Raw genomic sequence first — 56,705 nt, forward strand, 5'->3', positions numbered from 1 at the left:
CCCCCTTTTCGGGCCCCCGCCGCATGTTGGTGGGCCCGCACGATCGTCGAGTCGACGCAGACGATCGACCAGTCGACCTCACCGATCGCATCCGAGTGCTGCTGGACGTGGGCCAGGAGCCGGTCCCAGGTTCCGTCCGCCGACCAGCGGCGGAACCGTTCATAGACGGTCTTCCACGGCCCGTAGCGTTCGGGCAGGTCCCGCCAGGCAGCCCCCGTGGACAGCTTCCACAGGATCCCGTTGAGGACCTGCCGCCGGTCCCGCACGGGCCGCCCCATCCGGGGCGGAGCCAGCAACGGCCCGATCACATCCCAGGCCTGATCAGTCACCTCATGACGTCGCACCACGAACGGAGCAACGACCGACCTACATTGCGGACACGCCCTAGTCCCGCCGGGGACACGCCCCGACGGAACCCCGGCCCCAGCGGCTCCGCGGCACCGCAGCACCACGGCACCGCAGCACCGCAGCTCCACGGCACCGCAGCTCCGCCGAGGACTACATCTCCTTGAAGAAGGCCTCCGCCGTGTGCAGGAAGAGGTCGTTCGCCTCGGTCTCACCGATCGTGACCCGCAGGCCCTCGCCCGCGAAGGGCCGGACCACCACACCGGCCTTCTCGCAGGCCGCCGCGAACTCGGCGGTCCGCTCCCCCAGCCGCATCCACACGAAGTTCGCCTGGGTGTCCGGGACCACCGTCCAGCCCTGCGCCAGCAGCGTGCCGTGGACCCGCGCGCGCTCGCCGACCAGCGCCCCGACCCGGCCCATCAGCTCGTCCTCCGCCCGCAGCGAGGCCACGGCGGCGTCCTGCGCGAGCTGGCTCACACCGAAGGGCACCGCCGTCTTGCGCAGCGCCGCGGCCACCGGCTCGTGCGCCACCGCGAAGCCGACCCGCAGGCCGGCGAGGCCGTACGCCTTGGAGAACGTACGCAGCACGGCCACGTTGGGGCGGCTGCGGTAGAGCTCGATGCCGTCCGGCACCTCGATGTCCCGCACGAACTCGCGGTAGGCCTCGTCCAGCACCACCAGGACGTCCGAGGGGACCCGGTCCAGGAACCGCTCCAGCTCGGCGCGGCGCACCGCGGTGCCGGTGGGGTTGTTCGGGTTGCAGACGAAGATCAGGCGCGTCCGGTCGGTGATCGCGGCGGCCATGGCGTCGAGGTCGTGCACGTCCCCGTCGGTCAGCGGGACCTCAACGGACGTCGCACCCGAGATCTGCGTGATGATCGGGTAGGCCTCGAAGGACCGCCAGGCGTAGATGACCTCGTCGCCCGGGCCCGCCGTCGACTGGATCAGCGACTGGGCCACGCCCACCGAGCCGGTGCCGGTCGCGATGTGCTCGACCGGCACCCCGAAACGATCCGCCAGCTCGTTCACCAGGCCGGTGCACGCCATGTCGGGGTAGCGGTTGAACCGGCCCGCGGCCGCGACCGCGCTCTCCAGGACGCCCGGCAGCGGGGGGTACGGGTTCTCGTTCGAGGACAGCTTGAACGCCACGGCCCCGCCCCCGGCCGCGGGCTTGCCGGGCTTGTAGGTGGGAATGCCGTCCAGCTCGGCGCGCAGCTTCGGGCTCTTCTCGCTCACCGCAGGTCCTCCTCGACCGTCCCGTCGACGTCTCCGTCGACTCAATACTGCTCACCATATGAGGATTCCGCCGATCCGAGAATGGTGGGCGCCCGGAACATGGGGGGAGCGCGCGCATATATGCGCGCGCCACTGGCCTGCGCCGTGGCGCGCATCCCTCGTACAGGTGAGTTGCGGCCGGTCCGGGGCGGCTCGGTTTTGGCATGCTCGTACCCGCCGACAAGCACCACTCCGGCTCGGAGCCCCAAAATGCCTACTTTTCCAAGGTCATTGGGGGTGGCGAACCATGCAGAATCGTGCCTGTCAACGCGTGCATATGCACCCGGACCACCCACCCCTCCGAGCCCTACTATCGGCTCGCCATGACAGCAGCAGGGAAGCATCAGGTGAGCCGGACCGAGACCACCCGGCGAGCCGGCGGGCGACAGGGCCGCGCCGGCATCAGAGACGTGGCCGCCGCGGCGGGCGTCTCGATCACGACCGTCTCCGACGCGCTCAATGGCAAGGGGCGGCTGCCGGACGCCACCCGCCGCCACGTCCGCGAAGTGGCCGACCGGCTGGGCTACCGCCCCTCCGCCGCCGCCCGGACCCTCCGTACCGGCAAGTCCGGCCTCATCGGCCTGACCGTGACCACGTACGGGGATGAACCTTTCACCTTCACCGAATTCGCCTACTTCGCCGAGATGGCACGGGCCGCCACCTCCGCCGCGCTCGCCCGCGGCTACGCCCTGGTCATCCTCCCCGCCACCTCGCGACACGACGTCTGGTCCAACGTGGCCCTGGACGGCACCGTCGTCATCGACCCCTCCGACCACGATCCCGTCGTCAGCGAACTGGTCCGCCAGGGCCTGCCCGTGGTCTCCGACGGCCGTCCGGCCGGCACCCTCCCCGTCACCGCCTGGGTCGACAACGACCACGAAGCCGCCGTCCTGGGCCTGCTCGACCACCTCGCCGCCGCCGGAGCCCGCCGCATCGGGCTGCTGACCGGCACCACCACCGACACCTACACCCGGCTCTCCACGACCGCGTACCTCAGCTGGTGCGAGCGCGTCGGACAAGACCCCGTCTACGAGTCCTACCCCGCCCACGACCCGTGCGCCGGGGCGGTCGCGGCCGACCGGCTCCTCGCCCGGCCCGACCGGCCGGACGCCGTGTACGGCCTGTTCGACCCGAACGGCACCGACCTGCTCGCCGCCGCCCGGCGCTACGGCCTGCGCGTGCCCGAGGACCTGCTCCTCGTGTGCTGCAGCGAATCGACCGTCTACGCGAACACCGAGCCGCCCATCACCACCCTCTCCCTGAAACCGCGCCGCATCGGCACCGCCGTCGTGCAGCTGCTGATCGACGCGATCGAGGGGGTCGACACCGGACGGCCCGTCGAACAGGTCGTCCCGACCGAGCTGATCATCCGTACCTCCTCGCAGCGCAGGACACCCCGCACCACCGTCAGCCCACCCCGCTCACCGGCCCAGGACTGACCGCCACACGGCCGCAACGGCGGGACCGACGACCCCGCCGAGCATTTCGACAACACCCATATCGGGAGAAAACGTCAGGAAGGACCGGCTCCGGCCAGGATTCACCACCCCTGGTGCGTCACAGAGCGCGAGCCGCATTCCTATGATGGGCGCACGACATCACGGACCCTCCGCCCAGGAGGTCAGGAGGGTCCGCAGGTGTACGGCAGCGCGACGGTGGTGGAGGGGTCGATGACTCAGGGGGCCGGTCAGGGACCCGCGATGCGGACGGACACGCTGCGGGACTTCCGGGTGCCGGTCAGCGAACCCGCCCCGTACCCCGTGTCCACCGGGATGCCCGGCGAGGGCCCGGTGTACGGCGAGTACCCCGCCTACTACGCGGAGGGCGCGCCCGCCGCCGACCAGCAGCCCGGGTACGCGCCGGAGCCCGGGTACGCGCCGGAGCCCGGCGGCCACCCGGAGCCCGCGCCCGTCGCCCGCTCCGGTACGGAAACCGTCCCGCACCAGCGTCCCGCCGCTCAGGCGGAGTTCCCCGAGTCGGACGCCGAGGACGACGGTTACACGCCGACCCAGCGCGACCTGCCCGTCATCGGCCGCGGCGCGGCACCGGGCGGCCCCGGCGACACCGTCCAGGTCCAGTACGTGCCCCAGGAGGCTCCGGCGGCCGCCGGTCCGGGCCCCCTCTACGTCGTCGGGGACGTCCACGGCTACCTCGACGAGCTCATCACCGAACTCCAGGCCCAGGGCCTGATCGACGGCGACTGCCACTGGTCCGCCGGAAACGCCCGGCTCTGGTTCCTCGGCGACTTCACCGACCGCGGGCCCGACGGCATCGGGGTCATCGACCTCGTCATGCGGCTGTCCGCCGAGGCCGCCGCCGCCGGCGGCTACTGCAAGGCCCTGATGGGCAATCACGAGCTGCTCCTCATCGGCGCGAAGCGGTTCGGCGACACGCCCGTGCAGTCCGGCGCCGGAACCGCCACCTTCCAGGCGGCCTGGCTGCTCAACGGCGGGCAGCGCTCCGACATGGACCGGCTGGAGGACGTCCACCTCCAGTGGATGTCCCGGCTGGACGCGGCCACCCTCGCGGACGGGCACCTGCTCCTGCACTCCGACACCACCGCCTACCTCGACTACGGCAGCTCCATCGAGGACGTCAACGACACCATCCACGAGCTGCTCAACCGCCACGACGCCGACATCACGTGGGACCTGTTCCGGAAGTTCACCAAGCGGTTCGCCTTCCGCGACGAGGAAACCGGACCCGACGCCGTGCGCGAGCTCATCGGCACCTACGGCGGCGGCCGCGTCGTCCACGGACACAGCCCGATCCCGTACCTGCTCGGCGAAGTGGGCACCGAGGACGGCGACGAGTCGCGCGGCCCGGAGGCCGTCGACGGACCCCACGTGTACGCGGACGGACTGGCCATCGCCATGGACGGCGGCGTCACCATGGCGGGCAAGCTCCTCGTCGTTCAACTACCTCTGAGCGACTGAGCGTTCTCGGAGCGGGGTATTTCAGCAAAGCCCCTGTCACCGTGTGGCAGGGGCGCTCTACCATCGCTCTATCCGTAGCAGGCTCTCCTCCGTTTGTGCCGGCGCCCGGGTCTACGCGGGCATACCGGCTTCTACGGAGCATCGGGGGATGCACATGACCAGCGCTCCGCACCTGCTGACCGAAGACCGGCCCGAATTCCACCGGCTCCTCGACGAGGCGCTGCGCACCGCGGACGAGCGGCCCGAACTCGCCCCTCTGGGCGAACGGCTGAACGCCGAACAACTGCGCACGATGGCCCTCGGCGCCACCGCACTGCTCACCGCGGCGGCCGCCGCCGAGTACGCCCACTACGTCAAGCTCCGCGAGGAACTGCGCGACGGGATCCTGACGGCTCCGGGAAGCGCCCGTGAGGACGGCACCGACGACCAGGGCGACGGCGGCGGCGCCGGTGTGAGCGCCGTGGTCGGGGTCCTCGCGCCCGTCCTCGCGGGCACCGCCATGCTGATCTTCCTGCTGGTGGGCTACAGCCTGAAGGTGGTCGAGCCCTCACCGGCGTTCGCCGACACGATGCTGACGGCGGGCTGGCTGTTCGGCGCGCTGACCGTAGCCGCCCTGCTGTTCGCGGTGATCGGGCTGCTGGTGACCGCGATACGCAACAGTTCCACGGAAGTCGCCGCCGAGGAGACCGTGTCCGTACCCGACGAACTCGCGCGGGCCCGCGAGGCCTGGCGCCACGCCCTGCTGGAACGGGGCATCGTGCCGTTCCTGCGGGACGCACTGGCCGATCCGAGTGCCGGGCCGGGCTATCCCGTACCCCGCACCCCGGAAGCCGGGCGCATCCCCAACCTGGGTTACTCGCGGCCCGACTTCAGCAGTCCGGGGTCCCGCTCAGAGGGACCCCGGCCCGGCTACACGCCGCCGGACTTCACCAGCCCGGACTTCGGCGGCCCGGAGCACGAGCCGGAGTAACCACGGACCGGCTCCGGGCTCCCCGTACGGTCGGCGGGTGTTTCACGTGAAACTCGGCGGGTGTTTCACGTGAAACATCGCAAGGAACGCCCCTCCCGAACCCCCGCCGCTAGCCCGCGGCCCGCCGGCCCAGGGGCCGCCGCCGCAGTCCGGCGTCCGTCAGCGCCGGCGGACGCCACACCCCGTCCGGGTGGTAGATGTTCACGCCCGGCGGCACGATCGCGTCGATCCGGTCCAGCGCGTCGTCGTCGAGCACCAGACCGGCGCCCTTCACCAGCGACTCCATCTGCTCCATCGTCCTAGGCCCGATGATCACCGAGGTGACCGCGGGGTGCGCCACGGGGAAGGCGACCGCCAGCTCCGGGAGCGTGCAGCCGATCTCCTCGGCCAGCTCGACGAGCCGCTCCACGACCTCCAGCTTGGCGACGTTGCCCGGGATCGCCGGGTCGAAGCGCGCCGGGTTCAGCGCCGCCCGCCCGGACGTCAGGTCCACGGGCCGGCCGAGGCGCTGCTTGCCGCTCAGGAAGCCGGACGCGAGCGGGCTCCAGGTCAGCACGCCCATCCCGTAGCGCTGGGCGACGGGCAGGACGTCCGCCTCGATCCCCCGCGCGAGGATCGAGTACGGCGGCTGTTCGGTCCGGAAGCGGGGCAGGCCCCGCCGCTCGGCGGTGTGATGGGCCTCGACCAGCTCCTCCGCCGGGAAGGTCGAGCACCCGAAGGACCGGATCTTCCCGGCCCTGACCAGGTCGCCGAGGACGGCCAGCGTCTCCTCGACATCGGTCGTGTGATCCGGCCGGTGCACTTGGTAGAGGTCGATCCAGTCGGTGTCGAGCCTGCGCAGGCTGTCTTCCACCGCCCGTACGATCCACCGCCGGGAGTTCCCGCTGCGGTTGCGGCCCTCTCCCATCTGGAAGTGGACCTTCGTGGCCAGCACGACATCGTCGCGCCGCCCCTTGAGCGCCTTGCCGACGATCACTTCCGACTCACCGGACGAGTACATGTCCGCGGTGTCCACGAAGTTGATGCCCCGGTCGAGCGCGGCGTGGATGATCCGGGCGCACTCCTCGTGGTCCGGATTCCCCACCGCCCCGAACATCATCGTGCCGAGGCAGTGCGCACTCACCTCGATGCCGGTCCCGCCAAGATTTCGGTATCGCATGGTCATGCGGCCGCACTCTAGGAGCTGGAGCGCACTCCAGGGCAAGAGCGTCCCGTCGGCCAGGCAGCTCCCGGAACTCCCGCAACTCCCTTGTTCCGGACACGTGCTGCTCCCGGACGGCGGCGGTCCGCCGGCCGGGAGCAGCACTCCCCCCGGTGTGTCCGGTCAGTCCGCCAGCGGCAGGTACACCCTGTTCCCGGCGGCGGCGAACTCGGCGGACTTCTCCGCCATGCCCGCCTGGATCTCGTCGGCCTTCAGGTCACCGCCGTGCTCACGGCGGATGTCCTGGGAGATCTTCATCGAGCAGAACTTCGGACCGCACATGGAGCAGAAGTGCGCGGTCTTCGCGGGCTCGGCCGGCAGGGTCTCGTCGTGGAACTCCCGGGCCGTGACCGGGTCGAGCGCCAGGTTGAACTGGTCCTCCCAGCGGAACTCGAACCGCGCGTCCGAGAGGGCGTCGTCCCATTCCTGGGCGCCGGGGTGGCCCTTGGCCAGGTCGGCGGCGTGGGCGGCGATCTTGTAGGTGATCACGCCCGTCTTGACGTCGTCCCGGTTCGGCAGGCCCAGGTGCTCCTTGGGCGTGACGTAGCAGAGCATCGCGGTGCCCCACCAGGCGATCATCGCGGCGCCGATGCCGGAGGTGATGTGGTCGTACGCGGGCGCGACGTCCGTGGTCAGCGGGCCGAGCGTGTAGAACGGCGCCTCTTCGCAGATCTCCTGCTGGAGGTCGATGTTCTCCTTGATCTTGTGCATCGGGACGTGGCCCGGGCCCTCGATCATCGTCTGCACGTTGTGGCGCTTGGCGATCGTGTTCAGCTCGCCCAGCGTCTTCAGCTCCGCGAACTGCGCGGCGTCGTTGGCGTCCGCGATGGAGCCGGGGCGCAGGCCGTCACCGAGCGAGTACGTGACGTCGTAGGTCGCGAGGATGTCGCAGAGTTCCTCGAAGTTCGTGTAGAGGAAGTTCTCCTTGTGGTGCGCCAGGCACCACGCGGCCATGATCGAGCCGCCGCGCGAGACGATGCCCGTCTTGCGGCGGGCGGTGAGCGGCACGTAGGGCAGCAGCACTCCGGCGTGGACCGTCATGTAGTCGACGCCCTGCTCGGCCTGCTCGATGACCGTGTCCTTGTAGATCTCCCAGGTCAGCTCCTCGGCCCGGCCGTCGACCTTCTCCAGCGCCTGGTACAGCGGCACGGTGCCGATCGGAACGGGGGAGTTGCGCAGCACCCACTCGCGGGTGGTGTGGATGTTGCGGCCGGTCGAGAGGTCCATGACCGTGTCGGCGCCCCACTTGGTGGCCCAGGTCATCTTGTCGACCTCCTCCTCGATGGAGGAGGTGACCGCGGAGTTACCGATGTTGGCGTTGACCTTCACCAGGAACCGCTTGCCGATGATCATCGGCTCGATCTCCGGGTGGTTCACGTTCGCGGGAAGGACGGCGCGACCTGCGGCGATCTCTTCGCGGACGACCTCGGGGGAGACGTTCTCGCGGATCGCGACGTACTCCATCTCCGGGGTGATCTCGCCCCGGCGGGCGTACGCGAGCTGGGTGACGGCGGCGCCGCCGCGGCCACGGCGGGGCAGCCGGGGACGGCCCGGGAAGACCGCGTCGAGGTTCTTGAGGCCGCCGCGGGGCGAGGTGTGCTTGATGCCGTCGTCCTCGGGGCGTGCGGGACGGCCCGCGTACTCCTCGGTGTCACCGCGGCCGATGATCCAGTTCTCGCGCAGGGGCGCCAGGCCCCGGCGGACGTCGGTGTCGATCTGCGGGTCGGTGTACGGACCGGACGTGTCGTAGAGCGTGACGTCCTTGCCGTTGGTGAGGTGGACCTGGCGGACCGGCACCCGGATGTCCGGGCGGGAGCCCGCCAGGTATCCCTTGTGCCAGCCGGGCTGGCGCTCGGTCTGGCCGTCGGCGTCCTGGCTGACGGCAGGCGTGCGTGCGTCCTGAATGGTCATGAGACCTGATCTCCCTACGCCGGCATTACCCGGTAACAGGTTCGGCGGTCGACGCAGCCTCTTCCCGTACGCATTCTCATGCGCGTACGGTGATCAGCGCCCTCTCAGCCCGGTGCTCCGAGCTCCCGCGTTGTGCAAAGGTGCCCCCACGCTAGCGTCATCTGTGGCGTGCTGAATAGTGGGCCCCCTCATCTCTTGCGATGATCTGCCAGTGACGTCCTCGACGAAGCCCCCCACCGAGCCCACGGATCACCAGGGCCACACCGGTCACGACCACGCGCCTCATGGACCCGCGGCCGGTGCCTCCCATGGTCATGCGCACGGCCACAGCCACGGCCACGGGCCGGCGGCTCCGGTCTCCAAGCACCTGCGCAAGGTCATCGCCGCCGTGCTGATCCCCTTCGCCGCCGCCGTCTTCATCGGCATGGCGGTGCTCTGGCCGGGCGGCGCCCCGGCCCACGAGCGGACCGGGGTGGGCTTCGACCGCCAGACCCAGCAGGGCACGGTCGTCGCCTTGGCGAAGGTCGACTGCAAATCGGTGAACGCCTCCCAAGTGCCGCCCACCGGCGACACCTCCACTCCCGAGGGACGCGAGGCGCAGGCCGCGCAGACCGGCGAGTGCAAGAAGGCGACCGTCGAGGTCGGCAGCGGACCGGAGAAGGGCCGGGCCTTCTTCGAGATCATCCAGCCGGGCGCGCCGCGGCAGTTGGAGAAGGGCCAGGAGGTGGTGGTCGCGTACGCGCCGGACGCGCCGCGTGACCTCCAGTACTCCGTGATCGACGTGAACCGCAAGCTCCCGATGGCGCTGCTGGCCGCGATCTTCGCGGTCGCGGTCGTCGTGGTCGGGCGGATGCGCGGTCTCTTCGCGCTCATCGCCCTGGTGGTCAGCTTCGGGATCCTGACGCTGTTCATCCTCCCGGCCATCCTCCAGGGCTCGAACCCGCTGCTCGTCGCCGTCATCGGAGCGAGCGCGATCATGCTGATCGCCCTCTACATGTGCCACGGGCTGACGGCGAGGACCTCGGTCGCCGTCCTCGGCACCCTCGCCTCCCTGCTGCTGATCGGGCTGTTGGGCTCGCTGTTCATCGACTGGGCGTTCCTGAGCGGCAACACGGACGACAACACCGGGCTGATCCACGGCCTCTACCCGTCCATCGACATGAGCGGTCTGCTGCTCGCCGGTGTGATCATTGGTTCCCTCGGCGTCCTCGACGACGTGACGGTGACGCAGACCTCGGCCGTCTGGGAACTCCACCAGGCCGACCCGAAGATGGGCCCTCGGGCCCTGTACCGGGCGGCCATCCGGATCGGCCGCGACCACATCGCGTCGGTGGTGAACACCCTGGTGCTCGCGTACGCGGGTGCCGCGCTGCCCCTGCTGCTGCTGTTCTCCATCGCGAACAGCAGTATGGGTTCGGTGGCCAACAGCGAGCTCGTCGCGGAGGAGATCGTACGGACCCTCGTGGGGTCGATCGGGCTCGTGGCCTCGGTCCCCGTGACGACGGCGCTCGCGGCGCTGGTGGTCTCCGCCGACCGGCCGGGGCCCGAGGCCTCCGACGGGCCCGCGAAGACGGGCCGCGGTGGCCGGGGCCGCAGGCGCAAGCGCTGACGGACCGCCGACGGCCGCCCCTCAGCCCTCAGCCGGCGTTCTGCTCGTTCTGCCGCGCGTCGTCGAGGATCTTGCCGAGCGCCTCGTCGAGGTTCTCTTCGAAGTCGCCGAGGCTGCGCTCCTGACCGAGCGGCACCAGTCGGTCGGTGCGGTCCAGGAACGCGACGAGCGGCGCCGCGCTCGCGCGGAACAGGGCCCGGTCACCGGCGACCTGGAGCCGGATGTGGACGTCGGACAGCCCCTCCGGGTGGGTGGGGGCGATGTGCACGTCTCCGTCACCGCACGGCTTGTTGATGCCGTCGAGCAGCAGCTCCCGGCCGAACGCCCATGTCACGGGCGCGTCTCCGGGAAGGTGGAACGTCAGGCGCACCGCGTAGGGGTCGCGGGACTCGTACCGGAGCTCCACCGGGATCCGGAACGAGAGCTCCTCGGAAACGAGGAAGCTCATCATGACCTCTGCCTGTACCGACTCGCGCATTGCTACCCCGCTGTAGTGGAAGTGGCCAGGAATGGTCCCTCAAGGCCGTCCCACAAGGGTGGTGTAAGCGCCAGCAGATCACAAGGAGTGAGTTTTCAGATACTGATAGAGAAGGAGAGGCTGCTCAGCAGCGCGCCTACTTCACGACGCAGCCGATCGACTACGGACAGCAACCGATCTTCCTGGCACAAGGGGAGAGAAATGGCCATCGTCGCGGCGGTGTCTCCGGCCGTGATCGGGATGGCCGCGCACACCGTTCCGAGGGAGTACTCCTGGCGCTCGATCACCGGCTGCATCCGTTCCATGGAACCGATCCGCGCCTCCAGGGCGCCGAGGTCCCGCACGGTGTAGGGCGTGATGGCCCCGACCGGATGACGGTCGTAGTGGTCCCGGCGCGTCTTCTCGTCGAGCTGACCCAGCAGGCACTGCCCGATGGCGTGCGCGTGGCCGGTCTCGCGGAAGTCGGCCCATTCCTCGCAGGCCGGGCTGGCCGGGGTGTCGCAGACGCCCACGACCTCGATCTCCCCCTCGCGGTAGACCGCGAAGTAGACCGGGGCGCCGACCGCGTCGCGGAAGTGCGCGAGCGAGTCGAGGATCATGCTGCGACGTTTCTGCTGAAGTCCGGCGTCCGCCAGCCGGCCGGCCGCGTCTCCGAGCAGGAACACGCCGCTCTCCCTGCGCAGATAACCCTCGTGCGTCAGGGTGCGCAGCAGGTGGTACGCCGTGGGGAGCGGGAGCCCGGCTTCACGCGCCAGTTGTTTCGCCGGGGCTCCCCCGCTATGGGATCCCACCGCTTCCAGCAGCCGCAGCGCCCGCTGCACCGAACCGATGAGGGTCGGCACGCCGGCGTTGTGGACCGAAGACAATGCTCACCCCCAGGGAACGGCGCAGATCGCGACCCTATCCACCGGCCGTGCGGTGCGGGCGATTTGGCCGGTGCCGTTCCCTCTCCTGGGTCAATCCCCGTACCGCTCCCGGGTGGAACACCGGGAACGGTACGGACTACCAGCCGCCGGAGGAGGTCTTCGAGCCGCGGCCGGTGAACTTCTTGACCACGAAGATCAGACCGCCGACGAGGGCGACGAAGAGCAGCGCCTTGAACGCGAAGGTGATCAGCGTGCTGAGGATGCTGAGGATCACCCCGCCGAACACGTACAGCGCCAGCAGCGGGACGGCCACCCACTTGACCCACCAGGGCGTGCCCGCGAACGTCGCTCGGATGCCGTCCATGTTCCTACCTCTTCCTCGTCCGTGACTTCCTGCTCCGATGCTAGGAGGACGGGGTCACCGACGGGGGGCCGCGAGCCCTCGGAACCCCCTGACCCGCCCCCTAGGGGGTCGGGGCGCGCGACCCTCAGCCCGTCGGCCCGCTCACCGGCCCGCTCATCCCTCCGGCGGGGAGAAGACCACCATCACCTTCAACGGCTCGGTGATGTGGTGGAACTTGTGCGGCACCCCGGCCGGCACGTAGACGACGCTGCCGTTCGCCACCGTCGTCGTCTCGTCCCCGACCGTGATCGAGGCGCGCCCGCTCACCACGAAGTAGACCTCGTCCTGCCGGTGCGGCTGCTGCGGATCGCTCTGGCCGGCCTCCAGGGCGTACAGCCCCACCGACATGTTCCGCTCGTGCAGGAACTGGAGGTAGGCGCCGTCGTTGGCGATCCGCTCCGCCTCGAGCTCGTCCAGCCTGAAGGCCTTCATCCTTGTCGTGCCCCTTGCCTTGCTCGGTGCCGCCGTGGGATCCGCTGATCTGCCGATGTCCCACCGGGATCTTCTCTGCCACGATCAGACACATGACGAATTTCGTAGTCAAGACGCTCGCCAACGCGGCGGCCCTGGCCGTCGCCGTCTGGCTGCTCTCCGGAATCACCCTCGACGACGGCAGCAGCACGGGCCGCCGCACCCTCACCCTGATCCTGGTGGCGCTGGTGTTCGGCCTCGTCAACCTGATCGTCAAGCCCGTGGTGAAGCTGCTGTCGTTCCCGCTGTTCGTCCTCACCCTCGGCCTGTTCACCCTCGTGGTGAACGCGCTGATGCTGCTGCTGACCTCGTGGCTGGCCAAGCAGTTCAATCTCAGCTTCCACGTGGACGGCTTCTGGACCGCGGTCCTCGGCGGACTCATCATCTCCCTCGTCTCGTGGGCCGTGAACCTGGCCCTCCCCGACAAGAACTGAGCGGACCGCCGTGTACCGCGTCCGCCTCGTCGTCCGGGAACGCGTCCACCCCGCGCCGGACCCCGGCCTGCCGGACGCCGTACGCGCAGCCCTGAAGGAGACCACCCCGTGAACGATCACCCCGCGGGCGGGCCCCCCGCCGCCGGCCGGTACGCGGACGCCACGCGCGCCGTGCGCGCCGGACTGCCCGAGCCCGTCAAGAACGAGCCGCCGCTGCCCGGGCCGGTCTTCGCCGCCCACTTCCACCTCCCCGGCGACGTGGCGGGCCCGTACACCTACGGCCGCGACACCAACCCCACCTGGACCCTGCTGGAACGCGCCATCGGGGAACTGGAGGCGCCCGGCCGGGACGTGGACACCGTCGTCTTCGCCTCCGGCATGGCCGCGGTCTCCGCCGTGCTGCTCTCCCAGGCCCGCACCGGCGACACCGTCGTCCTGCCCGACGACGGCTACCAGGCGCTCCCGCTGGTCCGCGAGCAGCTGGAGGCGTACGGGATACACGTGCGCACCGCGCCGACCGCCGAGGAGGCCCAGCTCACCGCGCTCGACGGGGCCCGGCTGCTGTGGATCGAGACCCCCTCCAACCCGGGCCTCGACGTCTGCGACGTACGCCGTCTCGTGGCGGCCGCCCACGAAGGCGGCACCCTGGTCGCCGTCGACAACACCCTCGCGACCCCGCTCGGGCAACGGCCCCTGGAGCTCGGCGCGGACTTCTCCGTCGCCAGCGGCACCAAGGGGCTCACCGGCCACGGCGACCTGCTCCTCGGTTACGTCGTCTGCGCCGACCCCGCCCTGGCCGCCTGCGTCCGCCGCTGGCGCAAGATCGTGGGCGCGGTCCCGGGTCCGATGGAGGCCTGGCTCGCCCACCGTTCGCTGGCCACCATCCAGCTGCGGGCCGAGCGCCAGTGGGGCAACGCCCTGGCCGTCGCCGAAGCCCTGGCCGACCGGCCCGAGGTGACCGGGCTGCGCTACCCGGGCCTCCCCTCGGACCCCTCGCACAAGACGGCGGCCCGGCAGATGAGCGGGTTCGGCTCGGTCGTCTCCTTCGTGCTGCCCGACCGGGGGCACGCGGAACGCTTCATGGACGCTCTGCGCCTGGTGGAGGACGCCACGAGTTTCGGCGGAGTACGGTCCACCGCGGAGCGGCGCGGACGCTGGGGCGGCGACGCCGTGCCGGAGGGGTTCATCCGCTTCTCCGCCGGCGCCGAGGACCCCGGGGACCTGGTCGCGGACGTCCTGCGGGCCCTTGCCCTGTCAGGCCCCGGAGCCTGAAGGCGGACGGGGGAACGCGGTCCGAGCCTCCCCCCTGGTGGCTCGGACCGCCCCGGGTTCCGTACCAGAAGAACCACATCGACAAGGCTAATTGACTCAGCGTCAGAGTCCAATCACGGTAACGACAGGGGCCTATCGGCATATTTATAGTTGAAGGCCCCCACCGAGAGGGGCCGCCATGGATCTGGCCCTGCTGCGCACCTTCGTCGCCGTCCACCGCGCCGGCTCCTTCACCCGGGCCGCCGCGCTGCTCGGCCTGTCCCAGCCCGCCGTCACCTCACAGATCCGCACCCTGGAGCGCCAGCTCGGCCGGCCCCTGTTCCACCGCCGCGCCCGCGGGGTCACGCCCACCGCCGTCGGCGACGAGCTGGCCCACAAGGCGGCCCCGCACCTGGACGCGCTGCTGCGGATCGCCGAGACCGAGCGCGAGGCCGGCGGCACCTCGCGCACCCTCCACCTCGCCGGGCCCCCCGAGTTCCTGTGCCTGCGGGTGCTCCCCGCCCTCGCACCCCTGGTCGGGCAGGGACAGAACCTGCGCACCGCCCTCGCACCCGACGCGCGGGAGAGCCTCGACGGGCTGGCCGCCGGGCAGCACGACCTCGTCGTCACCACCTCGCGGCCGCGCGGCGCGCTGTTCACCACGAGCCCGCTCTGCGACGAGGAACTGGTCCTGGTCGCGGCGCCGTACTGGGCCGCCCTGACCGACCCGGCCGAACTGCGCGCGAAGGGACCGGCGGCCCTCGACGGGATCCCGGTCGTCGAGATCCACGAGAGCCTGCCGCTCGTCACGCGCTACTGGACCGCCGTGTTCGACTCCGTGCCCGACTGCGCCGCCACCGTCGTCGTACCCGATCTGCGCGCCGTACGGGAATGTGTGCGCGCCGGAGCCGGCCTCGCCGTCCTGCCCCGCTACCTGTGCCGCGACGCCCTCGACCGCGGGGAGGTCGTCGCCCTGCTGGAACCCGCCCTGCCGCCGCTGCGCACCTGGTTCCTCGCCGTACGGACCGGCAGTCTGGCCCTCGCGCACCTCGCCCGCGCCCACGACCGTCTGCTGCGCGCCGCCGCGCTCTGGTGAGCCGCCGGGTTTCGGACCCTGGCGCGTTTCAGAACCCGAGTCCTGGGCCACTCTTCTCCCATGACCGAACGCCCCGTGGTCAAACGCACCGCCCGCGCGATCCTGCTCGACGGTGACGACCTGATCCTCATCAAGCGCACCAAGCCCGGCGTCGACCCGTACTGGCTCACGCCGGGCGGGGGAGTGGAGGTTTCGGACGCCACCGTCGTCGACGCCCTCCACCGAGAGCTCCACGAGGAGCTCGGCGCCAAGATCACCGATGTGGTGCCGTGTTTCGTCGACACCGTCGAACACATCGCCTCCGGCGGTGTGACCGGGGTGAAGGTGCAGCACTTCTTCGTCTGCCACCTGGAGTCCATGGACCTCGCCCAACGGCACGGCCCCGAGATCGACGAGCCCGAGGGCGAATACGAGATCGTCCGCGTGCCCTTCAGCCGGGTCGGCATCGCCGCGGTGCACCTGGTCCCGCTCTCCCTCCGCCACTACCTCGACGGCAACATCGAGGGGGTGCGCGCCATGCACGCCCCCGACCTGGGCTGACCGCTGCGGGGAGCGGGCGGGCCCGGACGGTCTCAGCCGGCCGCGCCCGCCAGCTCCTCGATCGCGTCGTGCCGGATGCGCTCCCCGGGGATCCCGATGCGCTTGAGGGCGTCGACGCCGTTGCGGATCATCGCGGGCGGCCCCGAGACGAAGGCGTCGTACGAACTCCACGGCCCGTGCTCGCCGACCGCCTGCGGCAGCTGGCCCGCCAGCCCCTCGCCGACCACCGGGCGCACCGACAGCCACGGGTGGGAGCGCTGGAGGCCGAGCAGGGTGTCCTTGTCGTAGAGGTCGTGGTCACTGCGCGCCCCGAAGAAGACCTCCACCGGACGCCGTTCGCCGTGCTCGGCCACGTCCTCGATGAGTGCCTTGATCGGAGCGATCCCGGTTCCTCCGCCCAGGCACAGCATCCCGTTGTCCGTGCTGTGGTCCACCACCATCGAACCGGCCGGCGGTCCCAGCCGCAGCACGTCGCCGGGCCGGGCGTGCCGCACCAGCGCGTTGGAGACCCAGCCCGCCGGGACGGCCTTGACGTGGAAGGACAGCAGCCCGTCAGTGCGCGGCGCCGAGGCGAAGGAGTAGTGCCGCCACACCCGGGGCCACCACGGGGTCTCCAGGCTCGTGTACTGCCCGGCGAGGAAGGGGTAGGGCTGGTCGGGACGGACCGTCAGGACCGCGATGTCCGAGGTGCGCAGGTCGTGGGAGACCACCTCCGCGTGCCACCAGGCCGGGGCCGCCGCGTCCTCGGCCGCGGCATCGATCATGATCTGGGAGATCGCGGTGTAGGCACGCACCCATGCCGCCTCGGTCTCCGGCCCCCAGCTGAGTTCCGCGTACCGGGCCAGGGCTCCGAGCAGGGCCTCGCCCACCGCCGGGTAGTGGCCGGCCATGGTCCCGTACTTGCGGTGGCCGGTGCCGAGACGGCGCAGGTACGGGGTCAGCACCGCCGGGTCGTCGATGTGCTCGGCCGCGGTGAGCAGGGCCTTCAGCAGCCGGTCCCGCTGGGTGTCCATGGCCGCGGGGAACATCTCCCGGAACTCCGGGTGGGCCGTGAAGAACAAGGCGTAGAAGTACGAAGTCACCCGGTCGGCGACGGGTGCGATCTCCGTGAGGGTCCGGCGGATCAGCACGGCGTCCGGGGAGGGTTCGACCGCACCGTCCCCGGAAGGTATCCGGCCCGTCGGTCTGGCCGATCTGGTGGGCGGAGCGTCCATGCGGTGCCTCGCTTCGAGCATCTCGGTCGGTCTGCACGCGCCACGGCCTCGAATCCGTGGTCCGGGCTTCACAGCGTGCCAGCCGCCCGAAGGCACTGCGGGGGAATGGGGAAAATCCGGGTCCGGGAGCCCCTTCCCCCCTAAGATGCTGCGGCCCCCGGGCGGCCCGCGCCGAGGAGCCGGTACGCCTCCCGCAGGTCACGGCCCTCGTAGACGTGCGTCGCCCGCTCGGCCAGGTAGGGCCGGGCGTTCACCGCCACCGAGCGCGGCACCGCTTCGAAGAGCACCGCGTCGGTCATGGAGTCCCCGTACGCCACACAGTCCCGCCGGGTCACCCCGAACCGCTCGCAGAGCCGCTCCGCCACGTCCACCTTGGCCTCGGGGGTCAAGATGCCCGCCACCTCGACGGGGCGGGTGAAGGGCACCTCCGGGAAGACGGATCCGTGAGCGGCGTGTGCGCCCCACTCCAGGAGCAGCTCGACGAAGAAGGACGGCGACAGCGAGATCACCGCGCAGTAGTCGCCGCGCTCGCGGATCTCCTGCCAGACCTCCCGGATGCCCGACAGCCAGGGGGAGCCGTCGAAGGCGGCGCGGACGTGCGCGGGCGTGAGGTCCGCCCACAGCAGGTGGGCGGCCACCGAGAACTCGTGCGGGCCGATCTCCCGCGCGCCGAAGGCCCGCTCAAGTTCGGCGATCTCGGCCGCCTTGCCGAGCTGCCGGGAGATCTCCACCGGAGCGGCCGACCCGTACATCAGCGTGCCGTCGAGATCGAAGAGGTGCAGCAGCGTCATGGTCGCCGAGGCTAGTCCCGGTGTTTCACGTGAAACAAGCGCCGTTTCACGTGAAACATCCACCCGACGCGGGGCCGGCCGGTGTTTCACGTGAAACATCGACCTGACCGACCTTCCGAATCCCCTGGACGCCTCCCGAGCAGATGATCCACTCTGGGCCGGTGACACCATCACCGCTCACCGACCTGCCCATCCGCGCGCTGTACCCGGGCGACCTCCGTCACTGCGCCGACCTGTCCGAGGACCGCGGCTGGCCCCGCGAGGAGCACAAGTGGGGGCTGCTCCTCGCCGCCGGAACCGGTTACGGCGTCGACGCACCCGACGGGCACGGGCTGGCCGCGGCCTGTGTCGTCACCCGCTACGGGTACCGCCCGGCCGCACCGGAACTCGCCGCCATCGGCATGGTGCTCGTCGCCGACCGGTACGCCCGCCAGGGCCTCGGGCGCCGCCTCATGGCGCACGTCTGCGACGACGTCCTCGCCGGTGTGCCGCTCACCCTGCACGCCACCCCCTACGGCCGCCCGCTCTACGAGGAGCTCGGCTTCGACACCACGGGCCGGGCCGAAATGGTCCGGGGCCCGTTCCACCCCGAGCCCGGTGACGCCGCAGCCGTCCCGGTCCGGCCGGCCACGGCCGAGGACCTCGCCCGGATCGTGCGCCTGGACACCGAGGTGTTCGGCACCGACCGCACCCACATGATCACGCGGCTGCCCGCCTTCGCCGACAAGGTGCTCGTCGCCGAGGACGGCTCCGGCTCGCTCATCGGCTACGCGGCCCTCTGGCCCAACATGGACACCCATGTCGTCGGCCCGCTGATCGCCCGTGACACCGCCACGGCCCGGGCCCTGGTGACGGCTCTGGCCGCCACCACCGACCGGCCCCTGCGCACGGACGTCGACGTCCGCCACGAGGAACTGCTCACGTGGCTCAAGGCCCGGGGCCTCGAATCCCTGGCGTTCAACGCCGTGATGACCCGGGACGTCCCCGGTCTTCCCGGCGACTGGACCCGCCGCTGGGCCCCGCTGACCGTCGCCGCGGGCTGAACGAGTACAGCCCGATCCATGGGCTGGAGAACAGACAGAAAGGCACTGCCATGACCGAAACCCCCGAGCTGGCCATCCGGCCCGCCACCGAGGCGGACCTGCCCGCCATCGTCGCCATGCTGGCCGACGACCCGCTGGGTGCCACCCGGGAGTCCCCGGACGACCTGACCCCGTACGTCGCCGCCCTGAAGCGGCTGACCGACGACCCCTGCCAGCACGTGGTCGTCGCCGTCCGCGGGGACCGCGTGGTGGGCACCCTCCAGCTCACGATCGTGCCGGGCCTCTCCCGCAAGGGGGCCACCCGTTCCATCATCGAGGGCGTGCGGGTCCACGCCGACGAGCGCGGCAGCGGTCTGGGCACCCGGTTCGTCGAATGGGCCGTGGAGCGGTCCCGGGCGGAGAACTGCCAGCTGGTCCAGCTCACCTCGGACGTCACGCGCACCGACGCCCACCGGTTCTACGAGCGGCTCGGCTTCACCGCCTCCCACGTGGGGTTCAAGCTCCAGCTCTGACGGCTCCGGGCGCGGGCCGGGCCGCTGTCGGTGGCCCGGCCTACGATCCGGAGGATGAGCCGCAGCCTCCCCCTCGTCACCGCCGCCGATCGCCGCAACCGACTGGGCCGGCGCCACTGCCTGGCACCGTCGGCCCGCGCGGCGTCCGCCACCCTGGCGGCGGACGCCGTCGTCGCGCTCCACGCCACCGACGCCGCCACCGTCTACCTCTCCGCCCGCGCCCGCCTCCGCGGAGGCGGACCGTCGGACATCGAGCGGGCCCTGTACGAGGACGTCAGCCTGGTCCGCCTGCTCAGCATGCGCAACACCCTGTTCGCGGTGTCCGCCGAGCTCGCCCCGTACGTGGACTCCTCCACCGCACGGGGAATCGCCGCGAAGGAACGCCGGAGCCTGCTCAAGCACCTCGCCGAGGACGGCGGGGGACTCGACGCCGACTGGCTGGCCTCGGCCGAAGCGGCCGCCCTCCACGCCCTCGACACCGGTGGGCCCGCCACCGGGAGCCAGCTCTCGGCGGCCGTCCCCGCCCTCCGGCAGAAGATCACCATCGGCCGGGGCAAGAAGTACGAGGCCGAGACGGGCGTCGTCACCCGGGTGATCCGGCTGCTGGCCGCCGACGGCCGGATCCGCCGGGACCGGCCTCGCGGAACGTGGACCTCCAGCCAGTTCCGCTGGGTCCACACCCTGCCCTGGCCCCCCGTACCCGCCGGGGCGGCCCGCGCCGAGCTCGCCCGCCGGTGGCTGCGCTCCTACGGGCCCGCCACCGAGGCCGACCTCAAGTGGTGGACCGGCTGGACCCTCACCGAGGCGCGTAAGGCACTGGCCGCCGTGGGGCCCGAGGAGGTCCGGCTCGACGACGGCCGGACCGCGCTCGTCTCTCCCGGTGACACCGCCCCGGAACCGGCCCCGGAGCCCTGGGCGGCGCTGCTGCCGGGGCTGGATCCCAGCGGCATGGGCTGGGCCGACCGGAGCTTCCACCTCGACGCCGCCCACCGGCCCGCCCTGTTCGACTACGCCGGGAACATCGGCCCCACCGTGTGGTGGAACGGCGAGATCGTCGGCGGCTGGGCACAGCGGCCCGACGGCGAGATCGTGTGGCGACTGCTCGCCGACCCCGGCCGGGAAGCCGCGCAGGCGATCGCCGCGGAGGCCGCCCGGCTCGCCGACTGGGTGGGCGACGCCCGTGTCACCCCGAGGTTCCGCACCCCGCTGGAGCGCGAGCTCACCGCCTGAGCGGGCCCGTCAGCCGATGCCCCGCCAGCCCTGCGGGTCCGTCCCGCCGGGCACCGGGGCCTCGGAGTCGTAGGGCTCGCGCGTGAACACGAACGACCCGAGGTCCAGGTGGCTCGGCGTACCGTCGCCGCGGCGGACGGCCCGCAGGGTCTCTCCCGCGTAATAGCCCGTCAGTCCCGTCCAGCTGCCGTCCGGTTCGGCGCGGAAGCGGGCCGCGCGGCCGCTCGTGCCCGCCGGGGCCAGCTCCAGCGAGCCGTCCGCGCGCAGCCGCAGCACATGCGCCGCGGTGCCCCAGTACCAGAGGCCGGCCAGTTCCAGCGGTACCGCTTCGGACGCGCGGAACGGGCGCCACGGCTCGGGGAACCGCGGCTCCGCCTCGGCGACGATCCCGATCAGGTCCGTCGCCACCGTCGAAGCGGGCACTCCCGAGGTGCAGTTGGACAAGACCACCGCCGCCAGGTCCTCGTCCTCGCTCAGCCACAGCCCGGCGACGAACCCCGGCAGGGAGCCGCCGTGGCCCACGAGCCGCCGGCCGCCGACGTCGCTCAGCTGGAGGCCCAGCCCGTAGCCGCCCTCGACGGTGCCGGGCGCGGCGGTGGCGGCCGGGGCGCGCATCTCCCGTACGCTCGCCGCGCTCAGCACCCGCTCGTCGCCGCGCAGGAGGAAGTCCGCGAACCGCGCCAGGTCCCGGGGCGTGGACCACAGCTGCCCGGCCGAGGCCATCACGCCGAGATCCTCAGCGGGCTCCGGCGTCATCAGATCCGCCCACGGATGCACCGCCCAGCCCCCGGCGTGCGGGGCGCGCGGCTCACCGCTGGTGCGGTCCAGGCCCAGCGGCTCCAGCACCTCGGCCCGCAGCACCTCTTCCCAGGGCTTTCCGCGCAGCGCCTCCACCAGCGAACCCAGCAGCGTGTAACCGGGGTTCGAGTAGTGGAAGACGCGTCCGGGCGCGTGCCGGAAGGGCTCCTCGCCCAGGACCTCGTCCAGGCCGGGGCGCAGGGCGGCGGACGAGCGCTCCCACCACTCGCCGGGGGTCTCGGCCGCCAGTCCGCCGGTGTGGGCGAGCAGTTGGGCGATGGTCACCCCGTCGGCAGCGGTCCCGGGCAGGTGCCGGCCCAGCGGGTCCGACAGGTCCAGCAGCCCCTCGTCCCGCAGCCGCATCACCAGCACGGCCGTGAAGGTCTTGGTGATCGATCCGATCCGGTACTGCACGTCGCCGTCCGGCCCGTGGCCCGCGACGGAGGTGGCGGATCCCTCCCAGACCAGCTCCCCGCCGCGCGAGACGGCCGCCACCAGCGACGGGGTCCGCCCCTCGCTCTGTGCGACGGCGATCCGGTGCCTCAGCGCGCGCCGGGTGGAGGGGAGCAGTTCCAGATCTTCAGAGAGGGCGTCCATGATCGGATGCTACGTGTTGGCCATGTCCACGAACCGCGAATAATGGCCCTGGAAGGCCACGGTGATGGTGGCCGTCGGGCCGTTGCGGTGCTTGGCCACGATCAGGTCCGCCTCACCCGCGCGGGGGGACTCCTTCTCGTAGGCGTCCTCACGGTGCAGCAGGATCACCATGTCGGCGTCCTGCTCGATCGAGCCGGACTCACGCAGGTCGGAGACCATCGGCTTCTTGTCCGTGCGCTGCTCGGGGCCACGGTTCAGCTGCGACAGCGCGATCACCGGCACCTCCAGCTCCTTGGCGAGGAGCTTGAGGTTTCGGGACATGTCCGAGACCTCCTGCTGACGGCTCTCGGGCCGGCGCGAGCCGCCCGACTGCATCAGCTGGAGGTAGTCGATCACGACGAGCGAGAGGTCGTTGCGCTGCTTGAGCCGACGGCACTTGGCGCGGATCTCCATCATCGACAGGTTGGGGGAGTCGTCGATGTACAACGGGGCGGCCGAGACGTCCGGCATCCGGCGGGCGAGCCGGGTCCAGTCGTCGTCGGTCATGGTGCCCGAACGCATGTGGTGCAGTGCCACCCGGGCTTCGGCCGACAGGAGGCGCATCGCGATCTCGTTGCGGCCCATTTCGAGGGAGAAGATGACGCTGGGCAGGTTGCTCTTGATCGAGCAGGCCCGGGCGAAGTCCAGCGCGAGCGTCGACTTGCCCATGGCGGGGCGGGCGGCGATGACGATCATCTGGCCGGGGTGCAGGCCGTTGGTGAGGGAGTCGAGGTCGGTGAACCCGGTGGGCACGCCCGACATCTGGCCCGAGCGGGATCCGATCGCCTCGATCTCGTCGAGCGCGCCCTCCATGATGTCGCCCAGCGGCAGGTAGTCCTCGGAGGTCCGCTGCTCGGTGACGGCGTAGATCTCGGCCTGGGCGCTGTTGACGATCTCGTCGACGTCGCCGTCCGCCGCGTACCCCATCTGCGTGATCTTCGTACCGGCCGCGACCAGGCGGCGCAGGACGGCCCGCTCGTGGACGATCTCCGCGTAGTACTCGGCGTTCGCCGCCGTCGGCACGGACTGCACCAGGGTGTGCAGGTACGAGGCCCCGCCCACCTTGCTGATCTCGCCGCGCCGGGTGAGCTCCGCGCCGACCGTGATGGGGTCGGCCGGCTCGCCCTTGGCGTACAGGTCGAGGATGGCCTGGTAGATCGTCTCGTGCGAGGGCCGGTAGAAGTCGTGGCCCTTGAGGACCTCGACCACGTCCGCGATCGCGTCCTTGGACAGCAGCATGCCGCCCAGCACCGACTGCTCGGCGTCGAGGTCCTGGGGCGGGACGCGCTCGAAGCCGCCTCCGCCGCCGTCCCAGGAGCCGCCCTCGCGGCCCCTGTCGTCCCGGTCGTCCCCGCGGCCGCGGCCCTCGCCGTTGCGGCGGGTGCGGGCGGGCAGACGGTCACTGGGACCGCTGTCGGCCCAGGGGTCGTCCATGGGCTCGGGCATGCTCACCGGGCCGCCTCCTCCCGTCCGCAACGCGGACCTCGCCGTGTCACTCTTTCTACGACACGGCTCTGACATTAGGGGCGCCCGAACCGGCTCTCGGCGCGTCGGGCAACGCCCAACGGTAGGCCCGCGGGCGACGTCAGCCAATCTTGTTATCCACAGGCTGTGTGGATGAGATGTGGACGACGGAGCGAATGCTGTGGGTAAGTCCCCCGAAGCTGTGCACGGAGCGGGGGACGACGCTGTGGACAAAATCACCAACCCCACCCCGACACCCCTCTGACCTGCACTTTCCTTAGCCTCAGGCTGTGGGGAAGAAAATTCTTGGCCACTGTCTCAAGATCGCCTCCAACGGGTTGTGGAGAACGCCCAAGTCAGCGGCCAAGTAAGGATCAAAAGACAGTTGCATCTCTTACCTGTGGAAGATTAGATTGGACGCATGACACAGGCCCCCCCAGCGTCGAAGGCTGCCCCGAGACGGCACGACCGCGAGATCCTCGCCCTCGCCGTCCCCGCGTTCGGCGCCCTCGTCGCCGAGCCCCTCTTCGTGATGGCCGACAGCGCCATCGTGGGACACCTCGGCACCCCCCAGCTGGCCGGCCTGGGCATCGCCGCCGCCCTGCTCACCACCGCCGTGAGCGTCTTCGTCTTCCTCGCCTACGCCACCACCGCGGCCGTCGCCCGACGGGTCGGCGCGGGCGACCTCCAGGCGGCGATACGGCAGGGCATGGACGGCATCTGGCTCGCCCTGCTGCTCGGCGCGGCCGTCATCGCCGTGGTCCTGCCCGCCGCCCCCTGGCTGATCTCCCTCTTCGGCGCCTCCGACACCGTCGCCCCGTACGCGGTGACGTACCTGCGGATCTCCGCCCTCGGCATCCCCGCCATGCTGGTCGTACTGGCCGCCACCGGCGTCATCCGCGGCCTCCAGGACACCCGTACCCCGCTCTACGTGGCCATCGGCGGCTTCGCCCTCAACGGCGGCCTGAACGTGGCCCTGGTCTACGGCGCGGGCCTCGGCATCGCCGGATCGGCCTGGGGCACCGTCATCGCCCAGTGCGCCATGGCCGCCGCCTACCTCGTCGTGGTCGTCCGAGGAGCCCGGCGCCACCGCGCCTCCCTGCGCCCGGACGCCGCCGGGATCCGGGCCTGCGCCCAGGCCGGCGTACCCCTGCTGGTCCGCACCCTCTCCCTGCGCGCCATCCTGATGATCGCCACCGCGGTGGCCGCCCGGCTGGGCGACGCCGACATCGCCGCCCACCAGATCCTGCTGTCCCTCTGGAGCCTGCTCGCCTTCGCCCTGGACGCCATCGCGATAGCCGGGCAGGCCATCATCGGCCGCTACCTCGGCGCGGGGGACACCGTGGGCGCGAAGGCCGTCTGCCGCCGCATGGTGCAGTGGGGCATCGCCGCGGGCCTCGTCCTGGGCCTGCTGGTCGTCCTGATCCGGCCCGTCCTCATTCCGCTCTTCACCGGCGACCCGGCCGTCGAGGACGCCCTGCTGCCCGCCCTGCTCGTCGTGGCACTGGCCCAGCCCGTCTGCGGAGTGGTCTTCGTCCTGGACGGCGTCCTCATGGGAGCCGGCGACGGCCCCTACCTCGCCCGGGCGATGCTGCTGACGCTCGCCGTCTTCGCACCCGCCGCCCTGCTCGTTCCGGCGCTGGGCGGAGGTCTGAGCGCCCTCTGGTGGGCCATGACCCTGATGATGCTGGTCCGCATGGTCACCCTGCGGCTGCGGGCCCGCTCGGGCCGCTGGCTGGTCGCGGGGGCCACCCGCTGACGTTTCACGTGAAACATCGCGTGAAACGTGGTGTGAAGCGTCGCGTGAAACGTGGTGGGAAACATCCCGTGGAGCGGCCCCAGGGCACGTTGTCCGGAGCGATGTTTCACGTGAAACGAAGAAGGGCCGCACCCCAGCGGGGTGCGGCCCTTCACGCGCTGCCCTTAGGCGGCGACGACCTCGATGCCCACGTTCGCGGCGACCTCGGCGTGCAGACGCACGGAGACCTGGTACGAACCGAGGGTCTTGATCGGGGAGCCCAGCTCCACGCGGCGCTTGTCGACCTTCGGGCCACCGGACGCCTCGATCGCCGAAGCGATGTCGGACGGCGTCACGGAGCCGAACAGACGACCGGCGTCACCCGCGCGGGTGGCCAGACGGACCTTGACACCCTCGAGCTTGGCCTTGACCTCGTTGGCCTGCTCGATGGTCGCGATCTCGTGGATCTTGCGGGCGCGGCGGATCTGCGCCACGTCCTTCTCGCCACCCTTGGTCCAGCGGATCGCGAAACCACGCGGGACCAGGTAGTTGCGAGCGTAACCGTCCTTGACGTCGACGACATCGCCGGCGGTGCCGAGGCCAGAGACCTCGTGGGTCAGGATGATCTTCATTAGTCGGTCACCCTTTCCTTATCGCGCGGTGGACGTGTAGGGCAGCAGCGCCATCTCACGGCTGTTCTTGACTGCCGTGGCGACGTCACGCTGGTGCTGCGTGCAGTTGCCGGTAACGCGGCGGGCACGGATCTTGCCACGGTCGGAAATGAACTTCCGCAGCATGTTCGTGTCCTTGTAGTCCACGTACGCGGTCTTGTCCTTGCAGAAAGCGCAGACCTTCTTCTTAGGCTTGCGCACAGGCGGCTTCGCCATTGTGTCTCTCCTGTGAAATCAAGAAGTGGGGGTGCGAGCTGCCCTAGAAGGGCGGCTCGTCCGAGTAGCCACCGCCGGAGCCGCCGGAGCTTCCGCCCCAGCCGCCACCGCCGCCGCCCTGCTGCTGCTGGCCGCCGGCCGGCGCACTGGACGCCCACGGGTCGTCGGAGGGAGCTCCGCCGCCCTGGGGGGCGCCGCCACCGGGGGCTCCGCCCCAGTTGCCACCGCCGCCGCCCTGCTGCTGACCGCCGCCGCCGTATCCACCCTGACCACCGCGACCGGTGGTCTTGGCGACCTTGGCCGTGGCGTTCTTCAGGCTGGGGCCGACTTCCTCGACGTCCAGCTCGTAGACCGTGCGCTTGACACCCTCACGGTCTTCGTACGACCGCTGCTTCAGCCGGCCCTGCACGATGACGCGCATGCCTCGCTGGAGCGACTCGGCGACGTTCTCCGCCGCCTGACGCCAGACCGAGCAGGTCAGGAACAGGCTTTCGCCGTCCTTCCACTCATTGGTCTGCTTGTCGAAGGTGCGGGGAGTGGACGCGACACGGAACTTCGCGACCGCCGCACCCGAGGGGGTGAAGCGCAGCTCGGGGTCGTCGACGAGATTGCCGACGACCGTGATGACGGTCTCGCCTGCCATGGATGAACCTCTCGGCGGGGATTGCTGCTGGGCTGCTGTGCTACTCGGTCCCGATTACCGCTGAACCGAAGTTCAGTGGGTCTCGGGGCGAAGGACCTTGGTCCGGAGAACCGACTCGTTCAGGTTCATCTGTCGGTCAAGCTCCTTGACGACCGCAGGCTCGGCCTGGAGGTCGATGACCGAGTAGATGCCCTCGGGCTTCTTCTTGATCTCGTAAGCGAGACGACGACGGCCCCAGGTGTCGACCTTCTCGACCTTTCCGTTGCCCTCACGGACGACGGAGAGGAAGTTCTCGATCAGCGGGGAGACAGCGCGCTCCTCGAGATCGGGGTCGAGGATGACCATCACTTCGTAGTGACGCATGTGGAACCCACCTCCTTTGGACTCAGCGGCCACGGTCGTTCCGTGGCAGGAGGGTCGTGATGCGTGTCGCACGGTGTCCGAGAGCAGACACCGCGCAGACCGTACAGACTACCCCGTCGACTCCTTCCGGTTGAAATCCGGCAGGAGAGGGCCACAATCTGTAGGCACCGGGTGTGCTCGGTGCTATGCCCTCCGGCTCCCGCCGGGGGCGGCCCCGCAGCACCGCTCTGCTGCAGCCAGGAGGTGCCTTCAGATGGCACAGGCAATGCGTCGCCAGTCCTCCCAGTCGATCTCGCTCTTCTCCACCGACGGCAAGCCCCATCCGCTCCAGGACACCCTGATGGCGGTCACCCTCGTCCTCGGCGCCGTGGCGTTCGTCACTGCGTTCTTTCATAATCTGCACCTGCTCAGCTCCTGGACGGGGCTGGTCGGCATCGTGACCGGGCTCTACGGCCAGTTCATCTCGGTCACGACACGCGAGCGCTTCGCACTGATCATCGGCCTTGGCGCGTCTGCCATCGGCTTCTTCCTCGGCATGGCGCACGGAGGCCTCTTCGGCGGCTGGCTGGGCTGACCGGGGGACCCGCAGGGCGGAGCCCCGGCCTTCCACCGGCCGGGGCTCCGGCCCGTCCCCCATAAGGGTGGCGCCCCCGTCGCAGTAGGCTTCGCGCCATAGCCAGCGAAGCCGCCGGAGGAGACACCCCGCATGAGCCTGTCCCTGAGCACCATCAGCCGAGAGCAGCATCTGGCCTACCTCCAGAGCCTGCCCTCGGCTAGCCACTGCCAGGTCCCGGCATGGGCCGACGTCAAGAACGAGTGGCGCTCGGAGAACCTCGGCTGGTTCAACCAGTCCGGCGAACTCGTGGGTGCCGCTCTCGTGTTGTACCGGCAGCTGCCCAAGGTGAAGCGGTACCTCGCGTACCTCCCCGAGGGCCCGGTCATCAACTGGTACGCCCCCAACCTGGAGGAATGGCTCCAGCCGATGCTGGCGCACCTGAAGAACCAGGGCGCCTTCACCGTGAAGATGGGCCCGCCCGTCGTCATCCGCCGCTGGAACTCCACCGCCATCAAGGCCGGCATCCAGGACCCGGACGTCAAGCGCCTGCGCGACGTGGAGGCTTCGGTCATCGAGCCCCGCGCCTTCGAGGTGTCCGACAAGCTGCGCCGCATGGGCTGGCAGCAGGCCGAGGACGGCGGCGCCGGCTTCGGTGACGTCCAGCCCCGCTACGTCTTCCAGGTGCCGCTGGCGAACCGCTCGCTGGACGACGTCCTCAAGGGCTTCAACCAGCTGTGGCGCCGCAACATCAAGAAGGCCGAGAAGGCCGGCGTCGAGGTCGTCCAGGGCGGCTACGACGACCTGCCGACCTGGCAGTACCTGTACGAGATCACGGCCGAGCGCGACAAGTTCCGCCCGCGCCCGCTCAGTTACTTCCAGCGCCAGTGGACGGCCCTCAACTCCGAGGACCCCAACCGCATGCGCCTGTACATCGCCCAGCACGAGGGCGAGCCCCTGGCCGCGGCCACGATGCTCACCGTCGGGCAGCACGTCTGGTACTCGTACGGCGCCTCCGCCAACCACAAGCGCGAGGTCCGGCCCTCCAACGCGATGCAGTGGCGCATGCTGCGCGACTCGTACGCGCTCGGCGCGAGCGTCTACGACCTGCGCGGCATCAGCGACACGCTGGACGAGAACGACCACCTGTTCGGCCTGATCCAGTTCAAGGTCGGCACGGGCGGCGAGGCGGTCGAGTACGTCGGCGAGTGGGACTTCCCGCTCAACAAGGTGCTGCACAAGGCGCTCGACATCTACATGTCCCGCCGCTGACCCCGCCCCACCCCCACACCCCGCACCGCTGCACCAAGCAGCTTTCCCAGAGAGGCTCCGGACGGGCATGGCGCTCACGCTCTACGTCGACACCGCGCGCTGGCGTGCGCACCAGAAGCAGATCACCGATCAGTTCCCCGGACTGATCCCGGTCTGCAAGGGCAACGGCTACGGCTTCGGCCACGAGCGGCTGTGCGAGGAGGCGACCCGGATGGGCGCCGACATCCTGGCCGTCGGGACCACGTACGAGGCCGCCAAGATCAAGGACTGGTTCGGCGGCGACCTGCTGGTCCTGACCCCGTTCCGGCGGGGCGAGGAGCCGGTGCCGCTGCCCGACCGGGTCATCCGCTCGGTCTCCTCGGTGGACGGGGTGCGCGGCCTGGTCGGCGCCCGCGTGGTCATCGAGTGCATGAGCTCGATGCGCCGCCACGGCATCTCCGAGCAGGACCTGGGCCTGCTCCAGTCGGCGATCGAGGACGTCCGGCTGGAGGGCTTCGCCCTGCACCTGCCCCTGGACCGCCCCGACGGCTCGGACGCCGTCGAGGAGGTCATCGGCTGGATGGACCGGCTGCGCGCGGCCCGGCTGCCGCTGCACACCATGTTCGTCAGCCACCTGCGGGCCGAGGAGCTGGCGCGGCTCCAGCAGCAGTTCCCGCAGACCCGCTTCCGGGCCAGGATCGGCACCCGGCTGTGGCTGGGCGACCACGACGCGACCCAGTACCGGGGCGCCGTCCTGGACGTCACCCGGGTCGCCAAGGGTGACCGCTTCGGCTACCGCCAGCAGAAGGCCGCCTCCGACGGCTGGCTGGTCGTCGTCGCGGGCGGTACCTCGCACGGGGTGGGCCTGGAGGCCCCGAAGGCCCTGCACGGCGTGATGCCGCGTGCCAAGGGCGTCGCCCGCGCCGGCCTGGCCACCGTCAACCGCAACCTGTCGCCCTTCGTGTGGGCGGGCAAGCAGCGCTGGTTCGCGGAGCCGCCGCACATGCAGGTGTCGATCCTGTTCGTGCCGTCGGACGCGACCGAGCCCCGTGTGGGCGACGAGCTGGTGGCGCACCTGCGGCACACCACCACCCAGTTCGACCGGGTGCTCGACGCCTGAGCACCCCCTCGGTCAGTGCCGGGGATCCGTTCCCCAGTCGACCCGCTGTCCCTCCGAAGGCGCCGCGTCCCGCGGCGCCTTCGTCTTGTCCGAGAGCGTGAACACGTCCTCGGCCCCGTCCAGGACGCCTCCGGAGGGATCGTCCGAGCCGTCGCGCCGGACCACATCGCGCTCCGGCAGCAGGATGTCCCGTACGACGACGGCACACAGGTAGAGCGTGGCCAGCAGGTGTGCGGCGATGGCCACCTGGTAGCCCTCCACCGGCAGGCCCTGGTGCTTGTCCCCGCTGGTCGTGTAGGCGAGGTAGAACCAGATCCCGAGGAAGTACGCGATCTCGCCGGCCTGCCAGATCAGGAAGTCCCGCCAGCGCGGCCGGGCCAGCGCGGCGAGCGGGATGAGCCACAGCACGTACTGCGGCGAGTAGACCTTGTTCGCCAGGATGAACGCGGCGACGGCCAGGAAGGCGAGCTGGGCGAAGCGAGGCCGCCTGGGGGCCGTCAGCGCGAGCAGCCCGATGGCCAGGCACAGCACCAGGGTCAGCCCGGTGGCGTACGCGTTGGCGCCCTCCAGGGGGTTGCCGGTGCGCTGGGAGATCAGCAGCCACACGGAGCCGAAGTCGATGGGCCGCTCCTGGCTGAAGACGTAGAAGCGCTTCCAGCCGTCCCAGGCGAGGAACATGACCGGAGCGTTCACCACCAGCCAGGAGACGACGGCGCCCAGGGCCGCGGCGCCGAACGCCCGCCACTTCCCGGCGCGCCAGCACAGTACGAACAGCACCCCGAGCAGCAGCACCGGATAGAGCTTGGCCGCGGTCGCCAGGCCGATGAAGACGCCGGCGAGCAGCGGACGGCTGCGCGCCCACATCAGCATCGCCACGGCCGCCAGGGCGACGGCGGGCAGGTCCCAGTTGATGGTCGCGTTGAGCGCGAGGGCCGGGGCCAGGGCGAACAGCAGGGCGTCCCAGGGGCGGCGGCGGTGGGTGCGGGCCACGCACACGGCGATGACGGCGGCGCAGGCCATCAGCATGCCGGCGTTGACCATCCAGTACAGCTGCTCGCGGTGCTGCATGCTCCCGGACGAGGGCGTCAGCCAGGCCGCGACCTGCATGAAGGCCCCGGTGAGCACCGGGTACTCCAGGTACTGCATGCCGCCGTACTTGGGGTCGGCCGCCATGTCGGGGAACCGGTCGAGGTAGGGCACGAGGCCGTCGGCGAAGCCGCGGGCGGAGTACAGGTGGGGGATGTCGGAGTAGCAGGCGTGGGTGTACTGCGAGCCCGCTCCCCGGAACCACGCCCAGTCGTAGCAGGGCACCTTCTGGGCCATGCCGAGCGCGAACATGCCGATGGCCACGAGGACCACGACGCGGACCGGGTTCAGCCAGTGGCCGCCCAGCCGGGCGCGGCGGCCGATGGGGCCGCCGATGAGCTCGCTGCCGGCGGCGGAGACCTCGTCCTGCTGCGTGGGCAGTACGGGCCGGTCCTCGTGCACCTTGGTCATGCGCTCATCCTGCCGTACGCGGCCGGACGCGCGGGAGGGCCGCCGCACGGGGTGCGACGGCCCTCACCGGTACGGGGGCGGGTGGCCGGTCAGCCGCCGGCGCCCGTGCTGGTGCCCCAGCTGGTCACTCCGCCGGGCCTGCCGGGCCTGCCGGTGGACGGGGAGGGCTCCCCGGTGGTGCCGCCGGCGGGCAGTCCGCCGTTGCCGCCGTTCCCGTTGCCACCGTTGCCGGCGCCGCCGCGGCCGCCGTTGCCGCCGTTCCCGTTGCCACCGTTGCCCGCGCCGGCCGCCGTCTGCGGGTCGCAGGTGAAGATGTTCCACGGCTTGCAGGACGGCTTGCCGCCGTCGGAGGGGGACGGGGAGACCATCGACGGGGAGGTGGACGGGGAGGTCGAGGGCGAGACCGACGGGGTGGGGGCCGCCGGGGGCGTGGGCTTCGGGGCGCCGGCCGCGTCCGCGACGACGCCGATGTCCTCCGCCTCCGGGAAGTCCTTGCTCGGGGTGCCCTTGAGCGCCTCGCGCATGTACTCGGTCCAGATCACGGCCGGGATGTCACCACCGTGGATGGAGTCGACACCGCCCACGTGGTTCATGGAGAGCAGCTTGCGGTCCTTGCCCTTGGCGTTGGGGTCGTTGCGGAAGAGGGTCACCGAGGTGGACAGCTGCGGGGTGTAGCCGACGAACCAGGCCGACTTGTTCTGGTCGGTGGTGCCGGTCTTGCCCGCGGCGGGCCGGCCGAGCTTCTTCGCCTTCGTGCCGGTGCCGTTCTCGACGACGTTCCGCAGCACCTTGGTGATGTTGTTCGCTACGGCGTCGTCCATGGCCCGGGCCTCCTTCGGGGGCTCGAAGCCGGGCAGGGCCTTGCCGTCCTTCTGGACCGTCTGCACCGAGTAGGGCTCGCGGTGGGTGCCGGAGGCGGCGAAGGTGGCGTACGAGTCGGCCATCCGGATCGCGCTGGGGGTCGAGGTGCCCAGGGCGAAGGAGGCGTTGTCGTTCTTGTCCATCGACTCCTCGAGGATGCCGGTGGACTTCGCGACGGAGCGGACCTTGGTGTGGCCGACGTCGAAGACGAGCTGGGCGAACGGCACGTTGATCGACTGGCGCATCGCCTCGTTGAGGGTCACGTAGCCGTGGGCCTCGGGGCTCTCGTTCTTCTGCTGGAAGGGCTTGCCGTTGTCGTCGAGGAGCGGCTTGCCGTCACGGTTGTTGATGACGGTGAGGTCGTCGGCGTTGTACTTGCTGTCGATCGAGATGCCCGCACCCTTGGAGTTCTGGGTGCCGTACTCCAGGGCGGCGGCCAGGACGTACGGCTTCCAGGTCGAGCCGACGGGGACGCCGGAGGTGTTGGCGTTGTTGGTGAAGTGCTTCTGGTCGAAGCCGGGGCCGCCGTACAGGGCCACGATCGCCCCGGACTTCACGTCCACCGAGGCGGCGCCGAACTGGACGAAGGTGTCGTACTCGGGGCGCTTCTTCTCGTCGAGGAAGTCGTTGCGGGTGTCCTCGACCGCCTTCACGAGCGCGTCGACCTTGGGCTTCTCGAAGGTCGTGCGGATCGTGTAGCCGCCGAGCGCCATCTTCTCAGCGCTGATGTCGCCGGTCTTCATGACGTACGCCTTGGCCACGTCGACGAGGTAGCCGATCTGCCCGGTGAGGCCGCGGCCCTGGGCCAGGTCGACCCGCTCGGGGAAGTCCTTGTACTTGTCCCGCTCGGACTGCTCCATCCGGCCGACGGCGACCTCGCGGTCCAGGACCCAGGCCCAGCGCGCGCGGGCCCGCTTCTCGTTGGCCTCGGGGGTCGCGGCGCTGCCGGCGCCCCCGTCGGGGTTGTAGAGGTTGGGGCCCTTGAGCATGGAGGCGAGGAAGGCGCTCTCGGACGGGTTGAGGTCCTTGGCGTCCTTGCCGAAGTAGGCGCGGGCGGCGGCCTGGATGCCGTAGGCGTCGCGGCCGAAGTAGGCGGTGTTCAGGTAGCCCGCGAGGACGGTGTCCTTCCGCTCGGACACGCCCAGCTTGATCGAGATGAAGAGCTCGGTGACCTTGCGCTTCAGGGTCTGCTCGGAATCCAGGTACATGTTCTTCACGTACTGCTGGGTGATCGTCGAGCCGCCCTGGGTGGAGCCGCCGGAGGCCATGTTGACCACGGCGCGGGCGATGCCCGTCGGGTCGACGCCCTTGTCCGTCTCGAAGGACTGGTTCTCCGCGGCGATCACGGCATTCCGCATCGACAGGGGAATCTGGTCGATGGGCACGATCTGGCGGTTCGTGGAGCCGCCCGTCGCCACCATCTGGCTGCCGTCGGCCCACTCGTAGACGTTGTTCTGGGCCTTGGCGGCCTTGTTCACATCGGGCGTTCCCACACTGGCGATGCCGATGCCCGCGCCCGCGACGATGACCGAGAAGAAGCCGAGCGTCGTGCCTCCGACCAGCTTCCAGGAGGGGACGAAACGCTTCCAGCCCTCCTTCTCGGCGCGCGGGTAGTTGATGAGCCGGCCGCCCTTGCCGCCCTTGCCCCCCTTGCCTCCCGCGCGGCCGCGGCCCGCGGCTCCTCGCTGGGTGGCCCGGCGGGCGTCGGCCCGGCTGCCGGACGCGGACTGCCCCGCGTGCGGTCCGCCGGGCGGAGCGGAGGGCGAAGCGGTGGGCACGTCATGCCCGGGGCCTGAGCCCCGGCCGGGGCGCTGCTGGGCAGCCCGACGGGAGGCGGCGCGGCCGCCACCTTGGGACTGCGGCGGTTTGCGGCGGTGCTCGCTCATCGAACGACTACTCCTCGGGCAGGCGAGTGGCCTGGAAGCGGCAGGTGATTCCGGTTCCCCCGGAGTCTTGCCCGCACAGACTACGCACGGTCAAAACCCAACCAGTGCCGAAGTTCACCCCAAATCAGGCAACTTGCGTCGTACGAATTGGTGATGTGACGCCGGTCACCACGTCACCCCTTGTCGATGCGGGCGGCCCGTTCTATCGTCTGGATGTATCGAGCCGATACATCAGCTCGGCATAAACTCAGGGGCGGAGAGGAGCAGGCGGATGAGCAGGCGCTCAGGCATCCTCGAGTTCGCCGTCCTCGGCCTGCTCCGCGAATCCCCCATGCACGGTTACGAGCTGCGCAAGCGGCTCAACACCTCGCTGGGGGTCTTCAGGGCGTTCAGCTACGGGACCCTCTATCCCTGCCTCAAGACGCTGGTCGCCAACGGCTGGTTGATAGAGGAGCCGGGCAACGCCCCGGAGGACGCCGTCGCCGCTTCACTCGCAGGGCGCCGCGCAAAGATCGTCTACCGGTTGACGGCCGCGGGCAAGGAGCACTTCGAAGAGCTCCTCTCCCACACCGGCCCCGACACCTGGGAGGACGAGTCCTTCGCCGCCCGCTTCGCCTTCTTCGGCCAGACCGAACGAGAGGTGCGGATGCGCGTGCTGGAGGGCCGGCGCAGCCGGCTGGAGGAGCGTCTGGAAAAGATGCGTGCCTCCCTCACCCGCACCCGGGAGCGCCTCGACGACTACACGCTCGAGCTGCAACGCCACGGAATGGAATCCGTGGAGCGTGAAGTGCGCTGGCTGAACGAGCTCATCGAGAGCGAGCGGGCGGGACGGGATCAGAGACGACCCGGTCCGTCCGACGAAACTGCAAAATGAGGTCTGCAGCTCGCAGACCTCGTTCCGAGAACAAACAGGGAGCAACCGGAATGGGTTCGGTTCGCGTAGCCATCGTCGGCGTGGGCAACTGCGCCGCCTCGCTGGTGCAGGGCGTCGAGTACTACAAGGACGCCGACCCGGCGGCCAAGGTCCCCGGTCTGATGCACGTCCAGTTCGGCGACTACCACGTGCGTGACATCGAGTTCGTCGCCGCGTTCGACGTCGACGCGAAGAAGGTCGGCCTCGACCTCTCGGACGCCATCGGCGCCAGCGAGAACAACACCATCAAGATCTGCGACGTCCCCAACACGGGCGTGACCGTTCAGCGCGGCCACACCCACGACGGCCTGGGCAAGTACTACCGCCAGACCATCGAGGAGTCCGCCGAGGCTCCGGTCGACGTGGTCCAGATCCTCAAGGACCGCCAGGTCGACGTCCTGATCTGCTACCTGCCCGTCGGTTCCGAGGTCGCGGCGAAGTTCTACGCCCAGTGCGCCATCGACGCCAAGGTCGCCTTCGTCAACGCCCTCCCGGTCTTCATCGCCGGCACCAAGGAGTGGGCGGACAAGTTCACCGAGGCCGGTGTCCCGATCGTCGGCGACGACATCAAGTCCCAGGTCGGCGCGACCATCACGCACCGCGTGATGGCGAAGCTGTTCGAGGACCGCGGTGTCCGTCTTGAGCGCACCATGCAGCTCAACGTCGGCGGCAACATGGACTTCAAGAACATGCTCGAGCGCGACCGCCTCGAGTCGAAGAAGATCTCCAAGACGCAGGCCGTCACCTCGCAGATCCCCGACCGGGAGCTCGGCGAGAAGAACGTCCACATCGGCCCGTCCGACTACGTCGCGTGGCTCGACGACCGCAAGTGGGCGTACGTCCGCCTCGAGGGCCGCGCCTTCGGCGACGTCCCGCTGAACCTCGAGTACAAGCTCGAGGTGTGGGACTCCCCGAACTCCGCCGGTGTCATCATCGACGCCCTGCGCGCCGCGAAGATCGCCAAGGACCGCGGCATCGGTGGCCCGATCCTGTCGGCGTCGAGCTACTTCATGAAGTCCCCGCCGGTGCAGTACTTCGACGACGAGGCGTACGCGAACGTCGAGAAGTTCATCAAGGGCGAGGTCGAGCGCTAGCCGAACCCGGCGTCCTCAAGGACACCTGGTCTTCGACTGTTCTTCCGCCGAGGGTCCCCGGGCAAATGTGCCCGGGGACCCTCGGCGTGTGTGACCCTTGCCCTCATGCCCGTCGTACGTGATCTGCGCGTACTCCTGCGCCTGCGGGACTTCCGCAACCTGCTCGCCGTACGGCTGCTCTCCCAGGCCGCCGACGGGGTCTACCAGGTGGCCCTCGCCACCTACGTGGTCTTCTCGCCGGAGAAGCAGACCTCGCCCGCGGCCATCGCCTCGGCCATGGCCGTACTGCTGCTGCCCTATTCCGTGATCGGCCCCTTCGCGGGGGTGCTGCTGGACCGGTGGCGGCGCCGGCAGGTCTTCCTCTACGGCAACCTGCTGCGGGCCTTCCTCGCCTGTGTGACGGCCGTGCTGATCGTCGCGCACGTGCCCGACTGGCTGTTCTACGCCTCGGCCCTGTCCGTGACCGCCGTCAACCGCTTCGTCCTGGCCGGGCTCGCCGCCTCCCTGCCCCGGGTCGTCGGGGCCGGCCAGCTGGTCACCGCGAACGCCCTCTCGCCCACCGCCGGAACCCTGGCGGCGACCGCCGGAGGAGGCCTCGCCTTCCTCGTGCGGCTGGGCGTCTCCGACTCCAACGCCCTGGTCGTGCTCCTCGGCGCCGCCTTCTACCTGTGCGCCGGCCTGGCGGCCCTGCGGCTGGCCGCCGGACTCCTCGGGCCCGACCACCCGCCGGGCCGCGTCCACCCCACGGTCGCCCAGGGGGTGGCCCTGACCGTGCGGGGCATGGTCCAGGGCCTCCGGCACCTGGCCGTCCGGCGCGAGGCGGCCCAGGCGCTCACCGCGATGACCCTGATGCGGTTCTGCTACGGCGCCCTCTTCGTCATGCTGCTGATGCTCTGCCGCTACTCCTGGTCGGTCGACGAGGCCGACGGGCTCGCGCTGCTGGGCATGGCGATCGGTGTCTCGGGCGCCGGGTTCTTCGCGGCCGCCGTCGTCACTCCCTGGCTCGTCGGCCGGCTGGGCACACGGGGGTGGATCGTCGCCTGCGCCGCCGGCGCCGCCGTCCTGGTCCCGGCGCTCGGCCTGGCCTTCGCCCCCGGCCCGATGCTCGCCGCCGCGTTCGTCCTCGGTCTCGCCACCCAGGGCGCCAAGATCTCCACCGACACCGTCGTCCAGTCCCAGGTCGACGACGACTTCCGCGGCCGGGTCTTCTCCGTGTACGACGTCCTGGTCAACGTGGCCTTCGTCGGCGCCGCCGCGGTGGCCGCCCTGGTGCTCCCCGCCGACGGCAGGTCGCCCGCCCTGGTCCTGGGCGTGTCCGTCCTCTACGCGGCCACGGCCGCCCTCCTGCACGGGCAGGGGCGCCGGGACGCGCGACGTTTCACGTGAAACATCGCGTGATGTTTCACGTGAAACATGCCCGGCCGGAGCTCAGGCCTGGGTGGCCCACCACTCCTTGAGGGCCGCCACCGCCGCGTCGTGGCCCATCGGGCCGTTCTCCAGACGCAGCTCCAGCAGGAAGGCGTACGCCTTGCCCACCGCCGGGCCCGGGCCGATCTCCAGCACCCGCTGGATCTCGTTGCCGTCCAGGTCCGGGCGGATCGCGTCCAGCTGCTCCTGCTCCTGGAGCTGGGCGATCCGTTCCTCCAGGCCGTCATAGGTCCGGGAGAGCGCGTTGGCCTTGCGCTTGTTGCGGGTGGTGCAGTCCGACCGGGTCAGCTTGTGCAGGCGCCCCAGCAGCGGGCCCGCGTCGCGCACGTAGCGCCGCACCGCCGAGTCGGTCCACTCCCCGTCCCCGTAGCCGTGGAACCGCAGGTGCAGCTCCACCAGCCGGGACACGTCCTTGACCATGTCGTTCGAGTACTTCAGCGCGGTCATGCGCTTCTTGGTCATCTTCGCGCCCACCACCTCGTGGTGGTGGAAGGAGACGCGGCCGTCGCTCTCGAACCGGCGGGTCCGGGGCTTGCCGATGTCGTGCAGCAGGGCCGCCAGCCGCAGGACGAGGTCCGGGCCGTCTTCCTCCAGCGCGATGGCCTGCTCCAGCACGATCAGCGAGTGGTCGTACACGTCCTTGTGCCGGTGGTGCTCGTCGCTCTCCAGCCGCAGCGCGGGCAGCTCGGGCAGCACCCGGTCCGCGAGACCGGTGTCCACGAGCAGCCCGAGGCCCTTGCGGGGGTACGCGGACAGCAGCAGCTTGTTCAGCTCGCCCTGCACCCGCTCCGCCGAGACGATCTCGATCCGGTCGGACATGGCCTTCATGGCCGCGACGACCTCGGGGGCCACCTCGAAGTCCAGCTGGGCGGCGAACCGGGCCGCGCGCAGCATGCGCAGCGGGTCGTCGGAGAAGGAGTCCTCCGGGGTGCCCGGGGTCCGCAGCACGCCGGCGGCCAGGTCCTCCAGGCCGCCGTGCGGGTCGACGAACTCCTGCTCCGGCAGGGCCAGGGCCATGGCGTTGACCGTGAAGTCGCGCCGGACCAGGTCCTCCTCGATGGAGTCGCCGTAGGAGACCTCGGGCTTGCGCGAGGTGCGGTCGTACGCCTCGGAGCGGTACGTCGTCACCTCGATCTGGAAGCCGTCCTTCTGCGCGCCGACCGTGCCGAAGGCGATGCCGACGTCCCACACCGAGTCGGCCCACGGCCGGATGATCTTCAGCACCGCCTCGGGACGCGCGTCGGTGGTGAAGTCGAGGTCATTGCCGAGACGCCCGAGCAGCGCGTCGCGGACGGAACCGCCGACCAGGGCGAGGCGGAAACCCGCCTCCTGGAAACGGCGGCCGAGCTCGTCGGCGACAGGGGCGACCCGCAGCAGTTCACTGACCGCTCGGCGCTGCACCTGACTCAGGGCACGGGGGGTGTCTTCATTGGCGTTCGGCACAACAGAAAAGGGTACGTGGCCCGCCCGGCGGGGGCGTCCTCGTTTCCCGGGCCCCCGTGCCCCGGGGCCACGGACCGCAGCGATCATGTGGAGCAAGGCGCGGCACTCGTGCACAGCGCGCCTCGTTACCATGCGTGGACGCAGAAACGACGACCACTGACACTTCGAGGACGGGCGGGCGCGTGGCCGAGGCGGCAGACATCCAGGGGGCAGCTCCCTCCCCTGCCCGGCGCCGATGGCTGCGGCGGGCGGTCGTCCTGCTCACCGGGACGCCGGTACTGGCCGCCCTGATCTACGCCCCCGCGCCACCGGCCCAGGCCGCCGACAGCTCCGTGGACGTCCAGCTGAACGAGGTGTCCCCCAGCGCTCCGGTCAAGAGCGACACGCTCACCATCTCGGGGACGGTGGTCAACAACGGCCGGGAGACGATCAAGGGCGCCCACGTCGGTCTCCGGGTCGGCCCCATGCTCGGCGACCGCTCCTCCATCGGCGAGGTGGCGGACCGCAAGGGCTTCCGGCCCGGCGTGGACCCGGGGGAGATCGACTCCGCGTTCGCCGTGAAGGTCGACTCACTGCCCTCGAAGGTCGCCCAGCAGTTCACGATCAAGGTGCCGGTCAACAAGCTGGACCTGGGCGCGGACGGCGTCTACCAACTCGGGATCTCCCTGTCGGGTACGACCGACAGCCACCCGTCCGAGCAGGTCCTGGGCATCCAACGGACCTTCCTGCCCTGGCAGCCGGACCCCGCCGCGAAGCGGTCCTCCCTCACCTACGTCTGGCCGCTGATCTCCACCACCCGGGTCAGCGCGGAGACCGGCTCGGACGAGCTCCAGACCCCCGTCTTCCTCGACGACTCGCTCGCCGCCGAGCTGGCACCGGGCGGCCGCCTGGAGCGCATGGTCTCCCTCGGCAAGGACCTCCCGGTCACCTGGGTCATCGATCCCGACCTGCTCACCACCGTCGACGCCATGACCAAGGGGTACCGGGTCCGCAGCCCCGACCCCGACGGCAAGCCCCTCCCGGGCAAGAACAAGGCCGTCGCCGAGCAGTGGCTGAGCGCCCTGGAGAACGCCGTCCAGGGCAAGAAGGTCGTCGCGCTGCCCTTCGCCGACCCGGACCTCGCCTCCCTCGCCCACCACGGCAAGGACGTCTCCGGAACCCTGGGCCAGCTGCGCCCGGCCACGGACAAGGCGAAGCAGGCCGTCGAGACGGTGCTCCACGTCACCCCGTCCACCGACTTCTCGTGGCCGGTGGACGGGGCCATCGACCCGTCGATCGTCAACGTCGCCACCTCGGCCGGCGCGCACAACGTCCTGACCCGCAGCGACAGCCTCCAGGAGACGGGCACCCTCGGTTACACGCCGTCCGCCGCCCGTCCCATCGGCGCCGGCACGACCGCCGTCGTCGCCGACGCCGACCTCTCCACCGCCTTCGAGGGCGACATGGCCCGCGCCGGGGACTCCACCCTGGCCATCCAGCAGTTCCTGGCCCACAGCCTCGCCCTCAACCTGCAGAACAGCGAAGAGCCCCGCAGCTACGTCGTCACGCCCCAGCGCAGGCCCACCGCCAGCCAGGTGGACTCGATGGCCACGGCCCTGCGCGGCCTCCAGGGGGCGCGCTGGACCCAGCCCTCCGACCTGGAGGCGACCGCCGCCGCGAAGCCCGACCCGGGCGCCGCGACCCAGGTCCCCGGCGCGGGCCAGTACCCGGAGGCGCTGAGCAAGCAGGAACTTCCGGTGTCGGCGTTCGAGCAGATCCGTACGACGCAGAGCACCCTCGACCACTTCAAGGTCATCCTCACGGCGCCGGACCGCGTCGAGATTCCCTTCGGGAACACCACGAACCGGGAGATGTCGACCACCTGGCGCGGCCGTGAGGACGACGGCCGCATCTACCGGGACCAGGTCCAGGACTACCTGATCGGACTGGCCGACAAGGTCAAGGTCGTCCCCAAGTCGGACGCCACCCTCTCCGGGCACAGCGCCACCATCCCGGTCAGCGTCCAGAACAGCCTCGTCCAGGACGTCCACAACCTCGTACTGCGCGTGAAGTCCGCCAATCCCACCCGTCTGATGTTCGGCGACAGCGGTGAGGCCGAGCAGGAGGTCACCGTCCAGGGCGGCCACAGCCAGACGGTAAAGTTCACCGCCAACGCCACGGCGAGCGGTCCGGTCGAGGTCACCGCACGGCTCTTCACGAAGGACGGCGTGCCCTACGGCAAGGAACGCAGGTTCACCGTCGAGGCCACCGAGATCACTCCCACCGTCATGCTCGTCATCGCCGGCGGCGTGCTCCTCCTCGTCCTGGCGGGCATCAAGATGTACGCCAGCCGCAAGCGCGTCGCCGCGCGGGCGGTCACCGAGGAGGACACGCAGCCGAGTGACGTGTCCACGGACACCGGACCGCAAAGCGCCGAGGGGTCCGGCCCGGGTGAGACAGTGGACCGTTGAGCGATGCCGTGGCCGTTCGGCCTGGGGACGATGAGGTGGGGTTGCGATGAACGCGCCGTACGACGGTGACCGCGCGCAGGGCACTGGCGGGCCGACGCCCTCCCAGGGCACTGCTCCGGGCACTCCGGTGCCCGGGCAGGTTCCCGCGCCCGCGCCCGCGCCGGACCACGACCCCTATGTCCAGGACGCCTACGACTACGACCCGTACCGGGCGCAGGACCTCTCGGCACAGGACCCCGTCGCCGAGGTCCTCTACGACCGGGCCTCGCACCCCCCGCCCCCGCCCGGCACCTACCAGGAGCCCGGCCCGCTGTACGCGGCCCCGCAGGCGCCCTCGCACGGCCCCGACCCGCGCGTCTGGGCCCAGACCCCGCCGCCCGAGCCCGACGGCCCCTCCCGCCACCTGCCGTACGGCGACCACGCGACGACGACGCAGTTCGTCGGTGTGGACTCGCTCGTGACCAGCGCGACGGACGAGCAGCCCCAGCCCGACGCCTTCACGCACCTCTACCGCGACCAGCAGGCCGCCCCCGGCGCCCCGGCCGAGGAGGCGCCCGTGGCGGCCCCGGCTCCGGCGAAGCCCGCCGGCCGGGCGTCCAGCCTGCTCAAGTCCAGCGCGCTGATGGCGGCCGGCACGATCGTCTCCCGCCTCACCGGCTTCGCGCGCACCCTGGTGATCGCCGGTGCCATCGGCGTCGCCTCCCTCAACGACAGCTACCAGGTCGCCAACACCCTGCCGACGATGATCTACGTCCTCGTCGGCGGCGGCGCCCTCAACGCGGTGTTCATCCCCCAGCTCGTCCGCGCCATGAAGAACGACGACGACGGCGGAGAGGCCTACGCCAACCGGCTGCTGACGCTCGTCGTCGTACTGCTGGGCGCGGTGACCGTCGTCTGCGTCCTCGCCGCACCCCTTTTCATCGGCATGATGTCGCAGAAGATCGCCGACGATCCGCAGCGCCTCGACGTGGCCGTCGCGTTCGCCCACTACTGCCTGCCCACGATGTTCTTCATGGGCGTGCACGTGGTCCTGGGTCAGATCCTCAACGCCCGCGGCCGGTTCGGCGCGATGATGTGGACCCCGGTCCTCAACAACATCATCGTCATCTCCACCTTCGGCGCCTTCATCTGGGCGTTCGGCGGCTTCACGAGCACCGGGGTCACCGAGCAGACCATCACCGCCGAGGGCGTCCGCCTGCTGGGCATCGGCACCCTCCTCGGCCTCGTCGTGCAGTCCCTGGCGATGCTCCCCTACCTGCGCGACGCCGGCTTCAAGATGCGCCTGCGCTTCGACTGGAAGGGTCACGGCCTCGGCAAGGCCGCCGGACTGGCCAAGTGGACGTTCTTCTTCGTCCTCGCCAACCAGATCGGCCTCGTCGTCGTCACCCAGCTCGCCACCTGGGCGGGCGAGATCGCGGACAAGCAGGGCCACGGCGGTACCGGCATCACCGGCTACAACTACGCCCTGCTGCTGTGGCAGATGCCGCAGGCCATCATCACCGTCTCCGTGATGACCGCGGTCCTGCCGCGCATCTCCCGCTCCGCGCACGACGGGGACGCCGCGGCCGTCCGCGACGACATCTCCTACGGCCTGCGCACCTCGGCGGTCGCGATCGTGCCCTGCGCCTTCGCCTTCCTGGCCCTGGGCGTTCCGATGGCGACCCTGCTGTACGCCAGCACCGGCGCCGACGACGCCACCAACATCGGTTACATCCTGATGGCCTTCGGCCTCGGCCTGATCCCGTACTCCGTCCAGTACGTGGTCCTGCGCGGGTTCTACGCCTACGAGGACACCCGGACCCCCTTCTACAACACCGTCATCGTCGCGGCCGTCAACGCGGGCGTCTCCGCGCTCGCCTTCTTCGTCCTGCCCGCGCGCTGGGCCGTCGTCGGCATGGCCGCCGCCTACGGTCTCGGCTACGCCGTCGGCGTCGGCGTGGCCTGGCGCCGCCTGAAGAAGCGTCTGGGCGGCGACCTCGACGGCGCCCACGTGATGCGGACCTACACCCGCCTGATCGGCGCCTGCGTACCGGCGGCCGCGGTGGCGGGCGGCGTGGCCTACGCCATCACGCACTGGCTGGGCAACAACGCCGCGGGTTCCCTCGCCTCCCTGGTCGGTGGCGGCATCGCACTCGGCGCGGTCTTCCTCATCGCCGCGAAGCGGATGAGGATCGAAGAGCTCAACTCGATGGTCGGGATGGTCCGCGGACGTCTGGGTCGCTGATGCGGGCACCCGCTGACGGACCGGACCCCGATCGCGTGTCGTGCGGAGCGCCGGACTGTGGGCACAATTGGCATGGCTTCGCAGACTGGCCGACAGCGCGCAACGGATGGGGAGGCAGGGACGACGGTGGCGGAACGTAGCACGGCTGCCGTCGACGTGGCCGACAACAGCGGCGACGAGCCGCTGGCCGCAGATGCGGCCAAGGCCACGGCCGACGGGGTGGACACCCAGGACGGACGAGCCGCGGACGGACCCATGCCAGAGAAGGACGGCGAACGCAGAAGCGCGGCACCGGCGGCCGCACCCGAACTGCACAGCGGACACAAGCTCGCCCGGCGCTACCGGCTGGAGGAGTGCGTCACCCGTCTGGACGGATTCAGCAGCTGGCGCGCGATGGACGAGAAGCTGCGCCGCGCGGTGGGCGTCCACCTCCTGCCCGCCGACCACCCCCGGGCCCGCTCCGTACTGGCCGCCGCCCGCTCCTCCGCCCTGCTCGGCGACCCCCGGTTCGTCCAGGTCCTCGACGCCGTGGAGGAGAACGACCTCGTCTACGTCGTCCACGAGTGGCTGCCCGACGCCACCGAACTCACCGCCATCCTCGCGGCCGGCCCGCTGGAGCCCCACGAGGCCTATCAGCTGGTCAGCCAGGTCTCCCAGGCCATGGCCGCCGCCCACCGCGAGGGCCTGGCCCACCTGCGCCTGACGCCCAGCGCGATACTGCGCACCTCCACGGGCCAGTACCGCATCCGCGGCCTCGCCGTGAACGCCGCCCTGCGCGGCATCACCAGCGAAACCCCGCAGCAGGCCGACACCGAGGCCATCGGCGCGCTCCTGTACGCCGCCCTGACCCAGCGCTGGCCGTACGAGAACGACGCCTACGGCCTCACCGGCCTGCCCAAGGGCGTCGGGCTGATCGCTCCCGACCAGGTCCGCGCCGGTGTCCACCGGGGCCTCGGCGAGCTCGCCATGCGCGCCCTGGCCAACGACGGGGCCACCGCGTCCCGTCAGGAGCCCGCCTGCACCACGCCGGAGGAGCTCTCCAAGGCCGTCGCGGCGATGCCCCGCATCAAGCCGCCGGAGCCCGCCTTCACCGCCCCGCCCGAGTACCAGCACACCACGTACCAGCAGGGCAGCTACGGCCGGCCCACGCCGATCGGCGCGCCCACCGTCCTGTCCGCCCAGGCCGTCCCGCCGCCGCCCCCGCTGCAGAGCCGCACCGGCCGCGCCCTGAAGTGGAGCGTCGCCGCACTGCTCATCGCCGCCCTCGGCCTGGGCAGCTGGCAGCTCGCGGACACCCTGCTGAACCACAGCAAGCAGGGCAACGGCGACACCACGCGCACCCAGCAGCAGAAGACGGACGACACCCCGGAGAAGAAGGACCCCGTTCCGCTCTCCGTCAAGGGCGCCGCCGAGTACTTCCCGGACGGCAACCCGCAGAACGCCGAAGGGGTCTCCAAGAGCTTCGACGGGGACAAGTCGACCTACTGGCGCACCAAGAGCTTCCTGGACGGCCCCGAGGTCAAGATCAAGGACGGCGTCGGGATCATCTACGACCTCGGTGCGGAGCACGAGGTCAGCGCGGCCTCGATACTGCTGAGGTTCCCCGGGGACCACACCACCCTGACCCTGTACGCGGCCGACTCCATGCACCCGAAGAAGTCGGTCGACGGCATGAAGAAGATCGCGGGGACCACGACCAACGACACCTCCGTGAACCTGACCGCGGAGAACCCGGTCAAGACCCGGTACGTGCTCGTGTGGATCACCGCCATGCCCTCCGCCCCTTACGACGACTTCAGCAACGCCGGGTACAAGCAGGGCCTCACGGATGTGAAGTTCAAGGGCTGACACACACCAGGGGAGGGGCTCACCGTTGGACGAAGCCGCGCACGGGGAACGCAGCGACCGGGAACTCATGGCGCTGCACGTCGACGGGGACCCCCACGCCTTCGGCGAGCTCGTACGCCGTCACCGCGACCGGCTCTGGGCCGTCGCGCTGCGCACGCTCGGCGACCGGGAGGAGGCCGCCGACGCCGTCCAGGACGCGCTCGTCTCCGCCTACCGCGCCGCCCACACCTTCCGCGGCGACTCCGCCGTGACCACCTGGCTCCACCGGATCACCGTCAACGCCTGCCTGGACCGCGCGCGCAAGGCCGCCTCCCGCCGGACCTCACCGCTCGACGACACCGACCGCCTGGAGCGCCTCCTGGAGCCCCACGAGTCCGCCGAGGCCCCCGCGGAGCGCCAGGACCTCCACCGCCAGCTCCTGGCCGCCCTCGGCACCCTCCCGCCCGATCAGCGGGCCGCCCTGGTCCTCGTCGACATGCAGGGGTACCCCGTCGCCGAGGCCGCCCTCGTCCTGGGCGTCCCCACCGGCACCGTGAAGAGCCGCTGCGCCCGCGGCCGGGCGAAACTCCTCCCACTGCTCACTCATCTGCGCTCGAATGCCGGGGATAACACCGCCACGGAGCGGGGAAGGAACCGGACGCCGGGGACGCCCGTCCCACCTGCGGCAGACGCCAGGGATTCCGGCTCCAGGGATCCAGACCCAGACGCTGTGAAGGGCGGAGGTGGACGACCGTGACCCCGACGACCGGCACTGCCGGCACGATCCGGCACCCGGAGGTCTCGGAGATCTCCGACCTCACCGAGGGCCTGCTCTCCCCGTCCCGCAGCACCGAGGTGCGCCGCCACCTCGGGGCGTGCTCCCTGTGCGCCGACGTACGCGCGTCCCTGGAGGAGATCCGCTCCCTGCTCGGCACGCTGCCCGGCCCTCCGCGGATGCCCTCCGCCGTGGCGGGACGCATCGACGCGGCCCTGGCCGCCGAGGCGCTCCTCGACGCCACCGTCTCGCGGGCCGCCGCGCCCGTCGGCGCGCCTCCTGCCGAGAGCGCACCCGAGACCGGGGCCGATGTTTCACGTGAAACATCCGCTGAAGCATCCGTTGAGGCACCGGATGAGACTTCCGCCGGAACATCCGCGCCCGCGCCCGGCCGGAGCGGGGCCCTGCGGCCCACCGGTCACCCGTCCGGGCCAACCGGCCCGGGACGGCGCCGCGCGCGCCGCAGGATCGCGGTGCTCGCCGGTCTGTCCGGAGCCGCCGCCTGCGTGCTCGGCGTCTACCTGTTCGGCGGATTCGCGGGCACCGGCGCGCCCGACAGCGCCACGCACCAGACGTCGAGCGCCGCCCGCTCCCAAGGCAGCGGCGGCTACACGGCCCAGGGCCTCCCGGACTCCGTCCACCGGCTCCTCGCCACGGCGGGCCAGAACCACACCAACAAGACGATGGGGCTGGACAACACCGCCCCCGAGCAGGCTCCCTCCGGCCGGCAGGCCTCACCGGAGCCCGCACCGGTTCCCCCCTGCGTGCTGCGGTCCACCGGCCGCACGGAAACCCCGGTGGCCTCGGAGCGGGGCGACTACGAGGGCACGCCCGTCTACCTCGTCCTCCTCGCGCACCCCGCGGACCCCTCCCTGGTGGACGCGTACCTCGTGCCCGCGGGCTGCGCGGACGATCCGACGGCGCAGGCGCCGGGCAAGCCCCTTCTGACCAGCACGTATCCCCGGAACTGAGGCGCACGGAGGCAGAACCGGGCACGCCTCGACCCGGAGGCGGAGATGTGGGGAATGCGGGCGCCTTAGGATCCGTTGGGTGGGGTGAGAGTCCGCACCGGCCCCCGGTAGGCACCAAGAAGTCCGCAGAGACGAGGAAAGAACCCGTGAGCGACGTACGAAACGTGATCATCATCGGCTCCGGGCCGGCCGGTTACACGGCCGCCCTGTACACCGCACGCGCTTCGCTCAACCCGCTGGTCTTCGAAGGCGCCGTCACCGCGGGTGGCGCGCTCATGAACACCACCGAGGTCGAGAACTTCCCCGGCTTCCAGCACGGGATCATGGGCCCGGACCTCATGGACAACATGCGCGGCCAGGCCGAGCGCTTCGGTGCCGAGCTCGTCCCGGACGACGTCGTCGCCGTGGACCTCACCGGTGAGATCAAGACCGTCACCGACACCGCCGGCACGGTGCACCGCGCCAAGGCCGTCATCGTCACCACCGGCTCCCAGCACCGCAAGCTCGGTCTGCCCAACGAGGACACCCTCTCGGGCCGCGGTGTCTCCTGGTGCGCCACCTGTGACGGGTTCTTCTTCAAGGACCAGGACATCGCCGTGGTCGGCGGCGGCGACACGGCGATGGAAGAGGCGACCTTCCTCTCCCGCTTCGCCAAGTCGGTCACCATCGTCCACCGCCGGGACAGCCTGCGCGCCTCCAAGGCCATGCAGGACCGCGCCTTCGCCGACCCGAAGATCAGCTTCGCCTGGGACAGCGAGGTCGCCGAGATCCACGGCGAGCAGAAGCTCTCCGGCCTCACCCTGCGCAACACCAAGACCGGGGAGACCTCCGAGCTGCCCGTGACCGGCCTCTTCATCGCCGTCGGCCACGACCCGCGCACCGAACTCTTCACCGGCCAGCTCGACCTGGACGACGAGGGCTACCTCAAGGTGGACGCCCCCTCCACGCGCACCAACCTCACCGGTGTCTTCGGCGCCGGTGACGTCGTGGACCACACCTACCGTCAGGCGATCACGGCGGCCGGCACCGGCTGCTCCGCCGCCCTCGACGCCGAGCGCTTCCTCGCCGCCCTCGCCGACGCCGAGCACGCGACCGCCACCGTCTGATCCGCGCTCCATCCCCACACCCCACACCCCGTATCAAGAGGAGGCCGTTGTGGCTCTCAAGACCGTGACCGACGCCGACTTCGACGCCGAGGTCCTGGCCAGCACCAAGCCCGTCCTGGTGGACTTCTGGGCCGAGTGGTGCGGCCCGTGCCGCCAGATCGCCCCGTCCCTGGAGGCCATCGCGGCCGAGTACGGCGACCAGATCGAGATCGTCAAGCTCAACATCGACCAGAACCCGGCGACGGCCGCCAGGTACGGCGTGATGTCGATCCCGACCCTGAACGTCTACCAGGGCGGCGAGGTCGCCAAGACCATCGTCGGCGCCAAGCCGAAGGCCGCGATCCTGCGGGACCTCTCCGACTTCGTCGAGGTCAAGGCCGTCTGACGCGCACCGTGTTTCACGTGAAACGGGGCCGCCCCTCCAGGGGCGGCCCCGTTTCACGCATCCGGCGCCGTTCCGCGCTCACAGCGGTCGCAGCACCGGCTCCTTGCGCGCCCGTGCCCCGCCGAGGAGCCGGTCCAGGGCCAGCTCGACGTCTTCCTTCCACGACAGGGTCGTCCGCAGCTCCAGCCGCAGCCGCGGATGGGCCGGATGAGGACGTACGGTCTTGAAGCCCACCGCCAGCAGGTGGTCGGCCGGCAGCAGGCAGGCGGGCCGCTCCCAGCGCGCGTCGCCGAAGGCCTCGATCGCCTTGAACCCCCTCCGCAGCAGATCCTTCGCGACCGTCTGGACCATCACCCGCCCCAGGCCCTGCCCCTGGTATCCGGGCATGATCCAGGCCGTGATCAGCTGCGCCGCGTCCGAGGAGACCGGACCGGTCGGGAAGGAAGCGGCGCGCGGCACGTAAGCGGGCGGGGCGTAGAGCACGAACCCCACCGGGACCTCGTCCACATAGACCACCCGGCCACAGGACCCCCAGTCCAGCAGGACGGCGGAGATCCACGCCTCTTTCTCCTGCTCCGAGGTGCCCGCCTTCACGGCGGCCCCGCCGCTGACGGGATCCAGCTCCCAGAACACGCAGCTCCTGCAACGCCTTGGCAGGTCCTGGAGGTTGTCCAGCGTGAGCGGTACCAGCCGACGACCCATGACGGCATCGTAACCACTGCACCCCGCATCTTCGAGTGCGGACATCGCCCGAAGAGGCAGGGTGCGGTGACGCTCGGAACTACTCCCCGGAAAGGCCCTGCTCCAGCACCCGGCCCTCGCCCGGCGCCAGGGTTCCCAGGATCCGCTCCAGGTCCTCCATCGAGGCGAACTCGACGGTGATCTTGCCCTTCTTCTGACCCAGGTCCACCTTCACCCGGGTCTCGAAGCGGTCCGAGAGCCGCGTCGCCAGCTCACTGAGCGCCGGAGCCACCCGGGCTCCCGCACGAGGGCCCTTCGGCTTCACCGTGCTCGACGGCCCGGACCCCATCAGCGTCACGATCTCCTCGACCGCGCGCACCGACAGGCCCTCGGCGACGATCCGGTGCGCGAGGCGGTCCTGCTCGTCGGAGTCATCGACGGACAGCAGCGCCCGGGCGTGCCCCGCGGACAGCACCCCAGCGGCCACCCGGCGCTGGACCGGGGGCGAAAGCCGCAGCAGGCGCAGGGTGTTCGTGACCTGAGGACGGGAACGGCCGATCCGGTCCGCCAGCTGGTCGTGGGTGCAGTGGAAGTCCTGGAGCAGCTGGTCGTAAGCGGCCGCCTCCTCCAGGGGATTCAGCTGCGCCCGGTGCAGGTTCTCCAGGAGCGCGTCCAGCAGCAGCTTCTCGTCGTCCGTGGCCCGGATGATCGCCGGGATGCGCTCCAGCCCCGCCTCACGGCAGGCCCGCCAGCGGCGCTCGCCCATGATCAGCTCGTACCGGCCCGGGCTCGCCTGCCGTACGACCACCGGCTGGAGCAGACCCACCTCCTGGATGGAGGTCACCAGCTCCGCCAGCGCGTCTTCGTCGAAGACCTCGCGCGGCTGGCGCGGGTTCGGCGTGATCGTGTCCAGCGGGAGCTCCGCGAACGTCGCTCCCGCCACCGTGTCCGCCTCCGGCCCGGCCTGCTCCGGCAACACCGGCGACGCCGGCACCACGTTCGCCACCGATGTTTCACGTGAAACATCGGCCTGTGCCAGCGCGGCGAGCTTCGCCGCGGCGATGCCCCGCTCCGAGGTCAGTACCGGCACGGCCGACGGCGACGCCGACCCCACGCCGGCCGCCGGTGCCTTCTCCTGGGGAGCCTGGGGGATCAGCGCGCCGAGCCCCCGCCCGAGACCCCTACGTCGGTCACTCATTGGATCCCCTCCGCCATGCTCTGCGTGCTGTTCGCGCCCGAGCCCAAATGGGCGTGCTGGGCGTCGTAATGGATGTCGGCCCCCCGCAGGGCCATCTCGCGGGCCGCCTCCAGGTAGGAGAGGGCGCCGCTGGAACCCGGGTCGTACGTGAGGACGGTCTGTCCGTAGCTCGGAGCCTCCGAGATGCGGACCGACCGCGGGATGCTCGTGCGCAGCACCTCGTTGCCGAAGTGGGTGCGCACCTCGTCCGCCACCTGGGAGGCGAGCCGCGTCCTGCCGTCGTACATGGTCAGCAGGATGGTCGAGACGTGCAGGGACGGGTTCAGGTGGGCCCGCACGAGGTCGACGTTGCGCAGCAGCTGCCCCAGACCTTCCAGCGCGTAGTACTCGCACTGGATCGGGATCAGCACCTCGGCGCCCGCGACCATGGCGTTGACGGTCAGCAGGCCGAGCGAGGGCGGGCAGTCGATCAAGATGTAGTCGAGCGGCTGCTGGTAGGCCTGGATCGCGCGCTGGAGGCGGCTTTCGCGGGCCACCAGGGACACGAGCTCGATCTCGGCGCCTGCCAGGTCGATCGTGGCGGGGGCACAGAACAGCCCCTCCACATCGACCACGGGCTGGACGACCTCCATCAGGGGCCGGCTGTCCACGAGCACGTCGTAGATGGAGGGCACGTCCGCGTGGTGGTCGATGCCGAGTGCCGTCGAGGCGTTGCCCTGCGGGTCGAGGTCGATCACGAGGACCCGTGCGCCGTGCAGGGCCAGCGAGGCCGCCAGGTTCACGGTCGTCGTGGTCTTTCCCACGCCGCCCTTCTGGTTGGCCACCACCATGATCCGGGTCTGCGCGGGCCGCGGCAGAGCGGCACCGGTCCGCCCCATGGTCTCGACCGCGAGCTGGGCCGCCCGGCCGATCGGGGTGTCCTCGTGGTCGTCCTCGTGGTCATCGTTGTCGACGAGGGGCGGAGGCAGGGGGTCCCTCTCCGCGGTGGCTGGGGACGTTCCACGTGAAACATCCTCGCCCGGTGATTCTGAGCGGGGACCGGGGACCGGATCGGCCATCGGCCCCGCGAGGTTGGCGTCGGACCGCACGGTGTCACTCTCCTCGGCAGCGGGCTCGCGATGAACAGAGCCTGCCATGGCACCCGGGTCGCGAACCAGCGGGGCCCGTACTCCTGTGGATGAATCCACCGTTGTGGAAAACTCCGTACCCCCCGCGTCCTTGCGGTGACGGGGGGCGGCAGCGGCACGGCCGCGGCTGATGATTCCGTGCAGCAGAGAGCGATGTTTCACGTGAAACACGATGCCCGGGCGGAGCACGGACGGAGTCTTCAGGCCGCTACGACACTCCGAAATCCCTACCTATAGGGCCCAATGCCCCGGAGCCGACAAGATCAACGACGGCGGCGGGTCCGCCCGACGCGGGCGGCCTTAGCCCGCTTGGCCGCGAACCTCACCCCACCGGGGCTTTCTCCGACCTCCACCCGGACCACGGTGGACAGCGGGTCCACGACGCCCTCGCCCACCTGGAGCACCGAGGTCTTCACCACACCGAGCTTACTGAGTGCGACCTTCGCCGCCACCAGCTCCTCCTCCGCGGTGTCGCCCTTGAGCGCCAGCATCTCCCCGTACGGACGCAGCAGCGGTACGCCCCAGCCGGCGAGCCGGTCGAGCGGAGCGACGGCCCTGGCCGTCACCACGTGCACCGGCTGGACCTTGCCGAGCATCTCCTCGGCCCGTCCGCGCACCACCGTGACGTGGTCCAGCCCCAGCAGCTCCACGGCTTCCTGGAGGAAGTTCGTGCGGCGGAGTAGGGGCTCCAAAAGGGTGATCTTCAGGTCCCGCCGGACCAGTGCGAGCGGAATGCCGGGCAGACCCGCGCCGGAACCCACGTCGCAGACGGTGACGCCCGCGGGCACCACCTCGGAAAGCACCGCGCAGTTCAGCAGGTGCCGCTCCCACAGCCGGGGAACCTCGCGCGGCCCGATCAGGCCGCGCTTGACCCCCGCATCCGCCAGCAGCTCCGCATACCGCACAGCTTCCGGGAAAAACTCACCGAACACCGCGCGCGCCTCTTCAGGCGCCGGGGGAAGCTCAGCTGCCTCCGTCACGGGGACCGTCCTTCCGTACAGAACCGCTCACAGAACCGCTCACGCCAATACCGTGCCGTTCAACTGTCAGGCTTACAAACATCGGCCCCGCCTGCGACACAGACGGGGCCGACGCACAACGTTCCGGTCAGGCCGGAAGCACAACGACGAAGCGCTGCGGCTCCTCGCCCTCGGACTCGCTCTTCAGACCGGCGGCCGCCACGGCGTCGTGGACGACCTTGCGCTCGAAGGGGGTCATCGGGGCCAGCTTCAGGGGCTCGCCCGACGCCTTCACGTCCTCCGCGGCCTTGGCGCCCACGGCCGCGAGCTCCTCGCGCTTCTTCGCCCGGAAACCGGCGATGTCGAGCATCAGCCGGCTGCGGTCCCCGGTCTCCCGGTGCACGGCCAGGCGGGTCAGCTCCTGGAGGGCTTCCAGGACCTCACCGTCACGACCCACGAGCTTGTTCAGGTCCCGGCCGGCGGAGTCGCTCACGATCGACACCGCGGCACGGTCGGCCTCGACGTCCATGTCGATGTCGCCGTCGAGGTCCGCGATGTCCAGCAGACCCTCAAGGTAGTCGGCCGCGATCTCGCCCTCCTGCTCCAGGCGGGTCAGGGTGTCGCCACTCTCAGCGGCGGCGGTGGTGGTGCCTTCCGTCACGGGAGGGACTCCTTCTACTTATTGGAGGGCTTGCTGGGGGGCGGCGTCTGGCGCTTCGACTTCGACTGCCGCTTCGGCTGCTGGCGCTTGGTCGCGACACCGCCGCTCGCCGCGTCCGCGTCGGCGGTGGCCACGGAACTCTTGACCACCGAGCCGTCCGACTGGGCGGCCATGCCCTGCTTCGTCAGCGCGGTGATGAACTTCCGCTCGTTGTCGTTGCGGTCCGGCCCCTTGGCCACGATCGCCGCGACGATCTTCTTCTTGCCCCGGCCCTTGACGTCACCGTGGGTGGAGACGTGCTTCAGGAGGCGGGTCAGGTACTGGTCCTGCGCCTTGCTGCCCGGCGTCGGGTTCTGGCTGATCACGTACATCTGCTGGCCCATGGTCCACACGTTGGTGGTCAGCCAGTAGACGAGGACGCCGACGGGGAAGTTGATGCCCATCACCGCGAAGATCAGCGGGAAGATGTACATCAGCATCTTCTGCTGCTGCATGAAGGGGGTCTTGACCGAGAGGTCGACGTTCTTCTGCATCAGCTGGCGCTGCGTGTAGAACTGCGACAGCGACATCATGATGATCATGACCGCGGTGACGATGCGTACATCGGTGATCGAGGCGCCGAGGGCCTCGACCTTGCTCGCGGAGTCCGTGAACTTCGCCGCGAGCGGCGCCCCGAAGATGTGCGCCTGACGGGCGCTGGCCAGCAGCGACTGGTCGATGACGCCGATGGTCTGACCGTTGGCGATGGCCGAAAGCACGTGGTAAAGCGCGAAGAAGAACGGGGACTGCGCCAGGATGGGAAGGCACGAGGAGAGCGGGTTGGTACCCGTCTCCTTGTACAGCTTCATCATCTCTTCGGACTGACGCTGCTTGTCGTTCTTGTAGCGCTCCTGGATCGCCTTCATCTTCGGCTGGAGCGCCTGCATGCCACGCGTCGCCTTGATCTGCTTCACGAAGAGCGGGATCAGGCAGATACGGATCAGGATCACCAGGGACACGATGGACAGGCCCCAGGCCCACCCACTGTCCGCACCGAAGATCGCCCCGTACAGGCTGTGGAACTGGACGATGACCCACGACACGGGTGTGGTGATAAAGCTGAACAGACTGGCAATCGTGTCCACTAATCAGGCTCCTTGAGCATTGCGAGATCTACGCAACGCACTGCGCAGCTGCTCGTGCCAACGCGGGCGTTTCCGGGGTGGGACATGATCCACACCACCCGGGGACCACGGATTGCACCGCAGGATCCGCCAGGCGGTCAGAACCGTCCCCTTCACCGCACCATGCCGGTCGATGGCCGTGTACCCGTAGTGCGAACACGACGGGTAGTAGCGGCACACCGGCCCGAGCAGCGGACTGATCGTCCACTGGTACAGCTTGATCAAAGCGAGCAGCGGGTACTTCATCGAGCCACGCCTCCCAGTAGCCGCGCCAAGGCGGCATCCAGGTCACGGGCCAGCTCGTCCACGCCGGCGTCGCCCGCTCCGGGCAGGGCCCGTACCACCACCAGGCTACCGGCGGGCAGCTGGGCCAGCCGATCGCGCACGAGGTGCCGCAGACGGCGCTTGACCCGGTTCCGGACGACGGCGACGCCGACGGCCTTGCTGACGACGAAACCCGCACGCGGCGAGGGATCGATCTCCCCCGGCTCGTGCGGGTCCGTTGCACCGCTGGTACGTAGGTGGACGACGAGGAGGGGGCGTCCTGCCCGCCTGCCCCGCCGTACCGCGCTCGCGAAGTCCTCGCGCCGCCTCAGCCGATTTTCGGGAGACAGCACGACGTCACGATCCGCGCGTGGTTACGCGGAAAGGGCGGCGCGGCCCTTGCCACGACGGTTCGCGAGGATCGCGCGACCGGCACGGGTACGCATCCGCAGGCGGAAGCCGTGGGTCTTGGCGCGACGGCGGTTGTTCGGCTGGAAGGTGCGCTTGCTCACTCGGGGGCTCCAGAGAATGAATCGTGTATGGCGTTACATCGCCTGGCTGTCACCGTGCGCCCACGAGGAACTCGCGTGTTCGCCCGAGTGGACACCGCTAAACGGCCACGGTCAGTGACCTTCGCCCATCGGTAGGCAGGCGGCAGCAGCCATCGATAATTCGACCTCGTTACGGTACGCGCGGCTACGCCATCCGGTCAAACCGAGGTCGCCCTGCCGCACACTGTGCACAGGCTGTGGACAACGACTTGAACCGTACCCACCGGCCTGACTACCGTTGTGTGATCCCGGATTTTTTGTCCCGACCGTCCCAAAGAACCACACATTCGTGGGACCCGGGACCTGTGAGAGAGCGTGCTCTGTGGCTGACGTACCTGCCGATCTTGCCGCAGTGTGGCCACGCGTGCTCGAGAAGCTGCTCGGGGAGGGTCAGCAGGGGATCGAGCCCAAGGACAAGCAGTGGGTGGAGCGATGCCAGCCACTGGCCCTCGTCGCCGACACCGCTCTGCTCGCCGTGCCCAACGAATGGGGCAAGCGGGTCCTGGAGGGGCGCCTGGCCCCGCTCATCAGCGATGCCCTCAGCCGTGAGTGCGGACGGCCGATCCGGATCGCGATCACCGTGGACGACTCCGCCGGCGAGCCCGCGCCGCCGGCCCCGTCCGCCTCCGGGCAGCGCGAGGGCTACGAGCCGTACGGCGGCCAGCGCACCGGCGGCCACACCGGCCCCGGCGACGACCAGCTCCCCACGGCCCGCCCCGCCTACCCCGAGTACCAGCAGCAGCGTCCGGAGCCCGGCTCCTGGCCGCGCGGGGGACAGGACGACTACGGCTGGCAGCAGCCGCGCCTGGGCGGCTTCCCCGAGCGCGATCCGTACGCCTCTCCGCAGCCCGGATACCTCCAGCAGTCGGAGCCCGGCGGCTACGAGCAGAACTCCTACGACCAGGGCACGTACGAGCAGCAGAAGTACGAACAGCAGAAATACGAGCAACAGAAGTACGAGCAGCAGTCCTACGAGCAGCAGCAGTACGAGCAGCCGGCTCCGCGGCAGGCCCCCGGCCGGCCCGCGCCGCCGCCGGCCCCGTCCGGCGGTTCGACGTCCGGCCCGCTGGAGCCGACGGCCCGGCTGAACCCCAAGTACCTCTTCGACACCTTCGTCATCGGCGCCTCCAACCGGTTCGCGCACGCGGCCGCGGTGGCCGTCGCCGAGGCGCCGGCGAAGGCGTACAACCCCCTCTTCATCTACGGGGAGTC

Annotated in this window: 54 protein-coding genes and 1 riboswitch (1 of these 55 running past the window's edge); of the genes, 26 read left to right on the plus strand and 28 right to left on the minus strand. The window is 70.6% G+C overall.

The window, feature by feature from the left end:
* On the minus strand, nt 1-347 hold a 347-nt coding region (locus tag ACFYYT_RS15940), incomplete at its 3' end, for an IS5 family transposase (RefSeq protein WP_388608180.1).
* A 151-nt stretch (nt 348-498) separates the two neighbouring features.
* Complete coding sequence (hisC, locus tag ACFYYT_RS15945; protein WP_351822217.1) at nt 499-1,581, minus strand: histidinol-phosphate transaminase; 1,083 nt, start codon at nt 1,579-1,581, stop codon at nt 499-501.
* Between the two features lie 362 nt (nt 1,582-1,943).
* Between hisC and ACFYYT_RS15950 the strand changes: the two genes are divergently transcribed.
* From ACFYYT_RS15950 to ACFYYT_RS15960, 3 genes are all read left to right on the plus strand, one after another.
* Nucleotides 1,944-3,059, plus strand: a complete 1,116-nt coding sequence (locus tag ACFYYT_RS15950; protein WP_351822214.1) for a LacI family DNA-binding transcriptional regulator — start codon at nt 1,944-1,946, stop codon at nt 3,057-3,059.
* A 231-nt stretch (nt 3,060-3,290) separates the two neighbouring features.
* A complete protein-coding gene (locus tag ACFYYT_RS15955; protein WP_351822211.1) occupies nt 3,291-4,556 on the plus strand; it encodes a metallophosphoesterase in 1,266 nt (421 codons plus the stop codon).
* A 148-nt stretch (nt 4,557-4,704) separates the two neighbouring features.
* Nucleotides 4,705-5,526: a hypothetical protein gene (locus tag ACFYYT_RS15960; protein ID WP_351822208.1), complete on the plus strand. Its 822-nt coding sequence runs from the start codon at nt 4,705-4,707 to the stop codon at nt 5,524-5,526.
* Nucleotides 5,527-5,635: 109 nt separating this feature from the next.
* Here the strand turns inward: ACFYYT_RS15960 and ACFYYT_RS15965 are convergent, their stop codons facing one another.
* Nucleotides 5,636-6,685 (minus strand): aldo/keto reductase, encoded by a 1,050-nt coding sequence (locus ACFYYT_RS15965; protein WP_351822229.1) that lies wholly within the window; start codon nt 6,683-6,685, stop codon nt 5,636-5,638.
* 165 nt (nt 6,686-6,850) lie between these two features.
* Nucleotides 6,851-8,638 carry a phosphomethylpyrimidine synthase ThiC gene (thiC, locus tag ACFYYT_RS15970; protein WP_351822205.1) on the minus strand — a complete coding sequence of 596 codons (1,788 nt, stop codon included), beginning with the start codon at nt 8,636-8,638 and terminating at the stop codon, nt 6,851-6,853.
* Nucleotides 8,633-8,777, minus strand: a riboswitch (TPP riboswitch). Its footprint overlaps the gene before it by 6 nt.
* Nucleotides 8,778-8,816: 39 nt before the next feature.
* On the opposite strand from thiC, the gene ACFYYT_RS15975 reads away from it, so the two are divergent.
* A complete protein-coding gene (locus ACFYYT_RS15975) occupies nt 8,817-10,247 on the plus strand; it encodes a YibE/F family protein (RefSeq protein WP_351822202.1) in 1,431 nt (476 codons plus the stop codon).
* 28 nt (nt 10,248-10,275) lie between these two features.
* On the opposite strand, the gene ACFYYT_RS15980 is transcribed toward ACFYYT_RS15975, so the two are convergent.
* The 4 genes from ACFYYT_RS15980 to ACFYYT_RS15995 all read right to left on the minus strand — a co-directional run bounded on the left by ACFYYT_RS15980 (nt 10,276) and on the right by ACFYYT_RS15995 (nt 12,426).
* The gene (locus tag ACFYYT_RS15980; RefSeq protein ID WP_351822199.1) at nt 10,276-10,725 is read right to left on the minus strand and encodes an SsgA family sporulation/cell division regulator; all 450 of its coding nucleotides are present in this window, start codon (nt 10,723-10,725) and stop codon (nt 10,276-10,278) included.
* Between the two features lie 95 nt (nt 10,726-10,820).
* Nucleotides 10,821-11,567, minus strand: a complete 747-nt coding sequence (locus ACFYYT_RS15985) for a helix-turn-helix domain-containing protein (protein ID WP_351822196.1) — start codon at nt 11,565-11,567, stop codon at nt 10,821-10,823.
* Nucleotides 11,568-11,727: 160 nt separating this feature from the next.
* Complete coding sequence (locus ACFYYT_RS15990; RefSeq protein ID WP_351822193.1) at nt 11,728-11,955, minus strand: DUF5326 family protein; 228 nt, start codon at nt 11,953-11,955, stop codon at nt 11,728-11,730.
* A gap of 153 nt (nt 11,956-12,108) precedes the next feature.
* Complete coding sequence (locus ACFYYT_RS15995) at nt 12,109-12,426, minus strand: cupin domain-containing protein (protein ID WP_351822190.1); 318 nt, start codon at nt 12,424-12,426, stop codon at nt 12,109-12,111.
* A 92-nt stretch (nt 12,427-12,518) separates the two neighbouring features.
* Here ACFYYT_RS15995 and ACFYYT_RS16000 point away from each other — a divergent pair, with 92 nt between their 5' ends.
* The 4 genes from ACFYYT_RS16000 to ACFYYT_RS16015 all read left to right on the plus strand — a co-directional run bounded on the left by ACFYYT_RS16000 (nt 12,519) and on the right by ACFYYT_RS16015 (nt 15,786).
* Entirely contained in the window at nt 12,519-12,899 is a 381-nt protein-coding gene (locus ACFYYT_RS16000; protein WP_351822187.1) for a phage holin family protein, read from the plus strand.
* Between the two features lie 108 nt (nt 12,900-13,007).
* Complete coding sequence (locus tag ACFYYT_RS16005; RefSeq protein WP_351822184.1) at nt 13,008-14,171, plus strand: cystathionine gamma-lyase; 1,164 nt, start codon at nt 13,008-13,010, stop codon at nt 14,169-14,171.
* A 178-nt stretch (nt 14,172-14,349) separates the two neighbouring features.
* The gene (locus tag ACFYYT_RS16010; RefSeq protein WP_351822182.1) at nt 14,350-15,246 is read left to right on the plus strand and encodes a LysR family transcriptional regulator; all 897 of its coding nucleotides are present in this window, start codon (nt 14,350-14,352) and stop codon (nt 15,244-15,246) included.
* 60 nt (nt 15,247-15,306) lie between these two features.
* Nucleotides 15,307-15,786, plus strand: coding sequence for an NUDIX hydrolase (locus tag ACFYYT_RS16015; RefSeq protein WP_351822179.1), 480 nt, complete (start codon nt 15,307-15,309; stop codon nt 15,784-15,786).
* 32 nt (nt 15,787-15,818) lie between these two features.
* Here the strand turns inward: ACFYYT_RS16015 and ACFYYT_RS16020 are convergent, their stop codons facing one another.
* On the minus strand, nt 15,819-17,147 hold the full coding sequence (locus ACFYYT_RS16020) for a globin domain-containing protein (protein WP_351822226.1): 1,329 nt from the start codon (nt 17,145-17,147) through the stop codon (nt 15,819-15,821).
* Nucleotides 17,141-17,791, minus strand: coding sequence for an HAD-IB family phosphatase (locus ACFYYT_RS16025; protein WP_351822176.1), 651 nt, complete (start codon nt 17,789-17,791; stop codon nt 17,141-17,143). The genes ACFYYT_RS16020 and ACFYYT_RS16025 overlap by 7 nt, the downstream gene beginning before the upstream one ends.
* 143 nt (nt 17,792-17,934) lie before the next feature.
* Here ACFYYT_RS16025 and ACFYYT_RS16030 point away from each other — a divergent pair, with 143 nt between their 5' ends.
* From ACFYYT_RS16030 to ACFYYT_RS16040, 3 genes are read left to right on the plus strand one after another with little or no spacing between them, the layout of a single operon-like run.
* Nucleotides 17,935-18,834 (plus strand): GNAT family N-acetyltransferase, encoded by a 900-nt coding sequence (locus tag ACFYYT_RS16030; protein WP_351822173.1) that lies wholly within the window; start codon nt 17,935-17,937, stop codon nt 18,832-18,834.
* A 50-nt stretch (nt 18,835-18,884) separates the two neighbouring features.
* Nucleotides 18,885-19,346, plus strand: coding sequence for a GNAT family N-acetyltransferase (locus tag ACFYYT_RS16035; RefSeq protein ID WP_351822170.1), 462 nt, complete (start codon nt 18,885-18,887; stop codon nt 19,344-19,346).
* 54 nt (nt 19,347-19,400) lie between these two features.
* Nucleotides 19,401-20,576 carry a winged helix DNA-binding domain-containing protein gene (locus ACFYYT_RS16040; protein ID WP_351822167.1) on the plus strand — a complete coding sequence of 392 codons (1,176 nt, stop codon included), beginning with the start codon at nt 19,401-19,403 and terminating at the stop codon, nt 20,574-20,576.
* Between the two features lie 9 nt (nt 20,577-20,585).
* On the opposite strand, the gene ACFYYT_RS16045 is transcribed toward ACFYYT_RS16040, so the two are convergent.
* Nucleotides 20,586-21,971: a serine hydrolase domain-containing protein gene (locus ACFYYT_RS16045; RefSeq protein WP_351822164.1), complete on the minus strand. Its 1,386-nt coding sequence runs from the start codon at nt 21,969-21,971 to the stop codon at nt 20,586-20,588.
* A gap of 9 nt (nt 21,972-21,980) precedes the next feature.
* Complete coding sequence (gene dnaB / locus ACFYYT_RS16050) at nt 21,981-23,444, minus strand: replicative DNA helicase (RefSeq protein WP_351822223.1); 1,464 nt, start codon at nt 23,442-23,444, stop codon at nt 21,981-21,983.
* A 451-nt stretch (nt 23,445-23,895) separates the two neighbouring features.
* Here dnaB and ACFYYT_RS16055 point away from each other — a divergent pair, with 451 nt between their 5' ends.
* Nucleotides 23,896-25,233, plus strand: a complete 1,338-nt coding sequence (locus ACFYYT_RS16055; protein ID WP_351822161.1) for an MATE family efflux transporter — start codon at nt 23,896-23,898, stop codon at nt 25,231-25,233.
* Nucleotides 25,234-25,397: 164 nt separating this feature from the next.
* Here the strand turns inward: ACFYYT_RS16055 and rplI are convergent, their stop codons facing one another.
* From rplI to rpsF, 4 genes are all read right to left on the minus strand, one after another.
* Complete coding sequence (rplI, locus tag ACFYYT_RS16060; protein WP_214930771.1) at nt 25,398-25,844, minus strand: 50S ribosomal protein L9; 447 nt, start codon at nt 25,842-25,844, stop codon at nt 25,398-25,400.
* A gap of 18 nt (nt 25,845-25,862) precedes the next feature.
* Entirely contained in the window at nt 25,863-26,099 is a 237-nt protein-coding gene (rpsR, locus tag ACFYYT_RS16065) for a 30S ribosomal protein S18 (RefSeq protein WP_005315025.1), read from the minus strand.
* A gap of 43 nt (nt 26,100-26,142) precedes the next feature.
* A complete protein-coding gene (locus ACFYYT_RS16070) occupies nt 26,143-26,742 on the minus strand; it encodes a single-stranded DNA-binding protein (protein ID WP_351822158.1) in 600 nt (199 codons plus the stop codon).
* 72 nt (nt 26,743-26,814) lie between these two features.
* Entirely contained in the window at nt 26,815-27,105 is a 291-nt protein-coding gene (rpsF, locus tag ACFYYT_RS16075) for a 30S ribosomal protein S6 (protein ID WP_004950685.1), read from the minus strand.
* 253 nt (nt 27,106-27,358) lie between these two features.
* Between rpsF and ACFYYT_RS16080 the strand changes: the two genes are divergently transcribed.
* The 3 genes from ACFYYT_RS16080 (at nt 27,359) to ACFYYT_RS16090 (ending at nt 30,029) form a co-directional block, all read left to right on the plus strand.
* Nucleotides 27,359-27,679 carry a hypothetical protein gene (locus ACFYYT_RS16080; RefSeq protein WP_351822155.1) on the plus strand — a complete coding sequence of 107 codons (321 nt, stop codon included), beginning with the start codon at nt 27,359-27,361 and terminating at the stop codon, nt 27,677-27,679.
* A gap of 132 nt (nt 27,680-27,811) precedes the next feature.
* Nucleotides 27,812-28,930: a peptidoglycan bridge formation glycyltransferase FemA/FemB family protein gene (locus ACFYYT_RS16085; protein ID WP_351822152.1), complete on the plus strand. Its 1,119-nt coding sequence runs from the start codon at nt 27,812-27,814 to the stop codon at nt 28,928-28,930.
* Nucleotides 28,931-28,997: 67 nt separating this feature from the next.
* Nucleotides 28,998-30,029, plus strand: coding sequence for an alanine racemase (locus ACFYYT_RS16090; protein ID WP_351822149.1), 1,032 nt, complete (start codon nt 28,998-29,000; stop codon nt 30,027-30,029).
* Between the two features lie 12 nt (nt 30,030-30,041).
* On the opposite strand, the gene ACFYYT_RS16095 is transcribed toward ACFYYT_RS16090, so the two are convergent.
* Both ACFYYT_RS16095 and ACFYYT_RS16100 read right to left on the minus strand, forming a co-directional pair.
* Complete coding sequence (locus ACFYYT_RS16095) at nt 30,042-31,526, minus strand: glycosyltransferase 87 family protein (RefSeq protein ID WP_351822146.1); 1,485 nt, start codon at nt 31,524-31,526, stop codon at nt 30,042-30,044.
* Between the two features lie 89 nt (nt 31,527-31,615).
* Nucleotides 31,616-34,273, minus strand: coding sequence for a transglycosylase domain-containing protein (locus ACFYYT_RS16100; RefSeq protein ID WP_351822142.1), 2,658 nt, complete (start codon nt 34,271-34,273; stop codon nt 31,616-31,618).
* A 271-nt stretch (nt 34,274-34,544) separates the two neighbouring features.
* Here ACFYYT_RS16100 and ACFYYT_RS16105 point away from each other — a divergent pair, with 271 nt between their 5' ends.
* From ACFYYT_RS16105 to ACFYYT_RS16115, 3 genes are all read left to right on the plus strand, one after another.
* Nucleotides 34,545-35,147, plus strand: coding sequence for a PadR family transcriptional regulator (locus ACFYYT_RS16105; protein WP_351822139.1), 603 nt, complete (start codon nt 34,545-34,547; stop codon nt 35,145-35,147).
* A gap of 50 nt (nt 35,148-35,197) precedes the next feature.
* On the plus strand, nt 35,198-36,280 hold the full coding sequence (locus ACFYYT_RS16110; protein WP_351822136.1) for an inositol-3-phosphate synthase: 1,083 nt from the start codon (nt 35,198-35,200) through the stop codon (nt 36,278-36,280).
* Between the two features lie 105 nt (nt 36,281-36,385).
* The gene (locus ACFYYT_RS16115; protein WP_351822134.1) at nt 36,386-37,666 is read left to right on the plus strand and encodes an MFS transporter; all 1,281 of its coding nucleotides are present in this window, start codon (nt 36,386-36,388) and stop codon (nt 37,664-37,666) included.
* Between the two features lie 42 nt (nt 37,667-37,708).
* Here the strand turns inward: ACFYYT_RS16115 and ACFYYT_RS16120 are convergent, their stop codons facing one another.
* Nucleotides 37,709-39,151: a CCA tRNA nucleotidyltransferase gene (locus tag ACFYYT_RS16120; RefSeq protein WP_351822131.1), complete on the minus strand. Its 1,443-nt coding sequence runs from the start codon at nt 39,149-39,151 to the stop codon at nt 37,709-37,711.
* Between the two features lie 182 nt (nt 39,152-39,333).
* Here ACFYYT_RS16120 and ACFYYT_RS16125 point away from each other — a divergent pair, with 182 nt between their 5' ends.
* The 7 genes from ACFYYT_RS16125 (at nt 39,334) to trxA (ending at nt 48,889) form a co-directional block, all read left to right on the plus strand.
* A complete protein-coding gene (locus ACFYYT_RS16125) occupies nt 39,334-41,601 on the plus strand; it encodes a DUF6049 family protein (protein WP_351822124.1) in 2,268 nt (755 codons plus the stop codon).
* Between the two features lie 46 nt (nt 41,602-41,647).
* Complete coding sequence (murJ, locus tag ACFYYT_RS16130) at nt 41,648-43,825, plus strand: murein biosynthesis integral membrane protein MurJ (protein ID WP_351822121.1); 2,178 nt, start codon at nt 41,648-41,650, stop codon at nt 43,823-43,825.
* A 126-nt stretch (nt 43,826-43,951) separates the two neighbouring features.
* A complete protein-coding gene (locus tag ACFYYT_RS16135) occupies nt 43,952-45,673 on the plus strand; it encodes a protein kinase family protein (protein WP_351822118.1) in 1,722 nt (573 codons plus the stop codon).
* A gap of 25 nt (nt 45,674-45,698) precedes the next feature.
* Complete coding sequence (gene sigM / locus ACFYYT_RS16140; RefSeq protein ID WP_351822115.1) at nt 45,699-46,409, plus strand: RNA polymerase sigma factor SigM; 711 nt, start codon at nt 45,699-45,701, stop codon at nt 46,407-46,409.
* Entirely contained in the window at nt 46,406-47,398 is a 993-nt protein-coding gene (locus ACFYYT_RS16145) for a hypothetical protein (RefSeq protein ID WP_351822112.1), read from the plus strand. The genes sigM and ACFYYT_RS16145 overlap by 4 nt, the downstream gene beginning before the upstream one ends.
* A gap of 146 nt (nt 47,399-47,544) precedes the next feature.
* A complete protein-coding gene (gene trxB / locus ACFYYT_RS16150; protein ID WP_351822110.1) occupies nt 47,545-48,504 on the plus strand; it encodes a thioredoxin-disulfide reductase in 960 nt (319 codons plus the stop codon).
* A gap of 49 nt (nt 48,505-48,553) precedes the next feature.
* Nucleotides 48,554-48,889: a thioredoxin gene (trxA, locus tag ACFYYT_RS16155; protein WP_351822107.1), complete on the plus strand. Its 336-nt coding sequence runs from the start codon at nt 48,554-48,556 to the stop codon at nt 48,887-48,889.
* 78 nt (nt 48,890-48,967) lie between these two features.
* Here trxA and ACFYYT_RS16160 read toward each other — a convergent pair whose 3' ends face one another.
* The 9 genes from ACFYYT_RS16160 to rpmH form a co-directional block, all read right to left on the minus strand.
* A complete protein-coding gene (locus tag ACFYYT_RS16160) occupies nt 48,968-49,591 on the minus strand; it encodes a GNAT family N-acetyltransferase (RefSeq protein ID WP_351822105.1) in 624 nt (207 codons plus the stop codon).
* 79 nt (nt 49,592-49,670) lie between these two features.
* Nucleotides 49,671-50,768 carry a ParB/RepB/Spo0J family partition protein gene (locus ACFYYT_RS16165; protein ID WP_351822102.1) on the minus strand — a complete coding sequence of 366 codons (1,098 nt, stop codon included), beginning with the start codon at nt 50,766-50,768 and terminating at the stop codon, nt 49,671-49,673.
* Nucleotides 50,765-51,904 carry a ParA family protein gene (locus tag ACFYYT_RS16170; RefSeq protein ID WP_351822099.1) on the minus strand — a complete coding sequence of 380 codons (1,140 nt, stop codon included), beginning with the start codon at nt 51,902-51,904 and terminating at the stop codon, nt 50,765-50,767. The genes ACFYYT_RS16165 and ACFYYT_RS16170 overlap by 4 nt, the downstream gene beginning before the upstream one ends.
* A 254-nt stretch (nt 51,905-52,158) precedes the next feature.
* Nucleotides 52,159-52,875: a 16S rRNA (guanine(527)-N(7))-methyltransferase RsmG gene (rsmG, locus tag ACFYYT_RS16175; protein ID WP_351822096.1), complete on the minus strand. Its 717-nt coding sequence runs from the start codon at nt 52,873-52,875 to the stop codon at nt 52,159-52,161.
* 127 nt (nt 52,876-53,002) lie between these two features.
* The gene (locus ACFYYT_RS16180) at nt 53,003-53,515 is read right to left on the minus strand and encodes a R3H domain-containing nucleic acid-binding protein (RefSeq protein ID WP_351822093.1); all 513 of its coding nucleotides are present in this window, start codon (nt 53,513-53,515) and stop codon (nt 53,003-53,005) included.
* Between the two features lie 14 nt (nt 53,516-53,529).
* The gene (gene yidC, locus ACFYYT_RS16185; protein ID WP_351822090.1) at nt 53,530-54,639 is read right to left on the minus strand and encodes a membrane protein insertase YidC; all 1,110 of its coding nucleotides are present in this window, start codon (nt 54,637-54,639) and stop codon (nt 53,530-53,532) included.
* Nucleotides 54,640-54,642: 3 nt separating this feature from the next.
* Nucleotides 54,643-54,924, minus strand: coding sequence for a membrane protein insertion efficiency factor YidD (gene yidD / locus ACFYYT_RS16190; RefSeq protein WP_075970728.1), 282 nt, complete (start codon nt 54,922-54,924; stop codon nt 54,643-54,645).
* Nucleotides 54,921-55,295 (minus strand): ribonuclease P protein component, encoded by a 375-nt coding sequence (gene rnpA / locus ACFYYT_RS16195; protein WP_266575660.1) that lies wholly within the window; start codon nt 55,293-55,295, stop codon nt 54,921-54,923. Before rnpA ends, yidD begins: the two co-directional genes overlap by 4 nt.
* A 21-nt stretch (nt 55,296-55,316) precedes the next feature.
* Nucleotides 55,317-55,454 (minus strand): 50S ribosomal protein L34, encoded by a 138-nt coding sequence (gene rpmH / locus ACFYYT_RS16200; RefSeq protein ID WP_008741645.1) that lies wholly within the window; start codon nt 55,452-55,454, stop codon nt 55,317-55,319.
* 361 nt (nt 55,455-55,815) lie between these two features.
* On the opposite strand from rpmH, the gene dnaA reads away from it, so the two are divergent.
* Nucleotides 55,816-56,705, plus strand: partial view of a chromosomal replication initiator protein DnaA gene (gene dnaA / locus ACFYYT_RS16205; RefSeq protein ID WP_351822086.1) — the 5' end (the start) only. Its footprint extends 895 nt past the window's final position; 890 of the gene's 1,785 nt are visible here — the first part of the coding sequence; its start codon is at nt 55,816-55,818; its stop codon lies off the right edge, out of view.

The organism is Streptomyces sp. NPDC002032, assembly GCF_042890765.1.
Taxonomy (GTDB): domain Bacteria; phylum Actinomycetota; class Actinomycetes; order Streptomycetales; family Streptomycetaceae; genus Streptomyces.

Excerpts from the sequence above, each read along its gene's own strand:
- ACFYYT_RS15955 (WP_351822211.1), top strand. The coding sequence starts at position 3,291 with ATGACTCAGGGGGCCGGTCAGGGACCCGCGATGCGGACGGACACGCTG.
- ACFYYT_RS15980 (WP_351822199.1), bottom strand. The coding sequence starts at position 10,725 with ATGCGCGAGTCGGTACAGGCAGAGGTCATGATGAGCTTCCTCGTTTCC.
- ACFYYT_RS16040 (WP_351822167.1), top strand. The coding sequence starts at position 19,401 with ATGAGCCGCAGCCTCCCCCTCGTCACCGCCGCCGATCGCCGCAACCGA.
- ACFYYT_RS16030 (WP_351822173.1), top strand. The coding sequence starts at position 17,935 with ATGATCCACTCTGGGCCGGTGACACCATCACCGCTCACCGACCTGCCC.
- dnaB (WP_351822223.1), bottom strand. The coding sequence starts at position 23,444 with ATGGACGACCCCTGGGCCGACAGCGGTCCCAGTGACCGTCTGCCCGCC.
- ACFYYT_RS16105 (WP_351822139.1), top strand. The coding sequence starts at position 34,545 with ATGAGCAGGCGCTCAGGCATCCTCGAGTTCGCCGTCCTCGGCCTGCTC.
- thiC (WP_351822205.1), bottom strand. The coding sequence starts at position 8,638 with ATGACCATTCAGGACGCACGCACGCCTGCCGTCAGCCAGGACGCCGAC.
- ACFYYT_RS16080 (WP_351822155.1), top strand. The coding sequence starts at position 27,359 with ATGGCACAGGCAATGCGTCGCCAGTCCTCCCAGTCGATCTCGCTCTTC.
- ACFYYT_RS15995 (WP_351822190.1), bottom strand. The coding sequence starts at position 12,426 with ATGAAGGCCTTCAGGCTGGACGAGCTCGAGGCGGAGCGGATCGCCAAC.
- ACFYYT_RS15965 (WP_351822229.1), bottom strand. The coding sequence starts at position 6,685 with ATGCGATACCGAAATCTTGGCGGGACCGGCATCGAGGTGAGTGCGCAC.
- ACFYYT_RS16090 (WP_351822149.1), top strand. The coding sequence starts at position 28,998 with ATGGCGCTCACGCTCTACGTCGACACCGCGCGCTGGCGTGCGCACCAG.
- ACFYYT_RS15990 (WP_351822193.1), bottom strand. The coding sequence starts at position 11,955 with ATGGACGGCATCCGAGCGACGTTCGCGGGCACGCCCTGGTGGGTCAAG.
- murJ (WP_351822121.1), top strand. The coding sequence starts at position 41,648 with ATGAACGCGCCGTACGACGGTGACCGCGCGCAGGGCACTGGCGGGCCG.
- ACFYYT_RS16100 (WP_351822142.1), bottom strand. The coding sequence starts at position 34,273 with ATGAGCGAGCACCGCCGCAAACCGCCGCAGTCCCAAGGTGGCGGCCGC.
- ACFYYT_RS16025 (WP_351822176.1), bottom strand. The coding sequence starts at position 17,791 with ATGACGCTGCTGCACCTCTTCGATCTCGACGGCACGCTGATGTACGGG.
- ACFYYT_RS15950 (WP_351822214.1), top strand. The coding sequence starts at position 1,944 with ATGACAGCAGCAGGGAAGCATCAGGTGAGCCGGACCGAGACCACCCGG.
- rplI (WP_214930771.1), bottom strand. The coding sequence starts at position 25,844 with ATGAAGATCATCCTGACCCACGAGGTCTCTGGCCTCGGCACCGCCGGC.
- ACFYYT_RS16055 (WP_351822161.1), top strand. The coding sequence starts at position 23,896 with ATGACACAGGCCCCCCCAGCGTCGAAGGCTGCCCCGAGACGGCACGAC.
- ACFYYT_RS16160 (WP_351822105.1), bottom strand. The coding sequence starts at position 49,591 with ATGGGTCGTCGGCTGGTACCGCTCACGCTGGACAACCTCCAGGACCTG.
- ACFYYT_RS16015 (WP_351822179.1), top strand. The coding sequence starts at position 15,307 with ATGACCGAACGCCCCGTGGTCAAACGCACCGCCCGCGCGATCCTGCTC.
- ACFYYT_RS16010 (WP_351822182.1), top strand. The coding sequence starts at position 14,350 with ATGGATCTGGCCCTGCTGCGCACCTTCGTCGCCGTCCACCGCGCCGGC.
- ACFYYT_RS16045 (WP_351822164.1), bottom strand. The coding sequence starts at position 21,971 with ATGGACGCCCTCTCTGAAGATCTGGAACTGCTCCCCTCCACCCGGCGC.
- ACFYYT_RS16170 (WP_351822099.1), bottom strand. The coding sequence starts at position 51,904 with ATGGCAGGCTCTGTTCATCGCGAGCCCGCTGCCGAGGAGAGTGACACC.
- rpsF (WP_004950685.1), bottom strand. The coding sequence starts at position 27,105 with ATGCGTCACTACGAAGTGATGGTCATCCTCGACCCCGATCTCGAGGAG.
- ACFYYT_RS16000 (WP_351822187.1), top strand. The coding sequence starts at position 12,519 with ATGACGAATTTCGTAGTCAAGACGCTCGCCAACGCGGCGGCCCTGGCC.
- ACFYYT_RS16110 (WP_351822136.1), top strand. The coding sequence starts at position 35,198 with ATGGGTTCGGTTCGCGTAGCCATCGTCGGCGTGGGCAACTGCGCCGCC.
- ACFYYT_RS16070 (WP_351822158.1), bottom strand. The coding sequence starts at position 26,742 with ATGGCAGGCGAGACCGTCATCACGGTCGTCGGCAATCTCGTCGACGAC.
- ACFYYT_RS16115 (WP_351822134.1), top strand. The coding sequence starts at position 36,386 with ATGCCCGTCGTACGTGATCTGCGCGTACTCCTGCGCCTGCGGGACTTC.
- ACFYYT_RS16095 (WP_351822146.1), bottom strand. The coding sequence starts at position 31,526 with ATGACCAAGGTGCACGAGGACCGGCCCGTACTGCCCACGCAGCAGGAC.
- yidD (WP_075970728.1), bottom strand. The coding sequence starts at position 54,924 with ATGAAGTACCCGCTGCTCGCTTTGATCAAGCTGTACCAGTGGACGATC.
- ACFYYT_RS16085 (WP_351822152.1), top strand. The coding sequence starts at position 27,812 with ATGAGCCTGTCCCTGAGCACCATCAGCCGAGAGCAGCATCTGGCCTAC.
- ACFYYT_RS16165 (WP_351822102.1), bottom strand. The coding sequence starts at position 50,768 with ATGAGTGACCGACGTAGGGGTCTCGGGCGGGGGCTCGGCGCGCTGATC.
- rpsR (WP_005315025.1), bottom strand. The coding sequence starts at position 26,099 with ATGGCGAAGCCGCCTGTGCGCAAGCCTAAGAAGAAGGTCTGCGCTTTC.
- ACFYYT_RS15960 (WP_351822208.1), top strand. The coding sequence starts at position 4,705 with ATGCACATGACCAGCGCTCCGCACCTGCTGACCGAAGACCGGCCCGAA.
- ACFYYT_RS16035 (WP_351822170.1), top strand. The coding sequence starts at position 18,885 with ATGACCGAAACCCCCGAGCTGGCCATCCGGCCCGCCACCGAGGCGGAC.